70 protein-coding genes and 1 tRNA gene (1 of these 71 cut by a window edge) are annotated in these 53,864 nt (G+C 52.2%); 22 read left to right on the top strand and 49 right to left on the bottom strand.

Annotated features, from left to right (window positions below):
• Positions 1-15, top strand: partial view of a Txe/YoeB family addiction module toxin gene (locus tag LVD14_RS09370; protein ID WP_237133825.1) — the 3' portion only. The gene continues 258 nt to the left of window position 1, outside the view; 15 of the gene's 273 nt are visible here — the last part of the coding sequence; its start codon lies beyond the left edge, outside the window; its stop codon occupies positions 13-15.
• A 60-nt stretch (positions 16-75) separates the two neighbouring features.
• On the opposite strand, the gene putP is transcribed toward LVD14_RS09370, so the two are convergent.
• Complete coding sequence (gene putP, locus LVD14_RS09365; protein WP_237133824.1) at positions 76-1,548, bottom strand: sodium/proline symporter PutP; 1,473 nt, start codon at positions 1,546-1,548, stop codon at positions 76-78.
• Between the two features lie 226 nt (positions 1,549-1,774).
• Here putP and ald point away from each other — a divergent pair, with 226 nt between their 5' ends.
• Complete coding sequence (gene ald / locus LVD14_RS09360) at positions 1,775-2,896, top strand: alanine dehydrogenase (RefSeq protein ID WP_237133823.1); 1,122 nt, start codon at positions 1,775-1,777, stop codon at positions 2,894-2,896.
• Between the two features lie 259 nt (positions 2,897-3,155).
• On the opposite strand, the gene LVD14_RS09355 is transcribed toward ald, so the two are convergent.
• The 45 genes from LVD14_RS09355 to LVD14_RS09135 form a co-directional block, all read right to left on the bottom strand.
• Positions 3,156-3,851 (bottom strand): hypothetical protein, encoded by a 696-nt coding sequence (locus LVD14_RS09355; protein ID WP_237133822.1) that lies wholly within the window; start codon positions 3,849-3,851, stop codon positions 3,156-3,158.
• Positions 3,852-3,939: 88 nt separating this feature from the next.
• Positions 3,940-6,249, bottom strand: coding sequence for an SIR2 family protein (locus LVD14_RS09350; protein WP_237133821.1), 2,310 nt, complete (start codon positions 6,247-6,249; stop codon positions 3,940-3,942).
• A gap of 89 nt (positions 6,250-6,338) precedes the next feature.
• A complete protein-coding gene (locus tag LVD14_RS09345) occupies positions 6,339-7,526 on the bottom strand; it encodes a Shedu immune nuclease family protein (RefSeq protein WP_237133820.1) in 1,188 nt (395 codons plus the stop codon).
• 48 nt (positions 7,527-7,574) lie between these two features.
• Complete coding sequence (locus tag LVD14_RS09340; RefSeq protein WP_237133819.1) at positions 7,575-8,402, bottom strand: hypothetical protein; 828 nt, start codon at positions 8,400-8,402, stop codon at positions 7,575-7,577.
• 566 nt (positions 8,403-8,968) lie between these two features.
• A tRNA-Arg gene (locus LVD14_RS09335) sits at positions 8,969-9,076 on the bottom strand.
• A gap of 99 nt (positions 9,077-9,175) precedes the next feature.
• The gene (locus tag LVD14_RS09330) at positions 9,176-9,907 is read right to left on the bottom strand and encodes a hypothetical protein (protein ID WP_237133818.1); all 732 of its coding nucleotides are present in this window, start codon (positions 9,905-9,907) and stop codon (positions 9,176-9,178) included.
• Between the two features lie 79 nt (positions 9,908-9,986).
• The gene (locus tag LVD14_RS09325; RefSeq protein ID WP_237133817.1) at positions 9,987-10,238 is read right to left on the bottom strand and encodes a hypothetical protein; all 252 of its coding nucleotides are present in this window, start codon (positions 10,236-10,238) and stop codon (positions 9,987-9,989) included.
• A gap of 58 nt (positions 10,239-10,296) precedes the next feature.
• Positions 10,297-10,701: a hypothetical protein gene (locus LVD14_RS09320; RefSeq protein WP_237133816.1), complete on the bottom strand. Its 405-nt coding sequence runs from the start codon at positions 10,699-10,701 to the stop codon at positions 10,297-10,299.
• On the bottom strand, positions 10,698-12,488 hold the full coding sequence (locus LVD14_RS09315) for a hypothetical protein (RefSeq protein WP_237133815.1): 1,791 nt from the start codon (positions 12,486-12,488) through the stop codon (positions 10,698-10,700). The genes LVD14_RS09320 and LVD14_RS09315 overlap by 4 nt, the downstream gene beginning before the upstream one ends.
• Position 12,489: 1 nt before the next feature.
• Complete coding sequence (locus tag LVD14_RS09310) at positions 12,490-13,338, bottom strand: hypothetical protein (RefSeq protein WP_237133814.1); 849 nt, start codon at positions 13,336-13,338, stop codon at positions 12,490-12,492.
• Positions 13,335-14,777, bottom strand: coding sequence for a hypothetical protein (locus LVD14_RS09305; protein WP_237133813.1), 1,443 nt, complete (start codon positions 14,775-14,777; stop codon positions 13,335-13,337). The genes LVD14_RS09310 and LVD14_RS09305 overlap by 4 nt, the downstream gene beginning before the upstream one ends.
• Positions 14,761-19,230 (bottom strand): hypothetical protein, encoded by a 4,470-nt coding sequence (locus tag LVD14_RS09300; protein WP_237133812.1) that lies wholly within the window; start codon positions 19,228-19,230, stop codon positions 14,761-14,763. The genes LVD14_RS09305 and LVD14_RS09300 overlap by 17 nt, the downstream gene beginning before the upstream one ends.
• 398 nt (positions 19,231-19,628) lie before the next feature.
• Positions 19,629-20,069: a hypothetical protein gene (locus tag LVD14_RS09295; protein WP_237133811.1), complete on the bottom strand. Its 441-nt coding sequence runs from the start codon at positions 20,067-20,069 to the stop codon at positions 19,629-19,631.
• A 102-nt stretch (positions 20,070-20,171) separates the two neighbouring features.
• The gene (locus LVD14_RS09290) at positions 20,172-20,630 is read right to left on the bottom strand and encodes a hypothetical protein (protein ID WP_237133810.1); all 459 of its coding nucleotides are present in this window, start codon (positions 20,628-20,630) and stop codon (positions 20,172-20,174) included.
• A gap of 71 nt (positions 20,631-20,701) precedes the next feature.
• Entirely contained in the window at positions 20,702-21,100 is a 399-nt protein-coding gene (locus LVD14_RS09285; protein ID WP_237133809.1) for a phage tail terminator-like protein, read from the bottom strand.
• Positions 21,097-21,468, bottom strand: a complete 372-nt coding sequence (locus tag LVD14_RS09280) for a hypothetical protein (RefSeq protein WP_237133808.1) — start codon at positions 21,466-21,468, stop codon at positions 21,097-21,099. Before LVD14_RS09280 ends, LVD14_RS09285 begins: the two co-directional genes overlap by 4 nt.
• A 2-nt stretch (positions 21,469-21,470) precedes the next feature.
• Complete coding sequence (locus LVD14_RS09275; RefSeq protein ID WP_237133807.1) at positions 21,471-21,860, bottom strand: hypothetical protein; 390 nt, start codon at positions 21,858-21,860, stop codon at positions 21,471-21,473.
• Positions 21,861-21,930: 70 nt separating this feature from the next.
• Positions 21,931-22,425, bottom strand: a complete 495-nt coding sequence (locus tag LVD14_RS09270; RefSeq protein ID WP_237133806.1) for a DnaT-like ssDNA-binding protein — start codon at positions 22,423-22,425, stop codon at positions 21,931-21,933.
• The gene (locus tag LVD14_RS09265) at positions 22,422-23,210 is read right to left on the bottom strand and encodes a hypothetical protein (RefSeq protein WP_237133805.1); all 789 of its coding nucleotides are present in this window, start codon (positions 23,208-23,210) and stop codon (positions 22,422-22,424) included. Before LVD14_RS09265 ends, LVD14_RS09270 begins: the two co-directional genes overlap by 4 nt.
• Entirely contained in the window at positions 23,207-23,791 is a 585-nt protein-coding gene (locus LVD14_RS09260) for a class I SAM-dependent methyltransferase (protein WP_237133804.1), read from the bottom strand. Before LVD14_RS09260 ends, LVD14_RS09265 begins: the two co-directional genes overlap by 4 nt.
• Entirely contained in the window at positions 23,788-24,135 is a 348-nt protein-coding gene (locus tag LVD14_RS09255; RefSeq protein WP_237133803.1) for a hypothetical protein, read from the bottom strand. Before LVD14_RS09255 ends, LVD14_RS09260 begins: the two co-directional genes overlap by 4 nt.
• Before the next feature lie 62 nt (positions 24,136-24,197).
• Positions 24,198-25,349, bottom strand: a complete 1,152-nt coding sequence (locus LVD14_RS09250; RefSeq protein WP_237133802.1) for a P22 coat - protein 5 family protein — start codon at positions 25,347-25,349, stop codon at positions 24,198-24,200.
• A gap of 93 nt (positions 25,350-25,442) precedes the next feature.
• Positions 25,443-26,213, bottom strand: a complete 771-nt coding sequence (locus tag LVD14_RS09245; protein ID WP_237133801.1) for a DUF6651 domain-containing protein — start codon at positions 26,211-26,213, stop codon at positions 25,443-25,445.
• Positions 26,214-26,330: 117 nt separating this feature from the next.
• A complete protein-coding gene (locus tag LVD14_RS09240) occupies positions 26,331-26,780 on the bottom strand; it encodes a hypothetical protein (RefSeq protein ID WP_237133800.1) in 450 nt (149 codons plus the stop codon).
• Between the two features lie 2 nt (positions 26,781-26,782).
• Positions 26,783-27,868 carry a minor capsid protein gene (locus LVD14_RS09235; RefSeq protein WP_237133799.1) on the bottom strand — a complete coding sequence of 362 codons (1,086 nt, stop codon included), beginning with the start codon at positions 27,866-27,868 and terminating at the stop codon, positions 26,783-26,785.
• Positions 27,868-29,298: a DUF4055 domain-containing protein gene (locus LVD14_RS09230; RefSeq protein WP_237133798.1), complete on the bottom strand. Its 1,431-nt coding sequence runs from the start codon at positions 29,296-29,298 to the stop codon at positions 27,868-27,870. Before LVD14_RS09230 ends, LVD14_RS09235 begins: the two co-directional genes overlap by 1 nt.
• Complete coding sequence (locus tag LVD14_RS09225) at positions 29,298-30,782, bottom strand: terminase (protein WP_411268287.1); 1,485 nt, start codon at positions 30,780-30,782, stop codon at positions 29,298-29,300. The genes LVD14_RS09230 and LVD14_RS09225 overlap by 1 nt, the downstream gene beginning before the upstream one ends.
• Positions 30,772-31,224, bottom strand: coding sequence for a DUF2280 domain-containing protein (locus LVD14_RS09220; protein WP_237133796.1), 453 nt, complete (start codon positions 31,222-31,224; stop codon positions 30,772-30,774). Before LVD14_RS09220 ends, LVD14_RS09225 begins: the two co-directional genes overlap by 11 nt.
• Before the next feature lie 20 nt (positions 31,225-31,244).
• On the bottom strand, positions 31,245-31,880 hold the full coding sequence (locus LVD14_RS09215; RefSeq protein ID WP_237133795.1) for a putative metallopeptidase: 636 nt from the start codon (positions 31,878-31,880) through the stop codon (positions 31,245-31,247).
• Between the two features lie 8 nt (positions 31,881-31,888).
• Positions 31,889-32,134, bottom strand: coding sequence for a hypothetical protein (locus tag LVD14_RS09210; protein WP_237133794.1), 246 nt, complete (start codon positions 32,132-32,134; stop codon positions 31,889-31,891).
• Positions 32,101-32,820 (bottom strand): lipase family protein, encoded by a 720-nt coding sequence (locus LVD14_RS09205; protein ID WP_237133793.1) that lies wholly within the window; start codon positions 32,818-32,820, stop codon positions 32,101-32,103. The genes LVD14_RS09210 and LVD14_RS09205 overlap by 34 nt, the downstream gene beginning before the upstream one ends.
• Entirely contained in the window at positions 32,820-33,284 is a 465-nt protein-coding gene (locus tag LVD14_RS09200; RefSeq protein WP_237133792.1) for a cell wall hydrolase, read from the bottom strand. Before LVD14_RS09200 ends, LVD14_RS09205 begins: the two co-directional genes overlap by 1 nt.
• The gene (locus tag LVD14_RS09195; protein WP_237133791.1) at positions 33,281-33,613 is read right to left on the bottom strand and encodes a hypothetical protein; all 333 of its coding nucleotides are present in this window, start codon (positions 33,611-33,613) and stop codon (positions 33,281-33,283) included. Before LVD14_RS09195 ends, LVD14_RS09200 begins: the two co-directional genes overlap by 4 nt.
• 185 nt (positions 33,614-33,798) lie before the next feature.
• Positions 33,799-34,170: a hypothetical protein gene (locus LVD14_RS09190; protein WP_237133790.1), complete on the bottom strand. Its 372-nt coding sequence runs from the start codon at positions 34,168-34,170 to the stop codon at positions 33,799-33,801.
• Between the two features lie 4 nt (positions 34,171-34,174).
• Complete coding sequence (locus LVD14_RS09185; protein WP_237133789.1) at positions 34,175-34,522, bottom strand: hypothetical protein; 348 nt, start codon at positions 34,520-34,522, stop codon at positions 34,175-34,177.
• The gene (locus tag LVD14_RS09180) at positions 34,519-34,821 is read right to left on the bottom strand and encodes a DUF1364 domain-containing protein (protein ID WP_237133788.1); all 303 of its coding nucleotides are present in this window, start codon (positions 34,819-34,821) and stop codon (positions 34,519-34,521) included. Before LVD14_RS09180 ends, LVD14_RS09185 begins: the two co-directional genes overlap by 4 nt.
• Positions 34,818-35,006 carry a hypothetical protein gene (locus LVD14_RS09175; RefSeq protein WP_237133787.1) on the bottom strand — a complete coding sequence of 63 codons (189 nt, stop codon included), beginning with the start codon at positions 35,004-35,006 and terminating at the stop codon, positions 34,818-34,820. Before LVD14_RS09175 ends, LVD14_RS09180 begins: the two co-directional genes overlap by 4 nt.
• Positions 35,003-35,482 carry a DUF1367 family protein gene (locus LVD14_RS09170; RefSeq protein ID WP_317622710.1) on the bottom strand — a complete coding sequence of 160 codons (480 nt, stop codon included), beginning with the start codon at positions 35,480-35,482 and terminating at the stop codon, positions 35,003-35,005. The genes LVD14_RS09175 and LVD14_RS09170 overlap by 4 nt, the downstream gene beginning before the upstream one ends.
• Complete coding sequence (locus LVD14_RS09165; protein WP_237133785.1) at positions 35,482-35,643, bottom strand: hypothetical protein; 162 nt, start codon at positions 35,641-35,643, stop codon at positions 35,482-35,484. The genes LVD14_RS09170 and LVD14_RS09165 overlap by 1 nt, the downstream gene beginning before the upstream one ends.
• Positions 35,640-36,110, bottom strand: a complete 471-nt coding sequence (locus LVD14_RS09160; protein ID WP_237133784.1) for a hypothetical protein — start codon at positions 36,108-36,110, stop codon at positions 35,640-35,642. Before LVD14_RS09160 ends, LVD14_RS09165 begins: the two co-directional genes overlap by 4 nt.
• On the bottom strand, positions 36,107-36,283 hold the full coding sequence (locus LVD14_RS09155) for a hypothetical protein (protein WP_237133783.1): 177 nt from the start codon (positions 36,281-36,283) through the stop codon (positions 36,107-36,109). Before LVD14_RS09155 ends, LVD14_RS09160 begins: the two co-directional genes overlap by 4 nt.
• Positions 36,276-37,679, bottom strand: coding sequence for a replicative DNA helicase (gene dnaB / locus LVD14_RS09150; RefSeq protein ID WP_237133782.1), 1,404 nt, complete (start codon positions 37,677-37,679; stop codon positions 36,276-36,278). The genes LVD14_RS09155 and dnaB overlap by 8 nt, the downstream gene beginning before the upstream one ends.
• On the bottom strand, positions 37,676-38,473 hold the full coding sequence (locus tag LVD14_RS09145) for a hypothetical protein (protein WP_237133781.1): 798 nt from the start codon (positions 38,471-38,473) through the stop codon (positions 37,676-37,678). The genes dnaB and LVD14_RS09145 overlap by 4 nt, the downstream gene beginning before the upstream one ends.
• A 2-nt stretch (positions 38,474-38,475) precedes the next feature.
• Positions 38,476-38,697 carry a hypothetical protein gene (locus tag LVD14_RS09140; RefSeq protein ID WP_237133780.1) on the bottom strand — a complete coding sequence of 74 codons (222 nt, stop codon included), beginning with the start codon at positions 38,695-38,697 and terminating at the stop codon, positions 38,476-38,478.
• Between the two features lie 870 nt (positions 38,698-39,567).
• Positions 39,568-39,768 (bottom strand): Cro/CI family transcriptional regulator, encoded by a 201-nt coding sequence (locus tag LVD14_RS09135; RefSeq protein ID WP_237133779.1) that lies wholly within the window; start codon positions 39,766-39,768, stop codon positions 39,568-39,570.
• 92 nt (positions 39,769-39,860) lie between these two features.
• Between LVD14_RS09135 and LVD14_RS09130 the strand changes: the two genes are divergently transcribed.
• The 3 genes from LVD14_RS09130 (at position 39,861) to LVD14_RS15655 (ending at position 42,243) form a co-directional block, all read left to right on the top strand.
• Positions 39,861-40,520 carry a LexA family protein gene (locus LVD14_RS09130; protein ID WP_237133778.1) on the top strand — a complete coding sequence of 220 codons (660 nt, stop codon included), beginning with the start codon at positions 39,861-39,863 and terminating at the stop codon, positions 40,518-40,520.
• A gap of 51 nt (positions 40,521-40,571) precedes the next feature.
• Positions 40,572-40,913 carry a hypothetical protein gene (locus LVD14_RS09125; protein ID WP_237133777.1) on the top strand — a complete coding sequence of 114 codons (342 nt, stop codon included), beginning with the start codon at positions 40,572-40,574 and terminating at the stop codon, positions 40,911-40,913.
• Positions 40,914-41,025: 112 nt separating this feature from the next.
• Positions 41,026-42,243, top strand: a complete 1,218-nt coding sequence (locus LVD14_RS15655; protein ID WP_411268272.1) for an HNH endonuclease — start codon at positions 41,026-41,028, stop codon at positions 42,241-42,243.
• 145 nt (positions 42,244-42,388) lie between these two features.
• Here the strand turns inward: LVD14_RS15655 and LVD14_RS09115 are convergent, their stop codons facing one another.
• Genes LVD14_RS09115 through LVD14_RS15650 form a run of 3 tightly spaced genes read right to left on the bottom strand, consistent with a single transcriptional unit; the run spans position 42,389 to position 43,592 of the window.
• Positions 42,389-42,856: a hypothetical protein gene (locus tag LVD14_RS09115; RefSeq protein WP_237133775.1), complete on the bottom strand. Its 468-nt coding sequence runs from the start codon at positions 42,854-42,856 to the stop codon at positions 42,389-42,391.
• Complete coding sequence (locus LVD14_RS09110) at positions 42,853-43,326, bottom strand: type II toxin-antitoxin system HicB family antitoxin (protein ID WP_237133774.1); 474 nt, start codon at positions 43,324-43,326, stop codon at positions 42,853-42,855. Before LVD14_RS09110 ends, LVD14_RS09115 begins: the two co-directional genes overlap by 4 nt.
• Complete coding sequence (locus tag LVD14_RS15650) at positions 43,323-43,592, bottom strand: type II toxin-antitoxin system HicA family toxin (RefSeq protein ID WP_411268271.1); 270 nt, start codon at positions 43,590-43,592, stop codon at positions 43,323-43,325. Before LVD14_RS15650 ends, LVD14_RS09110 begins: the two co-directional genes overlap by 4 nt.
• 426 nt (positions 43,593-44,018) lie before the next feature.
• Here LVD14_RS15650 and LVD14_RS09105 point away from each other — a divergent pair, with 426 nt between their 5' ends.
• From LVD14_RS09105 to LVD14_RS09025, 17 genes are all read left to right on the top strand, one after another.
• Positions 44,019-44,357, top strand: a complete 339-nt coding sequence (locus tag LVD14_RS09105; protein WP_237133773.1) for a LuxR C-terminal-related transcriptional regulator — start codon at positions 44,019-44,021, stop codon at positions 44,355-44,357.
• Between the two features lie 88 nt (positions 44,358-44,445).
• Complete coding sequence (locus tag LVD14_RS09100) at positions 44,446-44,721, top strand: hypothetical protein (protein WP_237133772.1); 276 nt, start codon at positions 44,446-44,448, stop codon at positions 44,719-44,721.
• The gene (locus LVD14_RS09095; protein ID WP_237133771.1) at positions 44,718-45,071 is read left to right on the top strand and encodes a hypothetical protein; all 354 of its coding nucleotides are present in this window, start codon (positions 44,718-44,720) and stop codon (positions 45,069-45,071) included. Before LVD14_RS09100 ends, LVD14_RS09095 begins: the two co-directional genes overlap by 4 nt.
• Positions 45,052-45,267 (top strand): hypothetical protein, encoded by a 216-nt coding sequence (locus tag LVD14_RS09090; protein ID WP_237133770.1) that lies wholly within the window; start codon positions 45,052-45,054, stop codon positions 45,265-45,267. The genes LVD14_RS09095 and LVD14_RS09090 overlap by 20 nt, the downstream gene beginning before the upstream one ends.
• Positions 45,268-45,302: 35 nt before the next feature.
• Positions 45,303-46,094 (top strand): RecT family recombinase, encoded by a 792-nt coding sequence (locus tag LVD14_RS09085; protein ID WP_237133769.1) that lies wholly within the window; start codon positions 45,303-45,305, stop codon positions 46,092-46,094.
• Positions 46,094-47,749, top strand: coding sequence for a YqaJ viral recombinase family protein (locus tag LVD14_RS09080; protein WP_237133768.1), 1,656 nt, complete (start codon positions 46,094-46,096; stop codon positions 47,747-47,749). The genes LVD14_RS09085 and LVD14_RS09080 overlap by 1 nt, the downstream gene beginning before the upstream one ends.
• Before the next feature lie 44 nt (positions 47,750-47,793).
• Positions 47,794-48,333: a hypothetical protein gene (locus LVD14_RS09075; RefSeq protein ID WP_237133767.1), complete on the top strand. Its 540-nt coding sequence runs from the start codon at positions 47,794-47,796 to the stop codon at positions 48,331-48,333.
• Positions 48,330-48,578: a sigma factor-like helix-turn-helix DNA-binding protein gene (locus tag LVD14_RS09070; protein ID WP_237133766.1), complete on the top strand. Its 249-nt coding sequence runs from the start codon at positions 48,330-48,332 to the stop codon at positions 48,576-48,578. The genes LVD14_RS09075 and LVD14_RS09070 overlap by 4 nt, the downstream gene beginning before the upstream one ends.
• A complete protein-coding gene (locus LVD14_RS09065) occupies positions 48,575-49,471 on the top strand; it encodes a DNA cytosine methyltransferase (RefSeq protein ID WP_237133765.1) in 897 nt (298 codons plus the stop codon). The genes LVD14_RS09070 and LVD14_RS09065 overlap by 4 nt, the downstream gene beginning before the upstream one ends.
• Positions 49,468-49,989 (top strand): class I SAM-dependent methyltransferase, encoded by a 522-nt coding sequence (locus LVD14_RS09060; RefSeq protein ID WP_237133764.1) that lies wholly within the window; start codon positions 49,468-49,470, stop codon positions 49,987-49,989. The genes LVD14_RS09065 and LVD14_RS09060 overlap by 4 nt, the downstream gene beginning before the upstream one ends.
• Complete coding sequence (locus LVD14_RS09055; RefSeq protein ID WP_237133763.1) at positions 49,986-50,273, top strand: hypothetical protein; 288 nt, start codon at positions 49,986-49,988, stop codon at positions 50,271-50,273. The genes LVD14_RS09060 and LVD14_RS09055 overlap by 4 nt, the downstream gene beginning before the upstream one ends.
• Before the next feature lie 703 nt (positions 50,274-50,976).
• The gene (locus tag LVD14_RS09050; RefSeq protein ID WP_237133762.1) at positions 50,977-51,267 is read left to right on the top strand and encodes a hypothetical protein; all 291 of its coding nucleotides are present in this window, start codon (positions 50,977-50,979) and stop codon (positions 51,265-51,267) included.
• The gene (locus LVD14_RS09045; protein ID WP_237133761.1) at positions 51,267-51,962 is read left to right on the top strand and encodes a hypothetical protein; all 696 of its coding nucleotides are present in this window, start codon (positions 51,267-51,269) and stop codon (positions 51,960-51,962) included. The genes LVD14_RS09050 and LVD14_RS09045 overlap by 1 nt, the downstream gene beginning before the upstream one ends.
• Positions 51,962-52,813 carry a hypothetical protein gene (locus tag LVD14_RS09040; protein WP_237133760.1) on the top strand — a complete coding sequence of 284 codons (852 nt, stop codon included), beginning with the start codon at positions 51,962-51,964 and terminating at the stop codon, positions 52,811-52,813. Before LVD14_RS09045 ends, LVD14_RS09040 begins: the two co-directional genes overlap by 1 nt.
• A 3-nt stretch (positions 52,814-52,816) precedes the next feature.
• Complete coding sequence (locus LVD14_RS09035; RefSeq protein WP_237133759.1) at positions 52,817-52,954, top strand: hypothetical protein; 138 nt, start codon at positions 52,817-52,819, stop codon at positions 52,952-52,954.
• The gene (locus tag LVD14_RS09030; protein WP_237133758.1) at positions 52,951-53,370 is read left to right on the top strand and encodes a hypothetical protein; all 420 of its coding nucleotides are present in this window, start codon (positions 52,951-52,953) and stop codon (positions 53,368-53,370) included. The genes LVD14_RS09035 and LVD14_RS09030 overlap by 4 nt, the downstream gene beginning before the upstream one ends.
• A 106-nt stretch (positions 53,371-53,476) precedes the next feature.
• Positions 53,477-53,722: a hypothetical protein gene (locus LVD14_RS09025; RefSeq protein WP_237133757.1), complete on the top strand. Its 246-nt coding sequence runs from the start codon at positions 53,477-53,479 to the stop codon at positions 53,720-53,722.
• Positions 53,723-53,864: the final 142 nt, after the last annotated feature.

Here is a 53,864-nt window from a genome sequence, read left to right as displayed (position 1 = left end):
TACGACGAGCCCTGACATTCGTATCGTGAGTATGCGCAGAAAAACAGTTTTCCTGCGACTTCACCCCATGTTTAACTAGCTGCGCGATCCAGCGCCCAACACGCTCCCAACCACAATAGCAATCCAGGAAGCGATAAACCCCGGGATGATTTCATAAACGCCCGGGCCTCCCATGAACTTGCTGTTCCAGCCTAATGAAATCCAGATCACGACAGTTGCAGCCCCCACCACAAGACCCGCTATGGCGCCGGTAGCCGTCGTGCGAGGCCACATCAGCGACAGGATAATAAGAGGACCAAACGCCGCGCCAAAGCCGGCCCAGGCATGACTAACCAGGCCCAGTACCTGAGAGTCCGGATCGGAGGCAATCAGGGCAGCCATCAAGCCCACGGCGACAACGCAGCCCCGGCCTGCCATGACACATTCACGGTCGGTCGCCTGCTTGCGCAGGAACAGGCGGTAGAAGTCCTCGGTCAGCGATGATGACGACACCAGAAGCTGGCTGGAAATGGTGCTCATGATGGCGGCCAGCAGCGCAGCATACAGAAAGCCGGTAATCAGCGGATGGAACAGCAGTTCCGACAGTATGATAAAGATGGTTTCCGGGTCGGCAACATCCAGTCCGTTTCTGATCGCATAGGCGCGACCGAAAATGCCAAGGGAAATAGAACCTATCAGCGAAATGCCCATCCAGCTCATGCAGATATTGCGGGCGATGGGCACATCCTTCAGTGTGCGAATGGCCATAAAGCGGACGATGATGTGGGGCTGACCAAAATAACCCAGTCCCCAGCTTAGCGCAGAAAGCCAACCGACAAAGCTTAAGCCGGTCGTCCAGGACAGCAGTGCGGGATCCACTTGATTCAGCGTTGCAGACGCCTGAGCAAAGCCCCCGCCCCCTTCGCCAAACAGCACAACCGCCGGCATAATCACCAGGGCCAGCATCATGATGCAGCCCTGCACAAAATCCGTCAGGCTCACGGCCAGGAAACCACCCACCACCGTGTATGCCAGTACCACACCCAGCGTGATGAGGATACCCATGGCGTAATCGCTGATACCGGCCACACTAAAGATTCCTTCAAAAGCACTTTCAAACAGCTTGCCGCCAGCCACCAGGCCGGATGCGGTATACACCACAAAGAAGATCACGATCACCAGGGCTGAGACGGTTCGCAAGGATAATGCCTGAGCAGGAAATCGATTCGCCAGAAACGCTGGAATGGTGATGGCGTTACCGTACTGCACCGTCTGCTCGCGCAGCCTGGGTGCGACCAGAATCCAGTTGATGAAGGCACCTATAAACAGGCCAATGCCTATCCAGGCAGACGCCAGACCGGATATATACAAAGCGCCGGGCAGGCCCAGCAGCAGCCATCCACTCATATCGGAGGCACCGGCTGACAGGGCGGCAACCTTGGGGCTGAGTGTACGCCCGCCCAGCATGTAGGCTTCCGACGAAGAGGTTGAGGTGCGCATGGCGTACAGGCCGATGATGATCATCAGCGCAAAGTAGACAAACAGGCTTATCCAGACGCCTACAGCCATGGAATGTCTCCGGTAATGTGGGTCAGAACGCGTGTCATGGAATGGACAAGCACCGTGTTTGCTCGGATTCTATAAAGAATTGATAGTCAGTATATATAAAAACGTCTGGCACTCCGATTCGGCTTTCTGTGCAATGATCCAATGAGTCGAAAATCAGCGAATACATATCATCATGTTAAGCTAGGTCTGACAAATTCTTTGAACCCGTCGTTGTAAGGAGCCTTCTATGCGTATCGGAATCCCCAGCGAGATCAAGAATCGAGAGTACCGGGTGGGTCTGTCGCCCGCGTCGGTTCGAGAGCTTGTTGCCCATGGGCACCAGGTAGCGGTTCAGAAAGATGCAGGTCTGGCCATTGGTTTTAGCAACGAGGACTACGAGAAAGCCGGGGCAGATATCGCGCCTGATGCCGAGAAGATCTACGCAGGCTCGGACATGATTGTTAAGGTCAAGGAGCCACAAGCGGTTGAGCTGAAAATGCTCAGAGAGAATCAGATTATTTTCACATATCTTCATCTGGCTGCCGACCAGGAGCAAACTCAGGGGCTGATGTCTTCCGGTGCTGTGGCCATCGCGTATGAGACGGTCACCGATGACAAGGGTGGTTTGCCGTTATTGGCGCCGATGTCCGAGGTGGCTGGACGTCTTTCGATTCAGGCTGGCGCACATGCTCTGGAAATGAGTCAGGGTGGCAGCGGGACGCTGCTGGGTGGCGTTCCTGGGGTACCGCCGGCGAAGGTTACTATTATTGGCGGCGGTGTCGTCGGCACTAATGCAGCGCGGATGGCTGTGGGGATGGGGGCACATGTCACCATCATAGACCGATCGCTGACCCGCCTTAGGCAGCTGGATGATCTATTTCAGGGGCGCATCACAACGGTTTATGCCACGGAGGAAACGATCGAGGCGGAGCTACTGCAGTCTGATCTTGTGGTGGGGGCGGTTTTGATAGCGGGCGCTGCTGCGCCGAAGCTGGTATCGCGGGAGATGGTGACGCTAATGAAACAGGGGTCGGCGATGGTGGATGTGGCCATCGATCAGGGTGGCTGTTTTGAGACATCGCGCCCTACTACTCATGAGAATCCGACTTATCTGGTAGATGGGGTTGTGCATTACTGTGTGGCGAATATGCCTGGGGCGGTCGCGCGAACTTCGACGCTTGCGCTGAATAATGCGACGCTGCCGCATGTGCTGGCGATTGCTAATAAGGGGTGGGAGGCTGCGCTCAGGGATAACAAGCATTTGATGGAAGGTTTGAATGTTTGTCGGGGGAAAGTGACGTATAAGGCTGTGGCGGAGGTTTTTGGGATGGAGTATACGGCGGCGGAGAGGATGGTGGCTGGGGGTTGAGGGTTGAGGGTTGGGGCTTTTTATCGGTTTTTGTTGTGCGTATGAGGTGCGCTTCTGCAGTTTCGCGGGTAAGGTCGGCGCCTGTTAGCCATGTATTGTTTATACTTTGGATTGTCAGGATCTTTGAGTGCTGCTTTATGGCGCTGTAACCGGCGCGAAATTATCAAGCAGTTTTGTGCGAAAATACGCGTAAATTAAGGAACAAAATCAGGTAGTGATTTTGGTCAGTAATACAGCTTTGTTACTCAAAGTTGCTGACTCATATACCATATAAGTCCCCAATGAGCCTATCGATACAGAGAGATGGCCTCAGGGCATCGCTCGTGAGTATATACTCTCCACTAACACTATAAGCTGTCGATAAATAGGACCAACCAAGAACGCCAACAACAAACTTTGCTAGTTCTACTATTTCCTTAATAGAGGACCAAAACGGGGAATTAACATTCTCAGCATTTTCATTGTGCGCTAGAGCTTTATCTCTAAAGTTACGTAATTCAATGCCATATTCTAAAAGCGGAGTGCTTTCTAGCTCGACAATCACATAGCGCCTCAATTCTCCTGAAAATTCATTTGGTGAGTGTTTAACACAGTGGAGTAGTGTTTCCGTACCTTCTCTAGCCGATAAAGCGTGCAAAAGCTGAAATTCTTCACGAATATCAGGCAACTCTTCATGATATTTTTCTAAGTATGAAAGTAATCCACGAAGACACCGTGTGGGATACTTTTTACTAGGGTTATCATTTATTCTGCTTGCCGCCAATATTGCTTCTGTACTTAAAGAGGAGTCGATAGTCCTAAACGCCAGTCCATAGTTTCCATTTGAAGTATCGTTAATAAGCTCGGAGTGACTAGCGATCTTTCTCTTTAGAGCTAAAGCTCTCTCGAATCGGAATATATCGCCAATGAGGCCATTTTTTACCGTGTCTTCAATTGCTTCCCTGGAGATACTCATGATTTGACTTCCTGGCTAACGCCAACCGTAATCGACGTATTTTTCGTGAGCACAGCGAAAGAAAAATGCTCCCGTGTTCACGGCCTTTTTAGCGCTTCTTAGCGGACGCTAGGGCTTTATTAACCTGATTAAGCAGTCGCGACACATTTCCTATTCGGTTGTCCTCATCAGCCTCCTCGCTTAACCAATCCTTTGCTTTTTCCAAATAGGAAACAGCGACTTTATCTCGATACTTTTGCCAGTATCGCAATGAATGATCAGCAAAAGACATTGCGTGGAAGGCCTTTCTTACATCTGCTGAATGACATTGCTCTAATGCCTCCATACTTTCGTCCAGAGCTTTTCGAACGTCCGGAGAATCCTTTCGTTCTATACTGGCTTTAAACTTAATGATCGCGTATGAGTTCTTTATTGACCAGTTTCGACTCCCACCTTTGGAAATAGCTTCATCTATGACTTCAAACGCTCGCTGGTGGTCCTTTCTTCGGCTCAAATACAACGCTTTTTGTTGCAAGTTAAATGGTGAGTTATGCTTTCGATAGATCACGTCGTATATTGCTGCGCCATCTTCTACCTTTGGAAATGCCCTCTCGAATATTCGAGCGTCATAAGCCCTCCGCTTAAAGGAATCGAAATTCGGGACGCAAAATCGAGGAACATTGTTGTGGAAATTGCTCAGCATAATCGCCAAATCTTCTGTTGGCGCTATTGTAGAAATATGATCCGCCAGCAAGTTTGAGCGTATCGAAAAGTAATCTTGATCCCCTTCAGCGAACTCGCCAACATATTCCGACAAGCTGCTACTAAGAATAGCTATCAAATCGTATAACCCTCTGTAGTCGTTATACGATTTACCAAAGTAACTATAAATTACATCCATTGAGGTTATGCTTCTGCATGTATGCAGGTAGCACGCCAATAGGAAAAGCTGGACAAGTTGCTCGTCTTTCTTCCGAAGGCTATCTATGACATTGTGGAAACGCTCCTTGATTGACGGCGCTCTGCAGTTTCTTTCAATGAGTTCAAACAAAGAGTCGCCATCTCTAAACTTGTAACTCTTTCTCGACTTTATATCTATAGGGATATTGTTAATCACTGCTTGTGCATCTTTTTCATTCAGCGTTGTAATATCGATTATTTCAATATCTTTCCTCAAAAAATTAGCGCTTGAAGCAGATAAATATGCATAATCTCTTTCGGCAATGATTAGCTGAATATTTTTATTCTGGGAAAGGTGGTTTAATGCTTCAATTGATGTCTGTAGGTTATCGACGAACAACAAGGTTGGAATGCCAGACAGCTTCGTTGCGATTGTTTGTGCTTTTGCAGTCGAGATTTCGGAAAGCAGAATCTTAATGCCATTGAAATTGTGAAACGCGGCAAATTGCATCAGCAATGTAGTTTTGCCAGTTGCCGGACCTCCAGTTATCAAAACGTTTTTACCACTATTGACTTGTTCTTCGACGCTGCTATAAAAGCGAAGCTTTGCGACACGCGGAGAATAAATATCACTCCAAGTGGGAGCGGCTCCAAGATAGAAGTCTTGTATTGCTCTGTGTTTGATGTCGGAGTGACTTGGAATTTCGTATTCAGGAAAAGGATTTACATAAGCTTCCTCATCGGCCGGAGACACTGCCTCGAACGTCTTGAGGTACTCTAAAAATTCCTCGGTGTCAGAGCTTATGATTTTTAAATCTAATGATTTGTAATACTGTACTTCATCGTCGGATGTGTATTCCGGATGGACAATTATCCATGAGTTCTTCTTGTTGTTGTCATCTATAGCGTCGGAGAAAACTTGGAGAGTTCCTGCGTCTCTCAACGCATACCCCCAGAATAGGGTTGGGTGCCTATTCATAAGGGATCTAAAATAATTCCATCGAGTAGGGTCATTAGAAAACGCGCTAGCAATATCTAAGTCGCCAAATATTAGTGGGGACTCATCATCAGAAATACTGCCATGAAGATATATATAATCTATCGCAGATTTGTCCTTGATACTTACCCCATTTAACCTTGTGTTGTTTAGGTACTTATTCGGATTTCCACGAAATACACATTCCAAGAGATTGTCCACGTTAGTGGTAAATATAAATCTTGGATTTATGAATTCCAAGTATCTGTATTTGTCACTAAAGCTACCTACATCAAACCTTGCCTTTATGTATCTATCCAGATCATCCTTTCTTGAGCGCGATAAGAATGTACACAACTGTGGGAGCTGCAACGTTTTTGGAGCTGTAGGGAATTCTTCCAATAGCTCATTACGTAACTCATCCCCGATAGGCAGATGGCGTCCTTGTTTATCTTTAGCGAGCAGCGAAAAACCCGCACCTGTAAAAATATTAATACCTTCGCGCAGGCAGCGTTCGAATGTGATTTTGCTCTCGATTTTCATTCTTGCCCCTGTAGTTTCTTTTTTTGTGCTAACGACCCGCTCAGCGGGCAATTGAAGCTAGGCGTAAATTGCCGCGCTGCATCTGATTGTTATGTGTGTTTTGTCCAGTGTTTTAATGTTGATTCTAAACGTGCCAGAAGATCATCATACGTAATTATGTCTATCAAACTTTTGTATTTGCGCTTGATAACCTCGAAATCTTGGCGTTGTTCTGCTGACAAGCCTGTCTCCCGCCCCATGATTATTATCCCCCCTGGACTTGTAATCCTAATGGAAAACCCCGGTTCTAATTTATCTTGGTAGTGCGATGTTAATTTCTCTTCTCCGTTTCTACCCCATTTATTCAGGTAGAAAATATATTTTTCAATCTGCATGACAGTGCCAGATAATTCTCGAAGAGGGATGTAATTATCACGATAGGTGCGATCTGTTACGATGCATTTATCAAAAGGTTTTTTTATTTCTATGATGTCTGCATTGCCAGTTGAATCAACAAGTAGAATATCAATTTTTCTGTCTTTTTTGTTGTACGTATCGCGCACGGGCGCTTCTTTAAATGCAAGGATGTATTTAGGGTAAAGAAGGAGAATAATTTGCAATATTTCTTCTTGCCACTGAGTTTCAGAATAAGATTCTTCTTTTTCAAGCATGCCCTTCAGCTTAGAGAGAAGAAGTTTGTACTTTTCAATCTCGGCATTTGCAACTAGTTGATACGCATTAGATCCTTCTATGCTTGCTCTCCGATCCATATAGTTTTGGTACTTTTCCTCATAGTCCTCTTTTGTTTTCAGGTATGAGGAAATTACTGCTCCAACCCGAGCGAAGGCATATCGTGTTAGCTCATAAGAATTTGGGAAGTTTCGTAATAATTTCGTAAATGCCTCTTCTGGTATTGATGAATCATCTTGGCCACCAATTCGAACATCCCCTTTGATGAGCTGATCTAATCTTGAAAAAATTGAAATATTCCGCTCTGCAATGAATATCTTAGTCGTGAGCTCGATATCCTCATGGATAAAGAGATCGTGCTCGATTCCCATCACTGTCCTTGACAAGCTGTAATATTGTCCATTCTTTGAGCCGATTACGAATAGCACTGGAGCTTCTTCATCGATTGGATCTTCTTCAGACCACAACTCATTTTTTGAGACTGTAAATGTTCGTCTTAATGTCACATCATGACCCTTTTCTAGCTCGGAATATATCCAGCCAGAGGGTCTAAGCTCGCCGCTGTAGGAAAGAACTAGCCTTTTTTCTTCTTTTATAAATTCCAACATCCGTTGCTAACCCCTTCAAAGCACAAAACATTCAAAGCAACGGCGCGTTTACCCATTCGCCTGCCTTTGTTTGTTAGGCTCTTCGCTAGTAAATTGCAAAATGGTGAGAGAATCTGCAACCAAAGAGAGTATTTTCTCTTCCTTTCTGGTAATCACATTCTCTGTGACGCCCTTCAGGCTATCTAAAAGTCTCAACTGATTTTCACGAAGCTCGGCTGGGTCTATTAATTGCTGCCTAACATTCTCCACCACCTCAGATGGCTTATAAGCCTTACCTTCTGTTGGATTGCTACACCAAATAGGACTGGCACCAGTATCATTAAAATAGATAAAATGTGACTCGTTATCATCATAAATCGAAGGACAATCAGACAAATCTGCGAGTCTAAGTAGATCCAGATCCGGCTCCTCGCGATACAATTCTGACCTATCAAAAAGCATCGGGCATGCATAGTAAACTAGAGCGCCTTGGTTTCTATTGAGATTAAAAAGTAATTCATGCTGAGACTGACCAGTATTTATATTTTTGATTGTGTCTAAAGAAACTCGATAGTGAGGCCTGGCTGTAATTTGATGTGGGGTATGACGCATTCGCTTTTGCAGAGTTTTTACAACTTTGTATTGTAAAAAATACCCTAGAAAAAAGTTAGACAGGCTATACCCATCATCCCTAGCGCTAGCCTTCAGCTTATTAAATAGCGCGTCTTCACTTAGATCCGTTCGTACGAAAGCCTGATCAAAACCAACGAAACATTCTCGTTGAGGTGAATATTTGAAGAAATTGAAATTCCCTTCACCAAGTCCAAGCGTCTCCCTGAAAAGGTCAAATATTGGATTATGAAAATGCATTTCAAGTACTGTTTCGTTGATACTCATCTACGGAGTTGACCCTTAGTTTTTCTGCCTAACAGTTGTACAGAGCGCATACTTAGAATCTCAAGGTTATTGCACACTATCTCAATAAGTTCCTTTCCTAATTTGTCGCCCTAATCTTCGAAGTCGACGAAACTATTTTTCGGACCGGTTACTCAATCAGCAATTCAACGAGCGCCCGTGTTATTGGTTATGTGCGCATGCACACTATTTCCGAGTATCCAGGCACGCTACCGCCCAACGGGTGACTCCGTATGGACTGGACACCTGCGTATTGGATGCGGCCGAGGTTGAGAGCAATTGCCGAATATGTCCAGATTCAGGGGGTTATGACAATTAGACATATGGCTAATAGAGGGATTTGTGCGATGAATCACATTTTGGAGGACTTCAGGTTAAACCCGGCATGATTGATTCGTAATCCGCATTGGCGGATTACTCACCCCTTCGGGGCGCCCTGGCGGGGCGTCCAAATCGCATGCGATTTGTCGAACATATGTTCTCTCGTAGCCAGGTAAACCCTGCAGATACAAAAAAGCCCGCGCAAGGCGGGCTTTTTTGTATCTGTATGGCGCACCCGGCATGATTCGAACATGCGACCACCTGATTCGTAGTCATGCGGCTGTTTTTTAAGGCATTGTTTTTGTTACAAATTGTGGATGCCCGTTGCAACCCGCATGCACAACAAAGCACAACAATGCACGATCTGTCCCGCAAAACTCCCGCACGAAATTGGGAAGCATCGCGTGCGGGACATTCTAATGCAAAATTGTCCGCTAACGGACGACACTTTCCGTTAATTGAACTTCCCGATTGTTTGGGCCGAAAGGGACAAACTCTGTGCCTTTTTGTAGTATCTGCTCAGTAAAAGCGGGATCTAAAATACTGTCACTCCAATTGACCAGCGTCGTGAAAGTAGCTTGGTATCTTCTGCCGTAAATATCGCTATACCTGCAGACGCTCATAATTATTGGCTTTTCTTGCTGCTGGATCGCCTGAGCAATATCGGTCATATTAAATTGTGCTCGGCCCATCGATCGATTACCCACAGCAACAACACTGCCGGTACCATTGCCCAATGTTTCATCCACGTCCAATTCAAGCAGGTGATCATTCCCTTCACCAAACTTAAAAAAGAAGCAGGTACCACCAGAAACTACGTCTAGGGCTGGCGAAAAACCAGTGTTCTTCCAATTAACGCGAATCATGACGCTAACTATGTTTCCGTCATTATCGGTAACCCCAGCTATCTCAGTGACATCGATTGTCATATAGGCACGATTGTGCATCGTCTGCTCGCGGATGAGCTGATTAGCTGCCTGAGTCTCGGAAAGAGTTTTTCGCACCAAAATCGCCGCAACCAATGCCGCCACCGCACTTACGATAGCTGCAAATGCTGATAGCCAGGTGGCCAGGGATACTGTCGCGGCAAGTTTACCCAAGTCCACTGAAAAAAACGCCGCCACCAATAGTATTAGCGCGATAAAGGCAATTATGAACCAATGCATATCCAACCCCACAATCGGGCGTACAGCCCAAAACTTAAGTGTGCCGGAAAACTATGCGTTGCGGAATACAAGGAAGGATTTAGGAAATAGAAAGCCCGATGATCTGCAGCACAAAGCCAAATCCGATCAGCCAGATACCCCAGCCCGCGAGCGCCTTTTTCCATGGCGTCTGGTCGCTGGCAGAGCCTAGCCGCACCTTAAAGTCTTTGCCCTTGGAACTCTTCACCGGCAACGGTTTGCCCAGATCATATTTTAAGATGATCAGCACGCCCACGATGTCGAGTATCAGGCCTATCGTTATCAGCACGGTTGGGTCAATGTTTATTGCCATGTCGGGGCTTCCTTTTTGGCCGAACACCCCATTGTAGCACCTTCCCCGCCTTTCCCTTTCAAGCCTCTGGCAGCAGCCCCACAATAGCGCCAGCAACCTCAGCTGGTGTCGTTTCAGTGGTGAACACAAAATCGACCGCACAATCACCCGTGTACTCGGTCCCGATCCACCGGAACACGATCTTGTCAGTGACAAAATCAATCTCGGTGATCTCGGCCTGGGGGTGACTGGCTGAGGGCAGATCAATGATCCAGCCTCTGCCAGTTGACTGCACAATAATCGGCTGTGGCGGGTTTTCACCTGACTGAGCTAGGAAGTTCTCGATGGCGGCGATGGCATCATTGACGGCAAAGCCGGTCGACCACTCGAACGGGACAACGCCCACTGATGTCTTGATCGTGTCGTTTACGATGTCGCCGTAGTAGCACTCGACCTGCTGGCCGCTTACGCTCAATTCGATCATGATTCAACCTCTGTTGCGTGATAGGTGGCAACCACGTTCGTGAGCGCGGCGGTGGTCGCGGAAACTGGTTTCAGGGTCAGTTTTCGAGTCGCTGATGTTGTACCGGCGAAAGGCGTGCTGGTCAGTGTCACACGGTTTCGACCGACAACTACTGGAAAATTATCGACGAATTTCTTCCCTGTTGTGCCGTCACCAACATCAAGATTAAATGTGGCATTTGAATCAAACTCGATGAATTCAACAGCTGCGTTCGACGGGAAAGGCTCCTGATTGAATCCAGTGGCGTACTGGAGTTCGTTGGTCGCGGTCCATGAGTGCGACGGGCTTCGCACCTGGCGACTACGTGCTGGATTCGCGCCCATGATATTGACACCAGCAGCAGGCAGCAGGCCGTGACCCTTGTTGCCAGTCGAGTCGATAATCTGGCCGGTGTTGGATTGAGCATTGGCGGCGTTCCAGTGGCCGATGACTCCAATCTGCTCAACAACGGTGGCAACAATATTAAACTCATCCCCGGTATTTTTTAGGGTCGTAAGCCCCCCAGAGCTAGTAGCAAGGTATAGCTGCAATGTTGTTGACGTCGCGATAAATTCTATCTGAAAGCTTTTCCATGTGGCGTCGACATCGGGCAGCAAGATGTGACTAGCTGACTCGCCAACTAAAACAAGCGCCTGAGCCCCCGACGAGTTTCCCGCCTTTCTGTACACATCGATTCTTAATCTATTTCGCTTGCCAGCGGTTAATGTGTTTATTCTGCGGGCGTAGCGCTCGCTCGTCCCGGTGGACGAGTTTGTAATAGATAAAGTATTGTCGACCCCGCCAACACCATCGACGTTTCCCGCTGTAGCGGTAAACTGTACGGATGCATCCCAATTATCACGACCAGCACTAAAATCACCGGTATACACAGGCACCTGACTCGCATTCAAATCCTCCGGCGCAATACCAACCTGGCTATAACTGAGAACATCGGCAGCCAGATACTGACGGTTGAGCAATATGGCCTCGTAGAATACGCAGGGCTGTCGTGAATTTTGATCTCCACATATCGCCCAATAAGCCGCACCGGGGAAGTTGTATGGCGTGCCAGCAGGTATCGTCACGGAAGTACCGAACTGGTTTTCATCGCGGTAGAACGTCACCGATCCAGCTGCGCTGGCCGTTGGCCGCTTGACCGAGAATCCCCAGAACTTCGAGGCCAGGAATTCGGCAGAAGTAATTGTTGTGGTGGCTGAATACGTTGTGCCGTTCATCGCCAGTTTGGGCGTCACATTGCCGCCAGACAGGTCGAATACGATAGTCGGGTAATCGACAGAACTACCTGTTGAAGCGGCCGCTGCCGTGAACCGTGTTCCGGATGAAGCGGCATAGCCCTTAGGGGTGGCGCGCAAAATGACTGTAAAGTCACTTGCTCCAATTGCATTGGCAGTGTTGATCGTTGTCCGGATGCCGTTGCTGCCACTGGTGGCGGAAGTCATTGCAAGACGGATGGCGCGGGCCAGCGGGTGCGTGTAGGTCTGGATACTCGATATGCCGGCGATCTGTGTGACCGTCTGTTGAATTGATGCCGCTTCGTTTTTGCTGTTCAGGGCTTCGGTGGCAGAGCCTGATGCGGCCGCTGCTTGTGCGGTTGCAACGCCTTCAGCGGCCTCTGCTCGGTCTGCGAAAGGCTCTACGGCTGCCACTGCATCGTCCGCCTTTCCATCCATGAAATCCAAGGCATCATTTATCTTGGTAGGCAGCTCGGTATCGTCGCCAGCTTGGATGTAATAATCAGAAATTGGCATATCAGTTTTCCTCCAGCACCAATGTTGAGCTGTTGCCGTTAAAGAATCGCGCCCTGCGGGTGGCCTGGCTGTTTCGTTTGTAAATTGAGTTACCGAGGTACTTGGTGTACCCGGTTGCGCTGGGATTGGGGATTATATACACATTGCCGCCCATGCCGATGGCCGACATCAGGTCAAGGAATGTGTTGTTGTTCAGGGTTTCCATCAATTCGAATTCCACGCGCAGTGATCGGCGCGCCGGCATGGCGAATGTGTGAAGCCCTCCCCCGCGGGATTGTTCGTGCTCAGCGTCTTCCTGAATGCCCTGGTCATACCCGTAGCTGAAGTTGTAGTCAGGCGACCAGCCGAAAAAGAGCGCGACCGTATCGATTCGCAGTACATCATCCGGCGAGCCAGTGGCATCGATGTCGATCTGAAACGACTTAATCAGAGCGGTGTCAAAGGTCAGCGTGTAAACGGGATCGAGTCGGTTCTCCAGTTCCAGGTACCCATCAATCTTGTGAACACCCGCGATCAGCTCACCAAAGGCGCGATTGGTCAGCGGCACTTTTGACGTGCTGTCGAATAGCAGCGTGCCGGTCTGGTTTTCACCTGAGTACAAGCGCAGCCGGACAGTCGCGGATCCGGTGAAGTTGTGGCCCTTAATCATCAGGGCGTTCACGTTCACTGCTGTGGCTGAGGTGCCTTTGATTGCGAATGATGTGGTCGAGCTAACATCCCACCTGGTGGGAATGTCTTTAATGCCATTGGTCAGGTTACTCAGTGGGTGTGCTGCATCAGCTGAATGGGTGCTGGTGACCGTCATGTTCTCCAGCTGATTGACGGTGCCAATCATGATCTTGTAGCTCATTTCCACACCCTCAGCTGGCAGGTTCTTCGTGTGAGGTTTTTCCGGTTCTCAAGCACCACAAAATCAGCGCCAGCAGATAAACCATAATCCCTGTGCGTGATGGTAATGGTGTCGGCGATATCGTCAGCGATGAACGTCGCATCACCTTTGAATGCCCACTGCTGACGCTCGACGTCACGCAAGTTCCAGCGCCGATCCAGTTCGTCAGAGGCGTCAGTTGATTCATAAATCAGTGTGTCGACTTTGGCGTTCTTTACGAATGGGTAACCGGTCAGGGTTCGTGTCTGCTTCGCGTAGGTGTGCTCGCGGCTATACAGCAGCGCGTTGGCAGCAGAAACCGATCCAGCGAGGGTGTCAGTACCCTGCACCGCCCAGTTGCGCCGGTAGCCAAGCTCAAGCTGTTTGTAAGGAGGTTCGCGAGCATCAAGCGACATGAAGCCGCGCACGTTTGCATCTGTGACAGTGCGTGTTGATGTTCCACCATCGCTGATCTGAATGACGTCCAGCTGCCCCGCATTGTTGATGCGCGGATTCAGACCCAGGCTGTCGCACATCTCTGTCAGCATCTCCCGGGCGCTGCCGTACTGATAGAACGCGTAACCGATATCGTCTGTGGGCGCGGTGTCGAGCGTTGACCCCAGTGGGATCGAAATCTGCATGTAGGCATTCATTTGCTGCAGCAGGTACTTCAGGTTGCTCGATAGCCATGCCGGGTTTGGGTTCGGCGGAACGCCCGGGCGTATGTCGATCGTTACACGCCCTGATGGGGGCGCTGTCAGCTGAACATCGATGCGCAACCCATCGCCTGTACCGTCCGCGATGAAGTTGATCGTGTAGCCACTTAAAGCCACGCCGTTATCACGAACTGCCTCTGGCGAGGCAATGATGTTCGGTGTGTAGTAGGTGAACTTGTCGGACCCGGTGCGAAGCGGCTCAAAGTTGAACACCCGGCCAAAGACGAACGGCAAACCGGCAGCGGCACCCAGGCCATTACCGTTAATCAGCTGATCAAAGTAGATGCTTCGCAGATCATCGAATTCAAAACGGTACTTATCCGGATGCGGGCAGGTGAAGCCAGCCGTCTTGTTAAAACCCTGAAGCCGAAAATCAGAGCGCGGCCACGACTTGTCCCCGAAATAGACATGGAAGTCATACCCGATGAAGCGATAATTCCGCCAGGCATCGTCGAGGTTCTTGATCTCGATGGCGCTGATCGTTGAGCTATCCAGTACTTCATCAATGACGACTTCATTCAACACAACCGGTTTGTAGTTCGGCGCATCGATGTCGGTCGGGTCTTCATAGCCAGCATCTGACAGATACAGGGTCTTTACCGAGCTGCCGTCATGGTGCTTTGCTTCGATCAAGACAACGGGATTGCCACGTCCGTTTGAGAGCTGCTGCAGCCAGTTGCGAAAATCGCTATCCGATATTGCCAACTGCCTTCCTCCCGTTGACGCGCTTGAGCTCGTCATTCATTTCAGAGTCAATGCGGGCTTGTCGGTCACGCTGGCTGGCGGCGTCCTCACCGATCATGGCAACGGTTTCGCGCAGGCGCACAACTTCGTTATTCAGCGACTGGATCTCGCGCACCATGGCGCCATCGTTGGCAGCAGTGCGAACTGGACCTGGCAAACCGTTGTTCATCGGCACGATCAATTCTGTACCGTGCAGCATTTCAAGGTGGCCGCTGGTGGGTCCGGTTGAGATACCACCCTGCGCAAAGCCGGTCGGGTCGATACCAGCAGCGCGAAGCGCCTCATAGATTCCCGATTGCGTGTATCCGCCCACATCAGCGAGCTGGGCGGAACCAATGCCAGCCGCAACCGCATCGTTATAGATTTGTCGAATGGCGGCGGTTTCGCGCTCAAAGTCACCTGAACCGATACCGCCAATGGCGGCGATGTGATCGATGATCTGGTCTGCGGTGTAATTCAGATTGAAGCCCTGATCAGTCAGAACCTTTTCGCCGGCGCTTCTGGCAAGCGTGCCAGAGCCGTAGGATTCAACAGTCCGCTGCATATTGCCTGCAGACTGAAGGAATGCACTCATGACACCGGCAAGCTGACTGGCCATCGCCGGGGGCAGGTCGGACAGTTTGCCGTTGATGCCTTTGAGTTCATCAATGATCGAGCCGTTGACGCCAGAAGCAATCTCAGCCAGTTCAGAATCCAGTCCCGCCAGCGCATTGAGCAGAGCCTGGTTCGCAGCTGATGGGTCAAAGGTCGAACTGCCCAGCGATCCGCCCAGCTGATCCATGACGGCCAGCACTTCAGTGACGACATCCCGGCGACCGGCACCACTGGCGAACTCACGATCTGCTGCAGTGACATAGGCCTCTGCTGCGTTCTCGATACGTGCCGCGGCATCCATATCACCGGACAAGGCAGCAGATGCCAGCTGACGGAACTGCGACTGTGCCAGATCAAGCTGGCCAGCACCTGACAGGTTGGAGAACTCACCGAGCTGCAGCCGGACCGTGTAATCGGATATCGACTGAGCCAGGCGCATGCGCTGGTTGTGAAGCTGCTCTTCGGCTCTCAGTTCATCCTGGTGCTGCCGGGTCAGCAGATCGCGCATCTGCTCGATGTGACGAATCTGATCGGTGACCGTGGCATCAATCTGGAACAGCGGAGAGACGCCCATCAGCTCATAGGACTGAGCCTGCATAGACTGGCGCATGGACCTGATCGATTCCATCTCACCCAGCATGGATTCGATTGCATCAAGGCGCTCTTTCTGCAGCCTTGCCTCGGCTTCAGCTGCTTTCTTGGTTGCTGCGGCTGAGGATTCAGCGGCTTCTGCCGCGGCGACTGCTTCGGCTTCCTGTTCGATCAGGGCGGTCGATAGCAGGGATATTGCTGCCTCTGCACTGCCTGCGCTTCGAATTGAATCCAGCAGCGCCTCATCAAGCCCAGTGGCATAATCTGCCAGCTGGTCGATGAAGTAATTGATCTGCGCCAGCAAATCCCCGGCCAGCTGGCCGTTGCCACCGAGACCCATAAACGTGCCAAGGCTGCCCGGTGTGGCCTCTTCATCCAATCCGGCCAAAGTTGCGCGTGAGGTATCCAGCTTGCCGCCCAGCTGCTCAATCAGGCCGAAGAACACATCATGAACGCCACGGAACTGTTCGATCACCTGAATGGCCTGGGCCTGATCTGCGCGACGTGCGAAACCGGTGACCTGTAGTCCTGATGAGAACGGATCGACCTGGAACGTGCGTGACGGATCGGCGCCGGGAGTTGGAGCCACAAGGAAGCCGGCATTCTGCCGAACCTTGCCGTCACCACCGGTCATGACATCAACCATTGAGCCGAGTGATGAGCCGATGAACGCACCGAGCGGGCCGCCAAGATATGTGCCAATTGCGGTGCCGATAGACTGACCAAGGGCCGACTCAGCCTCTTTGCCGAATATCGCCTCGCCAAGTTCGTTACCAGCAAAGCCACCAGCGAAACCGGCGCCGATATTCATGCCCAGGTCTTTCAGGCCGCTGATCAGCTGATTGGCATTGAATCCGCCCTGGGTAGCTGTCGGCAATCCTGTCGACCAATCCGCACCGGTTTGCACAGCATCACGCAGGCCAAGGCCTGACAGGATATCGGTCAAGCCAGAGTTCTGCCCGAGCTGACCACCGAATCGAGACAGCAAAGCGCCAGCAGCATCACCGGCAAAACCAGAGCTGTCCAAAATGCCCTGAATACCACCCGCGGCACCACCAGGAGTCTGAATATTGAATAGTTTGGCGAGGCCAGACAGCGCCAGCTGCCCGGTCATCTCAAGCAGCATGCGCTCGAAGGAATTGGCCAAGGCATCAAATGCGTTTTCACCATCCTGAACCATGTCAGCCCAGAAGCGGCCAAACTCGCGGCGGGTTTCTGCCCAGTCTTCCTGCATCTGTTTGGCAAGTTGCGCTTCTTCTTCACGCAGCTGCTCAGCAGCCCGGGCGGCATCGTCAGTGGCTTCAGTGGCTACGCGTATCGCCTCTTCCTGATCGTATCGAAGCCCGACCTCTCGAGCGATCGCGGCCAGATCCTGTGGCGACTGATCGAAGCCTGCACGAACAATAGCGTTGTAAATCTCTCTCTGGCGACCAGACAGAGCAAGTGAAGCCTGACGCTGACGCTCAGCCAGTATCATTGAAGACACTTTCTCGGCCTGATCATCGAGAGCATCGGTCAGCTTTTTCTCTGCTTCCGCTTGAGCGTCGGCGGCTTCTTCTTCGTCGTAGCGAAGCTCAGCCAGGCGTTTAATCTCCTGACCTGTAGCAGAGGCAGCATCGACTTCAGCCTGACGCAGCGCGATATGCACTGCCCGCTCACGATCGGTCATGCCGATCATTTCAATTTCGTCTTTCAGTTTGGCAACGACTTCAGAGGCTTTGTCAGACATCTCGCCAGTCGCTTGCGTCGCGCCCTCTGTGGAGCCGGTCAGCGCGTTGTATTCGTTGCGCAGCAGCTCAAGGTCGATCAGAAGCTGCTGGACCTGTTCGCTGTTTGCTCCATAGACGGCAACAGCCTGGTTCAGCATCATCGACGTAGCAGTGATTTCGGTCTGCAGCTGGCGGCTGTGGGCTGAGCCCATTTCCTCGAGTTCGTCGTTCAGGCCTGAGATGCTGTTTGTAGCCTCGTCGGCTGTGTCGCTGACATCACTGAAGGCGCTACTAAGCTGCCATGCGGCTAAGCCAACAGTCGCAATAATACCGGCGGGCCCGCCCAGGAACCCTGCTGTTCGCCCAAGAATGCCCAATGCGCGACCGCCGAGGGTTGCGGTACGGGTATAAGCTGCAGTGGCAGCATTCGCAGCAACTTGAGAGGCTGTCAGCTGTTGGTTTGCAGCAGCAAGACGAGTGATTGCGCCAGCTCTCAGCGTATCATTGTGGGCCATCTGCAGGCTTCTCGCCGCTGCCGCCTGCTCCTGAACCGCGCGCTGCAGGGCCGAGTTTGCGAGGTCTCTTTCAGATTTAAGCAGCGCCACATTGGCAGCGATTTTTGTGTAAGTAGCTGTTGCGGAGGTAGCAATCGAAGCAGCCACTTTGCCGGCGTAAATAGTGGCAACGACTTGCCCGATGGTGACAAGTGTGTCCAGATTTTCAGTCAATCCTTCAACGGCAACTGTGGCCGCCTGAATACCACCGGCGAACGCGTCAGTGGCGCCATCGTCACCGATCTTGCGGAAAAACCCGTCAACAGCATCTTCCAAGTTGGAGAGCATGCCCGGTATGCGCTCCATCTGGTCTTCCATAGCCGTGCCGAACTGGTTTTCACCAATTCGTGTCAGATATTCTTCAATTGCCGCTGATTCTTTATCGACAACCGTGGTGACGCCCTGGAATGTCAGAGCAACTTCATCACCCTGTTGTTTGGCTCGAATACCGAATTCTTTCAGACGCTCAAATTCAAATGTAGAGGCATCAGCAACAGCCTCGATCATTTGCATCATATCTTTGCCCATTGCGGCAGCTGTGTTGCCGTATGAGCGAAGAGCGCGCTCTGAAGGGTCAAGGCCGAGAGACTTCAGGCGAATGAATGCAGTAACCGACTGATCAAGCGTAAACGGTGTTTGCTCAGCAAATTCTGTCAGGCGCGCAAACGCTTCAGAGGCGCCATCAACACTGCCGGTCACAGTTACCAGCGAGCCGCGCAGCCTTTCGGTCTCGACAATAGTCTGTTTGAAACCGTCCACAACCCTGTATACGCCAACGCCGGCCAGAACTGCGGATGTGGCAGCAATCGACTTTGTTAAGGTGCTGAAGCCCTGCTCTGCCCTTTGTGTGGATTGATTCAGCTGCTTTTCAGTGCGGCCCCCTGTCACCGCCAGAGAACGCAATGAGTCCTCGCCCTTTGATAGCGGGCGAGTATCAATGCCGATTTCAATATTCGCTATATCCATCTACGTCCTCAATGCCTCACGCCGTTTTCCGAGAGGGTCTTCCTCGGACACGTAAGGCGGCGGTGAATCTGGGGCTTTGTGTTTAGTCAATCCGTTGACGTGGGTGATCGACATTTGCATGAGCAATCGCTTTTCCCACACTGTCATATCAAGCTGGTTGGCTCGGTCAAATGATTCGAGCTCTGTCCAGGTTAAGGGGGTCGGTCCCCCGGTGGTTTGAAGAAATCGACCAGAGTGCCGAAAGTAGCTCAGAAGATAACGGCCATTGGTTGGCAGAGGGGCTTTGTCATACTCAACCTGGTAGTATTTAAACTCGGCCTCTCGGCTCAGCCTTATGCGGTCTTTATCTTCGTAATCAGGCACGACTTGCAGCCATGCCTCGTGATCCACATAAAGGATCAGCTGTCTTTCGACATCTCCAAAAAATTTGCTTCATCACCGAATGCTTTGTCGACCTTGCGGCGGACGGTGCCAATCAGCAGATAAAGACGTTTGGCATTTTCCGGCGTGCATTTGAGTGGCTTGCCTTTTTCGTACCACCCGGTCCATGAAACTGTGATTTCTGCCAGCGATTCGACGTCCTTTTCCTTCTGGGCCTTGACCATTTCTTCGGTCACCGGTTCTGGCTCGGCATCCTTGCTGTTTTTCTTGTCCCGATTCTTCAACTGCAGCTCACGAGCTCGCTTTGCTACAAGGCGCGCATGCTCGTCGGTGTCAGGCCCGTAGATTTCAATCGTGGCTGGCTTTTTGGTGTTCTCGTCAATGATCAGCGTGCCATCTGGCATACGAAAATCAGTCACGACAGTAGTGTTCTTTTTAACAACAGATGAAATATCCATTAACTTCATACCTCGCAGTTTTTAAAGTGTCATCCGAATCACCAGGGGAACGGTGGATGAGTCCGCTTTCAGCTGCGCGAGCCTACCCCCGGTGAACTGGTCTTAGCTCGGCGCGTCAACGTGGACTGGGCGACCAGAGATAGCCAATGTGGTGGCCAGGCCGATGGGGGTATTGGCGCCACCGGTCACAGTGCGCACACCCATGCAGTTGGCGCGGTAATAGATAACCGCACCGTCCGGCAGGGTTTTCTTAACGGACACTTTCGAGCGGGCAGCATGTGCAGTGCGCAAAATCGCAACACCAGCATCTGCCGTGGTGGTGTACTTCATATTCAGGTTTTCGTTACCGTAGTCGGTCGCACCTTGAGCCTTTTCAGTGTCGCCGGTACCGGCTGGCACGAACGTCACAGGGCTGTCGTTTGCGCCGGTTTCGCCGAACTCACCAACGACATCAATGTCGGTGTAAGTCAGTGCAGCAAAGCCAGTGGAATCGTGCGTGGCGGGCGCTGCCGCTGAGACAGCAATCTCAGTGCCCACCGTGGGCATAAAGTCAGTAGACATAATGTCACCTCATATTTCAGACATAAAAAAAGCCCACCGAGGTGAGCCATTAGGGATTGCGGCAGGGCCGTCTATCGAGCAGTGAATGCCATAAACGACAATCGCAGCACGATCTTGTACCAGCCTTCCTCTGGAGCACCTGGTGAGCGGCGATGCTCGGTGATCCTGACTTTCTGGCCGGAATATTCGTGAATTGAGTACAGTTTGAAGTGTTCGAAAATCTGCCCAGCTTTGGTCTTTGCCGCGACCGCACCGGTGTTCAGCGGGTATCGCAGAATCACCTGAAAAATACCAAGCTGCCGGTCGCAGGTGTTCACGGTTTCTGGCATCTTGTCAGAGTCAAAAACCGTGATTTCTGCGTATGCTGTGCCTTTCACTGGCTCATATTCCAGGTTCTCGTGCGCAATAGGCAGCCCGAAAGCGCCGGCGATGAACGACGACACCAATGCTTGATCAACAGCAATTTTCATTTTCTGATCTGCGCCGCCATTCTGTTCAGGTTGCTCTGAACCCGTTGCACGTTTCTCGCTACCATGGCGTCCTTCTCTTCCAGCACGCCGATGTACGGCAAATTGTTTGTCAGGTAGCTCAGTGAAATTCCATTGATCTTGCTGGACACTTCGTCGATGACCGCTGATCCATTGGTATCGAGTCGGTCAACCTCACCAGACATCGGGACATTTTCGGATGCCTGCCAGTTGCCGCGGGCACGACCGGTGTCAACTCGTGTGTCCAATATGACGCCAGAGAACACTTCCATTTTCACAGCACGGCCAAGCTGGTCGACATCGCTGCTTATCCGCTTAGTGATGCGATTCATGTCGGAAAGAAAGCTCACGTCTATCTCCGGATCGTCAGGGAGTAAACAAGATTGTCGTTATCGAGTGTCGATTTGGTCACGCCAATGACCTCCCATGCAGCGCCCTCAAGCGTGACAGTCTGCAAAGGCTCGGGCGGCCACTGCAGGTTTTGCCCTGCAATCTTCAACGCTCTGAGATTGGTCTCAATGAGCGTGCCGCCGACGAATCGCTGATCAAATGCCTCGACAGTTCCTTTGCTCGCCGGCAGTGGGATCGCGTCAACTGTTTGATTTTGAGTCGTTGGAGAAGTCACCGCGCCAGTTACCGGGTCGACATCACCGCCGACTTGTCGAGTTATGACAATCTGCGTGCGGAACTCTGTAATAAGCTCCTGCGCAATATCAGCCATCTCTTCCGAAAACTGACTCATACAAATTCCAGATATAAAAAAGCCCGGTCAGTGCCGGGCCTTGAATGTTGGTTTTCGTTTGATGTAGCGGCTATGCCCTGACAGCAAACAACCCGCTGCGTTTCAGGAAGGTGCGAATGATTGTTTCACTGGGCTGGTTCTTCGAAACTTTGCTGACGTTCGAGGGGTTCGCATACTTCACCGTGACTGCTCCCTCAACGCGCTTTTCTACCACCGGCAGATTGTCTGGCGGATTATATGGATCCGCACCCTGACTGATCTCGAGAGCAAGCGCAAGCTGTGCACTTATCACCTGGCGCGGGATTTCAGTGCTGGACCACGACCAATCCTCAATAAACAAGTCGGTGCGTGGGAAAACGGTGGGCTGGTTGCGATTGACCAGATAACCCTGAATTTTCGGCTCCAGCGAATTGATGTAATCGCAAGCCTTGATCAGAAAGGCATCACTGGCAGCCTCGTCAGCGATCGTAACGCCCCGGGCTGCAGCATAGGCAATAAAGTCCTCACGGTTTACCCAGCTGTTCGCGCCTGCAACGATGGAGCCATCTTCAACGGTAATGGTCATAGTGTTGGAAGCCACTTGTTCAAAATGAAATCGACAGCCTGTGCAGTTTCATCGATTCGCCATTGTCCATACGCAGAGCGGGCGAAAAACGCTTTGCGGTCAGCAATGACCGGGCATTTCTCGCCAGCAAGCTCGTAGTATGCCGCACAGGGCGCACAATCTACAGCAATACCTTTTCGAAGCGCTTCAAACCCTGTAGTGCTGTTATACATCACAGCGATTCCTGCGCCGTCCAGAGCCTCGTCCAGTGAACCGGGCAGCGCCGGATAACCTGGTAAGTCTACACCGCCGCGAGGATGTGGGCGATATTTTACGTCAAACCCAGTGGCCTCATATTCGGCAGCCTTGCTCAGCAGATAGTCAGTCTGGTCGATGCCGCCAAGGGCAGAATCGCCGGGAACCTGCCCGATCAGCAGCGCATAACCTTTCTTGCGCACAGCCTTGTCGACTGTAATGCCGAGGCTGTCAAAGCGGTCTGACGGACACTCAAAGGCAGGCGGGTTATTCAGTCGGCCATACGAAATCTGATAATGCCCGCTTTGCTTTTCAGCAATCGTATTGACTCGTTGGAAGTAACCCGATTCAACGACAAACACCGGCTTTCCCGCGTGAGCATCAATGATGTCAGATCGGATGCCATGGACAAAAACCAGATCGGCATCGAGTCCCTGACCCGCCCATTTGTCGCGGTTGATTTCTGTTGTCTGATGGCCGGCCCGGGTGAGCCACAACGCCAGCATGGCCATAAAGAAATCGTTGCGCTTGGTATAAAGTGCAATTTTCACCAGTTCACCGCCTGTATGTTACCGTCAAACCCCTGTCGCGCGGGAAAGGGGAAGAATTTCGCCAGCTTCTCAATGTCGCCGCTGTCCATGTGGAGCGAATCAATCACTTCCTGCGGGACAGTCTTATTTCCGACAATGACGCTGATGTTATAGCCATAGGTTTTAACCTTGGCTCTTGAGCAATCGAAACCGGCCAGAATCAGGTTGTAGAGCAACAGCCCGGCATTCCAGAGCGTAAGGTGACCGCCGACAATCGCATGCTTCAGGGGCGGCACAGTGACCGCTAGAAGCCCCTCAGGCTTCAAATCAGACTTACACTTTCTCAGGAAAGCATTCACGTTGGGCTGATGCTCCAGAACGTGGGATGCCCAGATACAGTCGAACTGTTCACCGCCAAGACTCAAATCAAGATAATCGATGCCGATATAATCGGCGGGCGGAATCAGAGAGACAGTTGTTACCGTTTTGCCAGCCTCACGGAAGGCCGTTGCGTGATCACCGGCACCAGAGCCCACATCCAATATGGTTCTGATGCCTGGATTGTTTGCGATCACATGGAACGCAAGCTGCGATGTGCTCACTGCTGATTCTGACTCTCTGTGTGAGTCTTCAGCATCGCCTGCAATTCTTCGATCTTCGCATCTTCAGCGAATTCGATTTCCGCGTCAGTCAGCTGCTTTTTCACGTCAGCTGTGTAGTCTGCCAGCAGCTTTTCGAAGTCTTCCTTTTTCTTGGCCGTCTTCGGAATTTCAACACCGCCATCCTCAAGGATTTTGGTGATGTCTTTGACGGTCGGGCCGCGGCCGGCGGCTGGCGAATCGTCATCATCGAGCTTCTTGTGAAACTCAGGGTTGAAGTCCTCTTCATTGATGACAACGTGGTCACCCTGCCCTTCGCCCCACGGTTTAACTTTGATCGTGTTCATATCAGTCATCCTGTTTTATGAATTTACGGGAGAGGCGAACCCCTCCCGATCATTCAGAGGGTTTAGCCAAGCAGCAGAGCGATATGCTCAGTCTTGACCGCTTTAACACCCCATGCCAGCGCAACCTCGTACTGCACTTGGCGGTACTGCTTATACATGGAGATTTCAAAGCTCAGGCCTGATCGCGGATCAGTGACGATCTGACGGTCAGCTGCTGAGTCACCTTCTTCTGGCAGCGCAGGTGCACGAGTGGCCAGCGCAATCGCAGAGCGAGCAAACGCCATGTTGCGGGCAGAAGCTGCCACAACAGTGATGTTGGTCGCTGATGCTGGGATTGCTTTTCGAAGGCCAGGCGCGGCCAGCGTGATAGTGCCGCCGCCCGATACATCCGCATCGCCAGTTACAACAACATACTTGTTGCTGTCGCCAGCGAATGTGATGACATCACCGGCCAGAATTGTGCCAGTACCAGCAGATGCCAGGGTGATTGCGGTTGCGCCAACGGCATAACCTGCGTTGTTGGTAGTAGCGCTCGCGCCAGTACCAGCAGTTGCAGTGACAACCAGGCCTGATTCACGGATATCCATACCATGAAGCGGCAGCAAAATACCCTGGCGTTGGATGGTGTCGGTACCGGACTCATTGACCTTGGCTTGCTTACCAAGGAATGAGGCACCGGCAGTGGTATCGATGACCAGCTGACGATCACCAGGCGCGCCGTTGTCCTTCAGAATCTTCAGGACATTTGAGCCGTCGCTGTAATCACCAGCAGTGCCAAACGGTGTGCTACCTGCACTGCCGTAGGCGCGCGAGGCGTAAATGTGAAGTCCGGCCAGATCAGCCTCGACTTCGTTCACCAGTGTGCGCATTGCCTGGGCAAACTGATCACGCATGATGTTTGCTCGACCAGGGCCACCGTTGTTCACACCCAGCGTCTGCTCACCATTCCAGCGAACAGGCACTCGACGTGCTTTGGTGATCGACATGCTGACATTGCCGATGGTCTGGTCACCGTCATCAGGCGGTGTGACGTTAGGGGCGATATCAGATGCGGTTGCAGCAGGTGCAACATGCGCGCGGACGGTTTGGCCAACCGCGGCACGCTCGAAGGTCATGTCAGCTGAAACAGCCGGAATGAAACCGGTCAGCTCTCGTGACACAACATCCATGCCTGCATAGATGTCAGGGATCAGGTTCGTAATAGTGTTAGCCATTTTCAATTTACCTCAAGTTTCAGATGGGGATTGGTAGATGTGCTGGCCATCCGGCCAAGTGCGCCGCTCCCCATCCGGGTTGCGGCAAAGACGTCATTCGACGATTTCGGCTTTGCCTTCTCTCGCCTCGCCGGCCACTTTCGCCTGCTCAGCTGGGCTGAGAGCGCCGAACTGTTCGCGCGTGAAGGTGCGTTTACCGGCACCGCCACTACCGCTCTGACTGCCAGCACCACCGCCAGAGGCGGCAGAGCCTTTCAAAATGTTTTCCTTATAGGGGTATTGATCGACGAGGATTTCCAGCGCCTCATCAAATTCAGCTACCTCACCAGGCTTGGCGCGGCTGAATATCTTGTTTCCGGACTGATCGAAAGCAACCACTTTGCCGTCTTCGACTTTGAAGTTATTGCCGAATCGGGCCTGCACCATGTCTGCCGGGATGATGAATTTCTCGCTGATTGCCTTTGAGCGCGAGAACGAACCGCCAATCTTTTCCTGATACAGATCACCCTTCAGCTTGTCGCGCTCCTGCACAACAGGTGCATACTTATCTTCGACAGCCTTGATGGCTTCGGCTTTCACCTTCTCGACTTCGCCGGCATCAACCAGCTTTTTGTCATCGAGATTCTTCACCGTGCTGAGCGCTTTGATCGCAGCAGCAGGGTCGTCAATGCCTTCAAAAGTCTTCAGGGTTTTCTCTGCAGCTTCGGCGCGTTCGCGATGGCTCTTGGCCTCACCATTGAGGCGGGAGATAGTTGCAACGGTGCCAGGGGCATCAAAAGCAATTTCTTTCCCGTCATTGTCGACATAAACAGGTTTTCCGTCCTGTACGACAACGTGTCCATCTGCATCAAGTTTCAGTTTCATGGTCACTCCTGGTCATCCGACCGTACTTGCGGCATCCGCCGCGTGGCACCTGTCTGCATCCGCAGGCCAGGCATAAAAAAGCCCCGCATTTGCGAGGCTTGGTTAAAGCAATTTTGGCTACCACCAATGCGCTTTGCGCATGGCTTTTGTCATTCCTTTTTCCATCAAAAGATTGCAGCCATAGTCATGGCACACTGGGTGACCTTTGTAGCTGCCCCAGTTGTTGTTCTTGGTGTCAGTGAAAAATGCCGGAATCTTTTCAGGATAGCGCTTCAGCTCTTTTGTGCGCTTTTGAATCAGTATCTTCCCGCATGGGCTGATGAACAGGCATGGAGCGAACCACTTGGCAAGCTCAGTAGCCATGACGTGCCGCCACGCTTGCCACTCAAGGATGTTCTGATGATATTCGCCATCGTATTCAATCTTGACGACGCAATCGGGGAAAAGCTGGCACTCATATGTTGCTCGGCTAATCCCAAACCCAATCTGTGGGCCGCAGATAAAATCGAACATATCGGCGCTGATCGCATCGCCAGAAAACAATGCTCGTACATCTGTGCTTGCCACGCCTACAATCCCGCCCTCTCGAACGCCACCGGCTCCAGTTCTCGCATTTCAGCAAGCGTTGTCGGTGTGAAATTCTTGTTCAATCCGATTTCAGCGAATCGCTCGGCAGATAACCCGCCTTCTCGAAGCAGCTTTCCTCGCACCGGGCCAACGACGCTATCCTGAAAGGCTGCAGGCTGACGCTTGAGCCATCCGTAATAGGTAGTGTCTGCATCGACCCGGGCAACACCGCCCTTGCCTCTTGCGCTTCTGGTGCCGCCCTCAGAGAGAAACGAAAACTTCTGATTCAGAACCGCAGCTGTGGTACTTCGACAGCGGATGTGGATCGGTGGCCGCGGGCCTTTGCCAATCGGGTACACCTGGCCGTCGAGTGATCTACAAACCTGAGTGGTTCGACTATCGAGCGTAGACACCCACTCAACGCCTTCCACAATGTCGGGGTTCTGGCTCCAGGTCTCTTGCCGGGATATCGAGGCAACATGCTGAACAGCTGTTCTGACAACCGCCTCAGCATTACGATTCGATATCGCAAGGATGCCATCTCGGTAACCGTTTGCCCGGGTACCGCGGACACGTTGCAAAATCTGGCTGGTTGTCTGGCCTTCGAAGTAACCTTGACGAATTGCGCCTGAAACGCGCTTTACCTCCGTTGCTGACCAGTCTTTGACAAACGGTTCAAGCAACTTGCCCTGATCCGGCCCTGACACCGACAGTGGTGCTGCGGTGACTGCAGCCCATACTTGATTTGCAGCGGGTATCACTGTTTCAAACGCGCCCTGGGCAACAGCATTAAGCGATCGTGCCTCGAACCCTGCCTCGTACTCAGATAGATCAATCAAATTGCCGCTGAGCTCGTCCCAGTATTCAGCATAGATGGCGCTAAGGTCTGCCCGAACGGTTGCCAGTAGGCGTTCCAGTCTCGTGCGTGAATACGCTGTTATCTCTTCGCCAGACAGTCGCAGCCTGATGGATCGGTCGATCTGCTGCAGAAAGCTGGCGAACTGATTGACCTCGCCTGACTTCAAGCGTTCGAGATAGACTTGGTGGCGAGTTGACTGCTCAATGAGCTGCTCGAGCGCCTGTGCCATTACGCATCACCAAGATTAAGCCCGGGCGGATTGGCGCTGAGTTCTTCATCAATCTGTTCGTCCGTTTTTTCCGGATCCACCAAACCTGTCTTGCGCTGCCAGTTGCGCATATCAGAAAGCGGCCATTGGCCTTTGTCCCACCACAGAGCAGCCGCGGTCAGCATCTGTGGATCGAGCTGCTTGCGCGTATAGTCCTGGTTTATTTCGTAGATCGCATCGCCTTCGACATTCATGAAGCGCTTGATCCACTCCAGGCATTTGACATAAGCCTCGGAGACATTGGAAACAGCCAGCGACAGCACAGAATGCTCCTGCTCGTTGTCGTCCTGCGCTTCAGTTGCAGTCTTCACCGCACCACCAGGCTGAACCAATCGGGCGCCCAGTGAATTGATCATCTTTTCGATGTATTCACGTTCACGCTCTGCCTGAGTGTTGCCTTGGGTCTGCAGCAAATCGGCTGTGGCATTTTCAGGCAACAGTAATGGCGCGTTCGAGCCGAAATAAATGCCCTGCTTTTCCATGTGATCACGCCACTTCTCTGTCAATCCGGTGATTACAGGTTGCGCCTGGCCGGTCATGTAAGCTGAATGGCGACAGTCCGCACCCACCTGGTAATGAGCGATCTCTTTCTCTGCCATAGACAGCATCGGGGATTTGTCGGGGCTCGGGTCATTGTTGACTGACCCGACGAAGGTCAGGGGTATCTCATCCCACTTGCTGCCCTTTCCGTCGAGGATGAAAAACGGCTGAGTAAACAAAAACCATTCATCTTTGTCTTCGCGCTTGCGCCAGACTTCCTGCGTGTAACCTTCATCAGTCAGCCTCAGAACGCGGTACTGTGGAATTGTCTCAACACCGAAACCGTCTTCAGTTTCTTCCTCGTGATCCTCAAAGATCACCACCAGGTCGAGCTTGTACTCAGCGCCGACACGGCGGGTGCGCCAGTTCACAACCCGGCGCGCACTGATACTGGCAACGGTCGCGCGGATCCGGCCTGAGCGCAGATCAGCCTGTGATGCCGGTCGCTGTGTCTGGGGATAATCAACAAGCAGCGCATGCCGGGCACGCTTCATGACATCAGAGAGGACAAGCTGTGACTGCTGGTAAATCGAAAGCCCGCTGCCGTCGATATCGCTGCCGACATAATCAATGGCGCTCGGTACGGTGAGCGTTGGCACCTTCTGAAAAGCCGCCCCCACCAATGACGAAAGCGTTCTCTCTGTCGCTCCCCACAGCACAGCTCTGGCCAGATACTGGCGATACCGGGCCTTGTTGGCCTCACTGGTATCCTTGGGCATTGGCATTGGCAGAAACTTGGTCTCTGCCTCTTTGATCGCCTGCTGGCTCATGACAGCATCAACAGTATCCCAGGCATAGAGGCAAGACTGGTACTCGCCCCGCTGGAATGTTACATCGTTGGTTTTTGCCATTAGTAAGCCATTTCCATTTTCATTGACATTGCAATCTTGCGGATGTTTTTAACTGCCACTGCGAAATATCTGAATGCGTCGGCGCCATGACTGGCCCAATCGTGTAACGGTTTGTCTTTCCAGCAGCCTTTGTCGCCGTCCCACTCTTTGCGGTATGCCTCGAGACACTTAACACCAGCCTCAGTCGGCACTTCATCGAATACACAATGCGGAAGCACTTCACGCACCGATTCAATACCGACATCGATACTGCCGTTGGGGACAACATTGAAATCGATTGAGTACGTTTCGCCGTCGATGTCATAGCCATCTCTGGCCATTTCTCGCCGTGATTTTCCGTTGCCCGAGAAATCGCGGTTTTCAATATCGTGGGGCGCCCAGTGTTCCGCGTAGGTATATCCACGCTCTTTGAGCACCTTCAGGTAGTGCTTCAGGCCTTCGCCTGAATTCTCGTAGTAATCGATGATGTGGTACTCGTTACCCACCATCCGGACAAACCAGATTGCGGTCGAATCACCAACGCCGATATCCCAGAACGTATAGACCGGAAGGTGAGAGTTATCCGGCGCTTTGCAAATCCGTCCATCTTTGTAGATTTCTGCGAATTGCTTGGCGTAGTAAGCGCCCTGAATGGTCTGGGCAAACGCCTCTGCAGGAATAGATGGATATTCCCGCTTGATATCATCGCCGAGCGTTTTTTCCTTGGCGGCATACCAGCGCTTTTGGCTGTCGGTAAGGGAAATCCCCTTGCCTTCGATCTCGCTGAAGTAATTCTGAAGCCTCTCCGGAATTTCAGCGCTGCTCTCGAGCGTGTATTCTGGGTTTCGCCACCATGGATAGAAAAAGAATTGCCAATCAAGCGCAGAAAGTTCGCGCCCTTTGATCTGTAGCTTTTCAGCATCCTGGCAATAGTCGTAAAAGTAGCCCTGACGCCCCTCAGCCGTTGATTCAATCGTGATCTGGCAAGTGCTCGAAACTGCCTCGAACGCACCGGTAACAATTTCCCGGGCCTTTTCTGGATACTTCGCGCAGATCTTGCCGAATTCAGATACATGGAGCTTTCTGAGCGTGCCACCACGAAACGAGGTGCTGACAGTTACCGAGCCGCCATTTTCAAAAACAAGCTCCCCCGCCCGATCATTTCTGGCCGGGTTGGCCTTTTTGATCAGAGTGGGCAGGCTGTCGTAAGCGTATTTGACCTTCTCCCTGAATAGCCTTTTCGCATCATCGAGATTGTGAGCAATCATGGCGCACTGGCCAGATTCAAATAGCGCACTATCAAGCTGTATGATGCACTGCTCAGTCGTGAAACCGAGCTGCCTGGCTTTGAGAATAATATTGCGAGTGTGCTGGCGATCGTAATAATCGCGCTGCTCCGGGTTCATCCGGAACTTAACCCGCCGGCCCTCTTTGTTCTTAATCCAGTAGAGGTTGTTTAATCGCCAATCCCGGTTGGTAAGATTGGCAATTACTTCACTCGGCAGAGCCATTGCTGATATGTCGCATCAGATCAGCGAGTTCTTCGCTGACCGACTCCTTAACCTCGTGTTTCTGCCGGTTTGTGAAGACCTCGCCCATTTCCTTGGCGGCCTGTTCGTAAAGACTCGCAGCCAGAACCATGTTTCCCTGGCTCTCAGCCTTGGCGGCCATGCGCTGCAAAGCTCGGAGCCTGACTGGCTTATGACTGATGGCAATGTCGCTGGTGTCCTTTAAAAACGCCTCTCGCGTGGACTCGAACAGTTCCTTGTAGACCTTCCCGACTTTGGCGCCGGCGCGCTTTGTTGGGTCGTGAGATTCGACATACTGGCGCGTTACTTCAACAGCGAATTCGTTCTTGACAGCCTCGACCACTGAAGATGGCGCATCGAAACAGGCAACAGACTGCGTGATGAATGCTCTGATTGTCGCATCAACTTTTTTTGCCATGGCCTTTGTCTATACTTGTCTCAAGAAGCCAGCTTCATCTGGCAGGTTCCGCAGGCTGCTGAAATGTTCGCTCGGGAGACCTCCGGTTTACTGTTTGCGGCCTCGACCAGTTCCTGTAGTTTTCCATCTGGGCTGATAGCGCCATATCGTCTGACAACGCCGACAAATTCCTCGACGTCATGCCCCTTCAGCTCAAACATAGGTCTGCCAGTAGTCCTGCTGAACTTGGGAGCGCCGAACGGGTCACGCTGTTGTGCACAGTGGTAAAGCTCATGTTCGACCAGTGCGCAGAAATCAGCATCAGCACAGCTGTCGCAGTACCTCGCATCAAGCGTGATAACGAAATCAGGCAGAATATCTCCAAACCATTCGTGCATTTGCATCTCTTGGCGGGCTTTCTGCCATTTGCCGCACCTGAACTGAAGCTCTTCAGCCATGCCGAGGACTTTGCGGCCTTTGCGCGAGTTATCGACGGCTGCCCACAGGAAGCCTATCTGTGCGTGCTCAAGGTGAGCGTGATCTGGATTGTATAGCTGGCCCTGCTCACTGATGATCTGATCGCATACCCAGTGCCAAACCTCTGGGGCCGGCACGAAATACTTGCTCGTATCGAAAAGGGTTTCAGGCGGTACGGGGCGGTGCACCAGATCAGACATAATGGGTTTTAAGTATCACAACCCATGGCTTCAGCCAGAGCAATGATCTGATCAATGCTCGCGCCCTGGATAAGCTCGGCATCAGAGACGCCAAGCGCACGGCCTGCGGCCTCAGACTTTGTGAACGTGCCGGTGTAGTCGAACTGTCCGCACCAGGCGGTTGCGTTACCGGGTCCAGTTGGAATTGACTGCGTTCCAGTGCATGCGGTCAGCATGGCGATCAGTGCGATAAAGATTGCTGCGCGAGTCTGCATAGTTCTAGTTCCGTTATGTAGTCGGTCAGTTTGTGGTCAGACTTTCTCTGACGGAATGTGAATAAGCGATCAGCGAACCTGGCCAGCGGGCCGGGGTTGATCATGTAGCCGCCTTCGTTGTCGATGTAGAGCAGCCCGCCTGCGTGGCTGTATCCGATCTTCGGATATCGGCAAACAACATCAGAGCCGTTCTGCACTCTCAAATACGTGCCTTTGTAGTAAGCGTCGCGGATCTGGGCCTGCGTGCTGACTCTGGGCTGGCCGTAGGTGATAACGCGCGACGATCCATGTGCGTGGTGGTGCTGGGCAGCAATAGCCAGCAGCAACGCAATGGCGCCGCCTCTGCTGTGTCCTGCGAATATCAGATTGTGTTCCGGGTACTGGCTCAGGATCTTGAGCATGTCCGCTTCAAGGCTTTCAGCGCCTTGCACAAATCCCCGATGAGCCTTTATGCCGTGCCAGCGCTTGCGCTTGACGACCTTGAAATTGCTCAGCCAGTCGTATTTGTCATCGGTGCCGCGTATCACCACATAAACCGTATCGGTTGTGATGTAGGCGCAGCCATAGTCATGGCCGTTGGTGAACATCTGGACACCAACAATTCCCAGTTCTTCAGCCAAGTCGCTGTGCTGGTAGACATCGCGGCAGAGAGTGGCGATCTCGATCAGCATCTTGAACTTGGGCATTACTTGATACCAGAGAAAAACCTGTGTTTGCCGATCTCGATAAACGAGTTGTTGCCCTTTGCCCAATCAGGGCAGCTAGCCGATTTGTGTAGTGCGGTGGTCAGGTAGTGCGTGGCACCGCCTGTCTCGTCTGGCGCGTATCCGTCCAGGGCATCGATCAGCGCTTTCAGTGCCGCTCTGCAGGTCTTTTGCTGGATGGCGTGACGATAATCAGCCTTCAGCGTGTCCAGCAGTGTTGAATTCGGGTCATTTGGATTCCAGCAACTGAATTGCCAAGGCTTCAGGCAGACAGCTGATACAGAATGATCTGCGTGGCTGGGAACGCCTCTGCCCCACCATGTCCGGGCTTTCATTCGGTTCATGATGCAATGAGCAATGGCGGTTCTTCCGGCCTGTGAGCAGCCTCTGGCTTCGCCGTGGATGGTCAGAGCGCCAACCAGGATGTCGATGTCAGAGACATTCATGGTTGTATAGCCTGTTGCTGGAATTTCTGCTGGCTCTCTTGCTGTCTCTCAAGTTGCCGCACAAGATCTGATATCCGATCTGCGAGATTGCGCGTGTTTTCTTCGATTCTTGCTAAAGCTACAGCCTGATCCTGTGAGCTTTTTGAAATGGCGACATAATCAGCCGTCAGGCGGTCAATGTCTCTTCGGTTGGAGTTAATAGCGGCTGTCCACTGACTTCCGTGCCAGACAACCGTGGCCGCTTGAATCAATAGCGCCACTATCAAAGTGATAGGCACCGACTTAGACAGATGCCAGCTTTCCTTTAAAGGCTTCTGCTGATCAGACATCAAAACTCCGAGCATAAAAAAACCGCCCGAAGGCGGTGTGGGGGAATTCGCGTCGTCCAAAAACGCAAAAACCCCGCCGAGGCGAGGTTTCCGAAGAGGGTCAATAAGACCAAGTTATATCAAAATGGTAGCCGGACAGCCGGACACTTGCAACATTTTTTTGTACTAATTGATCGTGATTGAAATCAGGCGATATTCTGCGCCCTTTCTGCCAGATTCCCCATCGCTCCCCAGATTGTAGCCAGGGCAAAATCCCTGTCTTGAGCGACAGCGTGTTTTGATCTGCGCTGGATTCTGGCTATATCGTTTATTGATCGGTTACAGACATAGAGTGAGTAACAGACATTGCGTGCGCTTTCGGGTAAACCAGAAACCAGCCGATCTATCCGCATGGCCTGGTCATCATCAATATCAGGGTAAGGTTTCGCCCGGCACTCGCGCCACCCTTGCAACATGAGAATCACCCAGGCCGGGTAGCTGTTCGCGCCGATACCTTCACGAGCCCATTGGCCCCAGGACCAGATCATGATGTCATCTTCTAGTTTTGCTGCTGTCATTGATTCACTCATGATGCGCCCCGCTGATTGCAAACTTGATGTATTCCTGTCCTTTGGCCGTTTTAACCTTGCGCACTACCGCCTGACTGATGCGCGAATCATTAAAACCGTACTTTGCCTGCAACACGTCCTGAAACGGTTTGATCGGGTTGTCATAGTCGGCCTGCATGTTTGATACCCCGAATTCGTATTCGACCTGTAGCGGGCCAGCAGGCAGCGCAATCGTCGCCGGCAATAACATCGACAGGGCGTGCGCGTATGACTTGTACTGCGGCGTCTTAAACCGCCTTCCCTGCCAGGCCTCGTTGACTGACATCGGTTTGATGCTGACTGTGTGCATTTTTACTGTCATGCGATTTTCAGAACCCCTAATTCAAACAGCGCCCGGATCGTTCGGGTCTGCGCTCTGCGCATGTAGAACAGTTTGTGCGCCCGCCACTCGTCAGACTTAACCCGGCCATCAACAACGTCATGGCACGCACTGCAGCCGAACGCGCCTGATATATCGTCAGCCTTCAGTGCAACGCCATGGGACTCGTCAGGGAAGTGACAGAACACAACCGACTCCGAGTTGTAGTTGCACACCCCGGCTATGTTGATCAGGCATTGCTGACCCTTGGCGGCGTTGGTGATTTTCTTACTGCGAATCATTGACCCAACCCCTTCGCCGCTTCCCGTTTCGCAACCTCAGCATCGTTGTGCATGCCGCCGTGTTTGTACTGGCCGTTGACCCGGTATAGAACCTCGTAACGATTCCCGAGCTTGCTGACCATGCTGCCGTTTTTCTTATGCTCGATGCAGTGCGGGCTGATTACTTTCCATTCGGATTCTTTCATTGGTCAAAGCTCAGCAACTGGTTAATGGTGTTTTCAGCAACCTGCTCTGTCATGCCATGCACTCTGGAAAGCACCAGGCGCCAGACGGTGTTGAACACGGCCCGATACAGTTCGTTGAATTCGGTTTCATCCATCTCGGCAAAGCTGATCGATTGCGCCTCATAGCGGACTTCGTTTTTGATGTTGACGACCATAACTCTGTAGCCGGCCAGGATCGTGATGTCCTTTCTGAATCGCTCGAAGTTCTTTTCGGGGGTCACAATCTCGCCATCCAGTTCCACCGGCTGCGGCTCCCAATAATCAAATGCGAAGTTGAGCAAGGCGAAAAATTTGCGGTGAAACTTGGCGTTGCGCGGCTGTCTGACATCGGCCAGCATCAGGGCGCCATTTTTGACGCGGTTGAGCGTGGCCATGTCTGTCTCGTTTGCAGGGCGCAATGTGCCACCTGGGCATTTGATTAGATGGAGCTGGCTCACTACCACCACCCCGCAGGCTTGCCGGTTTTAATCTCTTCGATGCGCGCCTCAAGGTGTGCAATGGTTCGCTCTGCGCGTTCGGCCTCGGCCCCAACCAGAGCGTCCTGACTCTGAATGCGGTTGATCGATTCGCGCAGCATGGATAGTTCGGTTGCGTTCATGCGGCCTCCTTATCGTCGGTCAGCATCGCGATAATTCGTTCTGCGTCTGCCCACGGCGATTCCTCTTCTGACTCCCATGGGAATTCGGAGGCAGGGCCGTCCATGCTGTGAAATCGACTGAGCGACTTCCAGTCTCGTATTGATATTTCCGAATCATCCCAAGGGCATGGATTGTCAAATACCCGCACGCTTATTTCTTTGGGGTCGACAGGGCCGCTCCAGTCAATGCCGTACTTTTTACCAATCAGCGCCCATCTTGCGAGCATAGCCATAGCGTTGCAGAATCGCTCGTAACTCTCGGTAACTTTGAATCCGCTATGCTCGTGGGTAACTTCAAATCCAATGAAAGTGAAGTTCGTTATGAGGAGGCCCGGTGCCCAATCAAACTTGCAGGCAGTTGTTTTTAACTTTCCACCTTTGTCGCCGTTACACTCGTATTCAAAATACTCTGGCTTGCTATCGCTCATGCAGCATCCTCCCTCATGGGTTTGTACTCGATATCGAGCATCGCGCAGATTTTTGGCATTTCGCGGTTGCGGGCTTCGATGCGCTTGGATCGCTTATCGACCGGGCCTTTCTCGGCTCGCTCAAACAAATCAAGCATCATGTCGCCAAGCTGCTGTTTGATTTCTTTAGGCACGGAAACCCCCTTTGCGGCCACTCGCATGGTTTTGAGGTTCTTCTGGTGGGGTATAGCCGACACTGCTTCTGAATCGGCTGTAGTTGAGCTGGGCCTGAAGGTAAACGGTGCCAAGCGGCCCGTTGCGTTGTTTCCTGATGATCGCCTCGGCGGTATCGTTCATCGGGGTTTCTTCGTCATAGACTTTATCCCGATACATCATGATCACGACATCAGCATCCTGCTCGATGGCGCCAGAGTCTCTAAGGTCTGACATGACCGGACGGCGATTTTTTAACGGCCTGGACTCTACTGATCGGTTAAGCTGACTGATTGCAACGACCGGGCAATCCAGAGTCCTCGCCATGGTTTTCAGGTTGTTTGAAATCTTCCCCACTCTGCGGTTGTTGTCGTCATCTTCATCGCCCATGATCTGGATGTAGTCGACAATAATTAGATCCGGCTTAACACCAGACTTGCCTGCGATCTTCCTGGCGCGGCTCAACAGCTGAGCGCTTGTTATTCCGGGCTGATCGTCAATGTAAAAATTCTTTCCCTTCATCTTCGAGACTGCCGAAGTCAGCGAAGTGAAATCTTCATCGATCAACTTCCCTGATCGCAGGCGCTCAAACGGAACGCCGCCAATGTGTGAAATCGATTTCAGGTTGATCTGCTCTTTGGGCATCTCAAGGCTGAACATGATTACGCACTTATCAGCCATCACCGCGTTGTCAGCGATATTGAGCGAGAAGGTTGTTTTACCCATCGAGGGGCGACCAGCGACAATCACCAGATCGCCATTGCAAAGCCCGCAGGTCATCCGATCAAGGTCAACAAATCCAGTCGACAACCCAATCAACTCGCCCTTGTGCTTGAAACGCTCTTCGATGCTGGCGACCGTTTTTTTCAGAATTTCATCGATGTGGTTTGGCTCGGCACTGGCTCGAATCTCAACGCCCGCCGCCAGAGATTGTGCTTTGTCGATTTTCCACTGCGCTTCTGATCCGTCATAACCGATGTCGGCTATTTCGTTGCCGATACGAATGATCTGACGTGAAACCGCCCGCTCGCGGATAATGTTCGCGTAGTGTTCAGCGTTTGATGATCCACGACTGTTTGACGAGAGCTCAACCAGGTAATCAATGCCGCCCGCTCGATCAAGGTCTCCAGCCTTCTCCAGCGCTTCACTGAGTGTCACCGGATCAATCGGCAACGACTGGACAGCCATGGCCTGAATGCGGCGCCAGATCGTGACATGCTCGTGGCGGTAGAAATCGTTTTCGGTCAGCCAGTCGATATCGAATATCACACGGTTATCTGAAATCACTGAGGCCAACAGAGCTTGTTCGGCTTCAACGCTATGCGGCGGTACGCGCAGCCCTGTGACATTGCTTTTCTGTTGAGCTACGGCGTTCATGCTGCTTTCCTGTGCTTCAAGACAGCCTGGCGCCCTGCTGTCGTCAGCTGGTAACAGCCAGTGTCATCCATCCACCAAAGTTTGAGATAACCGCCGCGAACGTAATTTCGGAATGCCTTGGGCCAATCACGATATCGTTTGCCAGAGGTCAGCATCCGATCCCTGAACTCAAGCCAAGCCAGCTCCAGAAACTCATGCGGAAGGTTTATTTCGTTCGCGTAGTCGAAAACGGGATCGTCGTCAGGAATCGCTTTTCGATTTCCAGAGCGGCACGAATCGATATAGGTTTGAATTTCGCTCAGAGGCTTTCGGTTTTTCGGTTTTTGTTTTTCAACAGAATCAGCTGAATCCCCCTGCAAGGGGGTAAGGGGGTTATTTATATCTTCTCTTCTCTTCTCTTCTCTAGGTAACGCACCACTAACGCTGCTTGCGTTACCTTTTGCGTTACCTTTTTGTTTGTGCGATGCGACCCTTTTTGCAGTAAGTGCGCGATTCTTGGCGGTTTTTCCATTGTGCCTGTCAAAGTTCGGCAGACTGATGATTCCATCACTTTCAAACATCCAACCACTGGCGATCACCGCATCACAGAAGCCAGTAACGCCAACATTACGATCTAGCAACATTTTGGTAACGCTCGGAGCGTTACCATTTTCAGTGTGTTGATCGAACCAACCCCAGATGCGCAGCAGCTTACCAATTACGGCATCCGGGTCGATCGACAGCATGGCCGCAATCGCCCAGACTTCGGGCTTGTCAGATGTCGTCACTTCGAATTTGATCCAGTCGCCGGCCATGATTAACCCTGCCCCTCGACCTGACCACGCCGCGTCGATCCAGTAACCCGATACCCTGGGTACTGACTGACGGCCTGACGTGATGCCTGCGAATGCAGATGCGCTGGCGTGTTCACCACAACAACGTGATTGCCTTTTCGCAGGGTGATTTGATACATGAATACAGGACGCGAGAGATGCAACTCAGTGGCGCTTTCAAGTGCTGTTAGCTGATCTGTTTGCATGAGCCCTCCTGTTTATCGTTATTCAGCCCTGCCAGGCCGCTTTCGCCCAAACCTGGCAGGGGTTTCCTCTCGTCATCGTGGGCCGCTACCCTTAAACCACTCACGCCAACCAGTAATCAGCCGTGGTTAAACTGACTACCTCAACGGCAAACCATTCGGGTACTGCAGCAGCCCTTCTCTTCGCGTGGGTATTTGATGCGCCCTGCAAACTTAATTGCAGCACGGCTTGATCAAGAGCGCTTAGGCCGATCCGCTGCGCTTATACCGAGGATTACGCAGCCTTTCTTTTCTCGCCTCGGGTGAACATTGAATTCTTTGCTCTTCACATACCCGGCTGGCCTCTCCACCCCCGCCCAGATTTTGGTTGCGACTCCTACTCTTAGGGCTCGTTCGCAATGGGAGAAGCCATGCGGCTATGCCCTGCCAGATAACCCGCTGACAGCACCGGGACAACGCCCGGTTATCGCCGGCCGGATCGTGATAGTTTCTGGCGAGCGTGAATTCGTCGCTTCTGCTGTGATCGGGAACGAAAGCCTTGGTGGCCGGTTTTGTATGGAGTGAGCTTTGGTATGGGAGGACTGAGATTGACATCCGCAGCCTCTTTCAAGCGCTCAAACGCATTTGTCACCGCCAGCATGCTTGCCAAGTAACTCGCGAAACGCATGGCCCTTCCTCCAATGTGTTAAAACCCAAACTCTTCTGCCCAAAAAGCCGCAATTAAGCGGCTGGGCATAATCCCTAAATTTGGCGACTCACTTACCTTCCGTCGCGGCCTTATGGAACTTCGGCCATTGCTCTAATGCTGTATGAATTCACACCCCACACTGGTAACTGTTGCCAAAATTTTTTGGCGGTATGATGTAGTCATGGTTATGCGGCTGAGTCCTCGACCTGGCTATTCGGACCCCATTCAGCTGGAGTCTTGTCCGGAAACAAAAGGCAAAGGGTTTGCTTGCGCGCTGCTGGAATCCCGGCTTTGCGCCATCCAGAAACTGATGCAGGCTCGATTCCAAAGATGGACGCAACCTTTGCTGTTCCGCCAAGAAGGTCGATTATTTGTGAATCTGTCATGGTCATCTCCGCGTTCAGATAGCCTAATGTTAGGCGCACCTAATTCTAAAGTCAAGGTATACCTAACAGAGAAACTGTTAGGATTGCCTAATATGAAAACATGGCATGATCGACTGAATATCGCGCTCGAAAACTCCGGACTGACGAAGGCAGATCTGGCCAAACGTATTGGAGTTTCAAGGCCAACCGTCACTGATTGGACAAAGGGCAACATTAAGACAATAAGTGGCGGGAATGCTGAAAAGCTCAGCCGTCACCTTGGGGTTAGCGTTACATGGCTGCTCACAGGTCACGGGGCTATGCGCCCAAATTCTGAAATCGGAGAAATTAACGCCGCATATACTTTTGGAAAAATGAACCGAATACCCTTGGTTTCTTGGGCTGATGTGGGCGCCTGGTGTGAAAGTAGGTACACCTTCGACCCCGAGCGTGCAGAAGACTGGCTGCAGCCTCCAGAAAAGGTAGGTGATGGCACGTTTGCAGTTGTGGTGGTCAACGACTCAATGATAGCCCCCTACCCCGGCATGAGATCCTATCCCCAAGGAACGATTATCTATGTTGATCCAGAAAAGGTGGTAACCAATGGCTGCAGAGTGGTGGCCAAGGCTGGTGGCGAATATATGTTCAAACAGTACATAGAGGATGCAGGCAAGAGATACCTAAAGCCATTAAACCCGACCTATGAGAAAATCGAATTCACGGAAGATGTCCAAGTTTGCGGTGTAGTTATAGGAAGTTACCTGCCTGAGTAAAAGACAAGGAAATGTGGCGGAACAGTCTGCCACCCAGCAAAAGGAGCTGATATGAAAGCCTTACCAATCGTTGCATTGTTGCTCGTCACTCTACTTCCCCCGGCGCTCGGCTTAGCTCAAAGCTACCAGCCAGATCCAGCCCAAACCCGCGCCCTCGCCTACTTCAAAGGCGATGATGAGCCTTCTGTGAGGGATGCAATCTGGGCCAGCGAATCAGTTTTCAGGGTCGGCATGATCAATGATGGAACCGATCGCTCGGGATTCGCTCGCTATGTTTGCCAGGTGCTGAATTCAGATTTTTCTATTCGGGGCGTCGAAGTTCAGGTTATTGATATCGCTATTCTGGCTAGAGATGGCCGTTGGGAGCGCATAGGGCGTGCTCGCTGCGACTAAAGGTCCAGCTACTGGCAACTCAATACACACCCATTTGGGCAATGATCTGTGCCCGAGAAACCTTATAGACTCAAGCCGCACAATAATTAAAATCACAAAAGCGAGCTGAGCTATGGGCAGATACTTACGTTTCTGGAAATTCCTGACGATTCTGATAATAGTGTTCCCGGCGCTGGCGTGCGCACATGGCGGCGGTCTCGACTCATACGGTTGCCACAATCAAACGGCGACTGGGACTTACCACTGCCACCAAGGCCGATTTGCTGGGCGGTCTTTCCCCTCTAAAGATGCGATGCTTAGGGAGTTGGGATCAAGCCCAACCACCCCTACGACACCTACAAGCCCCACAGGCCCCACGAGCCCATCTAACCCGACGACTGGCGACAAGGGCGCAGTGTCCCCTCCCTATGATCGCGATCTATACCGTCACTGGGTTGATGCTGACAGCAACTGCCGAAATGCACGACACGAGGTGCTACTGATCGAGAGTATCGTACCAGCGACGTTGAGCGCTGACGGCTGCACTGTCGTCGCAGGCCTGTGGCTAGACCCATACACTGGCGTTAATTACACTGATCCGAGCGATTTGGATATCGATCACATGGTTCCGCTGCAGGAGGCTCACAACAGTGGCGCCTATAGCTGGGATGCAGGCAGGCGCGAAGCATTTGCCAATGATCTGGTTCTATCCAAAGCCCTGATTGCCGTCAGTGCCAGCGCAAACCGGTCTAAAGGTGCTAGGGATCCCGCAGAATGGCTACCGACAAACGCCAGCCATCGCTGCGACTATGTGAAGAACTGGATGGAAGTTAAAAGGCGATATGGTCTTGAGATTGATAGCGCGGAGCGTGAAGCCATTGAGGCTGTCCTCGGGGCCCCTATTTCGGCTGGCTCTCGACTTGAATCAGCTGGCTGGGACGAGATTAAGCGCCAATCATCCTCCGCTGTTTTTGGCCTTGGCGTGCGAAAACTCAGCCAGTGCGCCTATAGCTCACAGGTTTCGCCATCAGATCAAATTCAGATTACGGTGTCTGTACTTCCAGATCGGGCGCATATTGGGCAGCGGTTCGATATTTTCCTGGTTGCAGACATCCCTGCTGGGCTGTTCTCTATTGATCCAGCTGGTCGTTTCACGCCTTTCAATGGTGATGTGGCGTCCCTGGTGCCTTTCCAAGACGATGTTTATCTTCGGCAGAGCCAAGAGGTCTCTGTTTTCACAGGCGCCCTGAATGATGAGTTGGTCATGAATCTGTTTATCGGATATGCAACCGAGGGCGGGGACTTTGTCTATACCGGCGCACCATTGCCGCTAAGGGTGACAGACAATTAGATGGAAAGGGTAACCCGCCCCTCTCGGGGCGGGATTGACTCAGCGGCTTCGCTTCCTGCTGGGTATAGCTATATTTAAGATTATGCTGCGGCTCCTTGCCACTTATTTTCGAAATTTAGCGGGGCTGATCGCGCGACGAAAGCGATCAACCTTCAGCGCTCTTAAGGGCAGTCCGGAAGTCAACTGGCAAATAGAAACCACGATATTGAGATTTATTGAAAATATCTTCCAGTGTAACGCGGATATCATCGTAGACTAATGACATTATTTCCGCAGTGTAGGCTTTGGGCATGGGGTCGTCACACTCTATCTTCTTTGTTACTGACAACACCAGTCTGAAACGAACCTCTGCCCGAAAAAGCAACTCTGGGTCGTCATCAGTAATTGAAGACTCGGGGTCGAACTCATGATCCGCGTCGGCCATCTGAACCCTAACACCTACAACATACTCCAGTTTATCCCCAACGTTCGCCGAGCACAGCTCGTCTTCATCTTTAATCATAAAGCCAATTCTTACTGCCACTGTTTCGGCCTTTTCAGACAGTTGCTCGATATCGACCAAGCAAAGACTCTTTTCAACAAGCAGCAAATTGTCTATAAAGCCGGTTTTCATAACTTTGCACTCGCGCTGGAACCACCTGTTTTCCTATCAAACTCTATCTTCGTGTCAGAGAATTGCGGCTTCTCGCTAGGCTGAGTCGGAACGTTATAGTACGTATAGTGGTAGTGAACATCCCCAGATTTGCGCCCACCATTAAGGTGATGATAAATAGCTTGGGCCACAATGTGGTTGATAGACTCGCCGGAATTCGCCGATCTAACCGCCAGAGCTCTATGCTGCTCTGGCTTTATTCGAATGTTAAAGCTGCCAGTAAATGGCTTGTCCGGGTCTCGACCTATTTCTTGACAAAGCTCCAGATATTCATCAACCGCATCCTTAAATGCTTTCTCGATTTCAGGGACTGTATCGCCCTGGTAGCTAACAACATCGTTCACGAATAGCAATTTGCCGTGTAAGCACATCCCCTCAAAGTCACACTCAACGGTTCCTAAGTAACCTTTGTGTGTCAATGTCTTAGTCATGGTAATACTCCAGTTTCTTTCAGTGCTTTTATAACGTCATTGCGCGCGCCTATCACCACATCCTTCTGAGGATGTGTTCTATGCAACAAAATAATGTGTTTTGTATCGCGATGGACGAATCGATATGACGAGCTTCCCTTCTTTGAGGGAATGTCTTGGTAACCCAAATAGGACAAAATTGCACATAACTCACGCCACGAAAATACGAGCTTAGGATTATCCTTCAACTTTTCTAGCAGCTTTTTACCAGTTGCCAAACGTATCACCGTACCGTTTTCTGCAACTATATATTAGTTGCACTACCTTATTCAACAATTTTAACAGTGTTGCCACGAATACACTGTTACACCCCTAACATCCACGCCCTACACAAAACCCACGCAAATACTAATATTGAGAGTTTCCGCCCAGTATTCACAAATAACAGGCAGATCCATAACTTAAGCTTTTCAACCCATAAATCTAATCACCTCCTAAATCTACGTCACCTACCCAAATGGCTAATGCGCTCTTCGCAAAAACCGCACTATTTCGCCAGAGTTAGGTTTACCTAATTTTATTCTTGACATATAAGTTAGGCGCGCCTAATCTATAACCATCAGCCACCCCGCAGGTATCCGAGAAGGCCCGCGAGAACTGCTTAAAGGGTTGAGCCACCCAGGGCGGCTGAAAAACAAGATGAGGGACTGGAAATGCACTTGGTATTGAACACAGAAGCAGCCAACAGACTGCCCCGGCGGGAAGGTGCGGCACTGCTGCACGCTGCTGAGGGTTGCAGCATCAAAGCCAGTGCCAGAAAGATGAATTGCGGCACTGAAAACGTGAAATCTGCCCGTAACAACCTGTTCTGGAAACTTGATGCACCCAACATCACAGCAGCAGTTGCCGAGGGCTTCAGGCGCGGCTATCTGAAGTACATACCTGCCATTGCACTGTGCTTTTTGACACTGCTGGGCGGCGGTGACGAGCAGATGCGATACAACCGAGTCGCACGGACGGTGCGCATTGTGAGAATTCGGGAGGCGTCATGAATCTTGAAACATCACGTCGAGTGTTGGTTTACATCATGGGTAGCTGGCTCCTGATTGCGGCCACCATTGAAACAGCGAGGGCGATTCTATGAGCGCAGCACTACGCATCTGTCAGGCCCGTTACGACGATTTGCAGCCACCCTGCGAGGAACCAGTAAACGGCACTGCAAAGCTCACCGAGCGCGAGACATACAACGTCGAGATTGTTGTCACTGTCCGCCACAGCGAAGCGGTAACGATTCAGGCGACCGATTGCGATACCGGCAAGCTGGTCGAGATTCCCCCGCAAGTCTGGGGCTGCTTTTGGGATGTGGTTGATGTGTCCTATCGGGCTGCTGAGAAGATCAGGAAGGGTGAGGTATGAGCGAGCTGACCCTGAAGCCGGAAGAAGTGTACGAATCCCTGAGCAACGCATCAACGGGCGAGTGGTCCGCATTCAGGGTGAAGGCCATTGACGGCTTCGAGGTTTTTGGCCGATGGATCGACGGCCCTGATGCTGGCATCAGCGCGATTCTCGACAGCGATCCAGCCAACTGGAGAGTGCCAGCGGATCGGCGAGCGGAAACGCTGAGCGCCTGCTTGGCAATCGTGGACACGCCGGAGATTAACCGACACATCGAGGCGTCGTTCGCCTTACACAAAGCTGTGGTTGCGCTCTACAAAGTGGGCGCCCTGAAAATGCCGGAGGCATCACATGAACAGATTCGAGTTTGACCTTGCACGAATCCTGGGTGGCAAGAAGCCTGTCGCCCCAGCCAGCGAGCCGGGCGACATCAAAGCCCTGCGCGTGACGATGCCGACAAAGCGCCTGACCGATCCAGATTTTGACTATGTGCCGGCCTGCGCCACCGATCTGAAAAAGACGTTCCGCAAGGTGCAGCAGACTCGGCAGAAATTGATCAACGGCTAATCGAAGTAGCAACCAATAAACGAGGGACAAGGATCATGAACGAGACAGTAACAGATTTGCAGGAATACAGAGGCGACCGCGAAAGCACGACAGCGCTCGTACTCGACCCGACAAGCATCCAGAGCATGATGTCTCTGGCTAAAACAATGTCTGAAAGCCGCGTGACGGTGCCGGATCACCTTAAATCACCGGGCGACTGCCTTGCTGTGATTATGCAGGCGATGCAATGGGGCATGAACCCCTTTGCTGTTGCGCAAAAGACTCACCTGGTCAATGGCAAGCTGGGCTATGAGGCTCAGCTGGTCAATGCCGTTGTCTCTGCCAGTGGCGCTATCAAGGGCCGGTTTCACTACGAATACCAAGGCGAAGGCGATGCGCTGTGCTGCAGAGTTGGCGCAATCCTGCGCGGCGAGAATGAAATCACATGGAACGAGTGGCTTTGCATAGCTGATGTCACCACCAAAAATTCACCACTTTGGAAAACCAACAAGAAGCAGCAGCTTGGCTATCTCCAGTTGAAAAACTGGACCCGCCAATATGCTCCGGGCGCGATTCTCGGCGTCTACACCGTGGATGAGCTGCAGGCGGAGGTCGAATTGAATCCGCGCCAGCAGCAAGGTAGCGCAAAGCGAGATGAATTGCCGTTCTACTCCGATGAGGATTTCAACACGAACTTCCCCAAATGGGAACAGATCATCGAGTCTGGCAAGAAATCTCCGCAACAGATCATCGACACCGTGAGCAGCAAAGCGGTGCTTACCGAGGGCCAGCGCCAGGCGATTCTCGACCTGACCCCCGTCACTGAAACTGAAGGAGCGCAATCATAATGAAACATACAAATCTTATCCAAGGCTCTGAAGAGTGGCTGGCCAACCGCCGACAGCGTTTTAACGCCTCTGAGGCGCCCGTCATGATGGCTGCCAGCTCAAAGATGCGCCGCAATGAATTGCTGGCGGCAAAGGCTGGCTATGGTGATCGTGAATACAGTGATTTTGTTCAGCGCCTGTTCGACAAAGGCCATGAGACTGAAGCGCAGGCCCGCTCACTGCTCGAAGAGGACATCGGCGAAGAACTGTACCCAGTATCAGGTGTATCTGATTGCGGTCGCTACGCTGCCTCATATGACGGCCTGACCATGCTGGAGAACATCGGCTTTGAACACAAGCTGTGGAATGAGCAGCTTGCCGAAGCGGTGCGCAATAAAGAATTGCCGCCTGAGTATTACTGGCAGCTCGAACATCAGATGCTGGTGAATCCTGACATTGATGTGATTTATTTTGTGGTGTCTGACGGCACTCGCGAGAAGCGCGAGATGCTGGAATATAGAGCCGTGCAAGGCCGTGATCTTGAGCTTATCCGTGGTTGGTCGCAGTTTGAAAAGGATCTGGAAAACTACGAACACGAAGTGATCCCGGCAAAGCCAGAAGCTGAACCGATTGACTCATTCCCTGCCTTGCGCGTCAGCCTGGTCGGCGAGGTTCAATCATCCAACCTGCCAGTGTTCCGATCTGCTGCGCTGGACTTCATCAACGGCATAAACACTGATCTGCAAACCGATCAGGATTTCGCCAATGCTGAGGAAGCAGTCAAATTCTGCGACAAAACCGAGAAAGAAATCGAGGTCGTGAAAAAGGCTGCGCTGGCTCAGACATCCAGCATCGAAGAGCTGTTCCGATCACTGGACGACATCAAGGAAGCGATGCGCAAAAAGCGTCTGGCATTGAGCAAGCTGGTCGCAGAGCGCAAAGAGCAGATTCGCGCCAGTCTGGTGACGAAGGGCCGTACCGCATTCCAGTCCGCACTTGATGAGGCCAACAAGGAATTTCACCCGGTTCGCATCGAAGTCGCTGCGCCTGACTTCTCAGCTGCGATCAAAAACAAGCGAACACTGGAAAGCCTTCGTGGCGCTGTTGACGACGAACTGGCAAAGGCCAAGATCGCGCTGAATGAAAAGCGCGACCACATCCGAGAGTCACTAAAGATCATCAACAGCTACGGCTCTGAATATCAGTTCCTGTTCGCAGATAAGCAGCAGTTGGTCGACAAACCGCATGATCACCTGCAGTTGCTGGTCGACAAACGTGTTGACGATCACAAGGCTGCAGAGCAAAAGCGCATCGATGAGCTGGCTGAGCGCAAAGCCGCCGATCAGCGCCGCAAAGAGCAGGAGGAAGCTGATCGTGTTGCCGCCCAGGAGCGCGAGAAACAGCGCCAGGCTGATGCTGTAGCACAGACTGGAATACCAAATTCAGATGAGCGTAAACCTGTCCGATCGGTGCCAGATACTGAGGCGTCCAAGCCCGCTGCCGAGTTTCCCAAGACTACGACCCTGGATATCGCGGAAGTAAAAACGCGCCCAACTGACGACGAAATAATTGAGGTGCTGGCACTGCATTTCCGTGTCCATGAATTCAAGGTGATCGAGTGGATTGGCAACATCGACCTTGAGCGGGCCAGCCGAAAACTGGCGGGCAACTTCTAACCGAGTCCCCAAGACGGCCCGGAAAGACGGGAAGCCGTGCCAGTGTGCTACCGCTGGGGCGCACGAAATTAACTGAGAGGGAATGGATGATGATGCTTGCAGAAATTATTTCAAAGATAGACCAGCGCAAGTCAGATCGCGAACGGCTGATAAAGGAACACAAAGCCGCAATAGAATCTGTGGACTCAGAGCTTCGCGACCTTAGGACAAAGCTGGCAATTTCCAATTCCGGCCTGAATATCTCGACTATTGATCTTGCCAGGAAGGTTCTTTCGATTGGAGGCGTTTACCAGCCCACTCAGGGACGAGACTCGGTTGTAAGCTCGGCGATCTCTGATCTTGCTGCTGGGTGTCAGCACATGGCCAAAAGGTTTCACGGCGTAAAAATCTACTCAGGATTCGGCGAGCAGCGATGCGATTGTGAGTACGGATACGGGCCGCGTCACGGGAGCATTGTGTTCAGCGTCGGCCTTCTCAATCCGCGCACAGAGCTGACTGACGAAGAGCGTGATGCAGCGATTTACTACCTGCTCAACATCAAGGCCGTAACCGAGGCCGAACAGAAAGCCAAGGTGGCGGCATGAGCTCGCGAAGCGCAAACAACCTGGTCGAAATTTCAATGTCCCACGAAGAGATAGGTCAAATTCTAGGCGTGTCCAGATCCACTGTCGGTGATATTGAACGCAGAGCCATGGAAAAAATACGCAGAATGAGGACTCCGGTAGCGCAGCGGATGCTCGGTTATTTCGAGCACCTGGACGAGAAATCTGAAGCGCCGGATGAGTACCGGGTGTCTGATGAAGTGCATGCAGGGGAGGCGCTGTCGTGAGCATCACATTGAACAGTTATTTTTCCGGCGCAGGGCTGATGGATATCGGTTTGATAGAAGCCGGTTTAAGGATTGCTCAGTCGTTCGAGATTGACCCGGTTGCCTGCCGCGTCCAGCGCGAGAACCTGAAGCATGATGTGGTCGAGTGCGACATTACCCAGAAGCTCGCCCTTGATGAACAGGACTGTGATGCCATGGTGTTCACGTATCCCTGCACAAAGTACAGCACGATCGGTGATATTCACGGCGTCAGGACTGGTGACGAGCTGTTCCTGCATGCGCTCCGACATCTGGCAATCAAAAGACCAGAGGTTTATGTGGTTGAGAATGTGCCGGGCATGCGGGCCTTCCCGGTTGTAATGGAGGCCATGACACGGATGCCTGACTACTACGTGCAGACATTCTGCCCGATCAAGTCCAGCACATGGCTGCCGCAGGAGCGCAACAGGCTGATCATCATCGGCAGCCGTCGAAACTTTGCATGGCGTCCACCAGAAGCCGGTCGAGCAGTGCCACTGGCCAGCATCCTCGAATCAGATCCGCGAGTAACGCTGCCCACTGCAATTGCTGCGCGCATGAATGGCAAGTATCGAGACCTGCCTATCATTTCCGATCCTGAGCGCGGCGATATCGCACCTTGCTGTGTTGCTCATTACGCAAAAGACAAAAGCACCCGGCTGGTGGCTGACAAACGCTTTCCTATGGGTGTGCGCCCCTACTCTGTGCGCGAGTGGGCAAGGCTGCAGGGCGTGCCAGATTGGTTTCAGTTCAATTGCTCAGACACTGATGCTTACCGGCAGATCGGTAATGGTGTGAGCGTTCCAGCGGCGCGGTGGATTGGCAATGAAATCCAGCGGTATTTCAAGGCGGGTGTTGCGGAGATGGTGGCATGACAATACAGCTACCTATCATTCTCGACCCATGCTGTGGCAGCAAAATGATGTGGTTCAACAAGCATCATCCAGACGTCGTGTTCGGAGATAAGCGGCACGAATCTCTCACAGTCACCGACAGATCGCATGGCCGTGCAGATGGTACGCGAGCGCTTTGCATTGAGCCGGATGCGTTAATGGATTTCCGCGCACTGCCCTACCCGGACTCTACATTCCACCTGGTTGCTTTTGATCCACCCCACCTTCTGAGAGCAGGCCCGCGAAGCTGGCTGGCCGCGAAGTACGGAAAACTCAGCACCGACTGGCGTGACGATCTGCGACAGGGATTTGCTGAGTGCTTCAGGGTTCTGAAGCCGAATGGCACTTTGGTATTCAAGTGGAATGAAACCCAGATCAAATTGCGTGAAGTTCTGGAGCTGGCCCCGCAACAGCCATTGTTCGGCAACACGGCCGGCAAGAAGAACGGGACTCACTGGATTGTCTTTATGAAGTTAGAAAGCTCGGAGCCGGTGGCATGAACATGAATCCCCCGCTCAGCCAAAATCATCCTCTTCGCACGGAGCCTTTAAAGGCGTGGCCCTACGAGGTGTATGTCGCCTACCGGAAACCAGGCAGCCGGAAGCTGACAAAGCACCACAGGTTCTACGTCAAAGCTCGCGGTGAAGCGGCAGCACTGAACGCAGGCATGAGAATCGCGCGTGAATTTGGATCGCTCAAACACGAAGGCGCCAGGCTGATACCTTCGCGACCAGTGTCTGCCAGACCGCTTGATCTACAGGATGTGATCGGGGCTGAGCTGTGACAGAAGATCTCTTCAAATCCGCTGAGGCTGAAGATAGCAGACGTGAGTTTAAGGACAGGTTGCATGCTCTGTTTAATGAAACAGTGAGCGGACAAATGAGTTTGCAATACGCGCCCTGGTATCACTTTTGGTGGCGGGCACTAGATCTACAGGAACAGCAGATCAAGAAATATTACACGCGCGAATTTTATTGTTTCACACGGCAATACATTGATGAGCTGACAGCCTGGCTAAAACTTAACTGCCCGACCAAAGGCAGGTTCCATGGGTGCGGGAAATACAGTCCGATTGATCACATTTTATCTGGGCATTGAGAGGCGATATGACACCAATACAGAAAGTTACTGCGCACATCTACATGTGCCCAACAGGATGCGGATGTCTTTGGAAAGACAATCGGGACGACACAATGTCGCTGTTTGGTCCCAACTCAAAGTCATGTGATGTTTGCGAATCACTATCGCTTCATGAGCTGGTTCCACTCTACTCCACACCCCAGCCCCCTGCGGTGGCGGGTGGCGGGGAGGCTGGCTCCTATGCCGCGATACTCATTCAGGCGCGAGAAGAGTTTAAAAGCGGCAACTGGCATTTTCCAATGAGGCTGCTTGACCAAGCCATCCTATGTTCACAGCAGACAGTCCCTGCTGTGCCAGATGGCGGCTGGTCTGGCTGGGCCTGCCAATACCCCGGCAGGAAGCCTCGCTTGTACGGCTCCAGAGAAATCGCTGAGCTGAACTGCTACACCGAGCAGGGTGATCGACTGATGTTTTTATCAGAGAGGCCACTGCCTACGGTGCCGGATGCCATAGCTGAATTCATCGCAAAGAAGAAGTCCGAGCTTGAGCAGTACACAGATGAATATTGCCATCTAGAGCCAGATACAAATTCCGCAGTGTGGTCCTCCGAATACCATCAACAGCACGAAGAGGACATCAGCGAATTCATTGCTGAGCTTGAGTCAGTGCTCGCAGCAGCACAGCAAGGAGGTGAGTGATGCCAGTCGTGCAACTTTCACTGGGCGAACTCCTTTTCCAATTCAATTCGATGCAGGCCTGGGTAAATCAGGCACAGAGAATCTGGAAAATTCATCGTGTCAGATCCGAGGACACAATCTGCGTTGACTCAGTCGGTCGAATTGTAACCAAGGGCGCTGAGTTTATGCGCGCCGACCGAGAAAGCACCTACCCCATATTTGTCTACAGAAAGCTGACTGATGATCCGCTGCCCCGTGCGCTGCCGGATGGGTGGATGCCAATCCTGGGCACTTGTCTTGGCATTCCCACCAAGCTGCTGAACGAACAACAAGCTAAGGCCAACCACAATCAGTCGCTGACCATGCTTAGGGAAAGAGGTGGCATTTCACTCGATGAGGCTCTTGCGATTGCAGAAAAGCGAAAATGGAGATCAATAGACGGGCAAAAATCTCTGTCAACTTTAACGAACATGCTCGCAGCCGTACAGCAGCAGTGGCCATCCTGGTACGGGGCTGACACTCCGTGGCCGCTTCACGATGTTCTAATTGCGCTTGCCGAGGCAACCCAGCACTTGTTGGACGACCATAATTGCGACCGACACGGGCACGAAGTCTGGCGCCTATGCGAGAAACGGGCTACCGAAATTGTCGCACTGATAAAGAATAGCCGTGCGCCAGCATCAAAGAATGCAGCACAGCAAGGAGCCGCCCAATAATGGAAACCAAAATAGTTATCGCAGGCTCAGACGCCCACAAATACGACAAATCGGACTGGGATATTGCAGTGATACCAGTCTACCTGAACGCCCAAGACCTGCCGCATACAGTGACCATTGAGCAGGTCGAGGCGATGATCAAATACGCCTGCTTTGCATGGTCCCTGCGCTATGTCGGCCACACGCTGCATTACAAAGGGCTTTACCACTCTGTTCACAAGCCTGGTGCTGTTGTCGTCACCTACACCACAGGCGATGTCATCTATAACCGATACGGCCAGAGAACAGCCGGCCTTTGCATGTACCACTACCGGGACTGGAACGGAAAAAAGTGGGTCATGGATTCGTGCGAGGTCTACATCGACAAGGCTGCCAGGCCGGTTGCAGATGATTTTGCGCTGGCTTTGATGATGCACGAATTCGGCCATGTCTGCGGCATTGCAGGACACATTGACGAGCCAGGTCACGTCATGAGTACCGGCAGGCACAGAAACTACATATTGACGCTCAGGGACTGTCAGGCGCTCGATAACTGGAACCCCTACCCTGTTGCCCTTAATCGAGACTTCAGCCTGTCCTGTCCATCAGTGGATATGCCAGACGGCCATCATAAGTGGGTCGATCTTCCGTACACCGGCAACCACTTTATCCACTCATGGGAGATCGGGCGCGAGACAGTCTGGGAAAAGCAGATCGCCTGCAACAACGTCACGTTCGGTGATCTTGTCGAGCACCAGGGCCAGATGTGCCAGCGCCTACACATGGCAGACGTTCAAGGGCTTGATCTGAAGGTGTGGGCGGATCTGGTTATTGCGCCCAATGGTCGGGTGATTCTTCGGCATGCGGAGTGAGTGATGTTCATACGAATAGTTTGTGATGGCTTTGATTTGATGCTCAGTGACTATGATCCAAAAGACGTTGATGACCAGGAGATGTTGGCTGAAGCCTTTTTATTGCTGCATAGGCGCGCCCAGGCGCGGGAGGAAGCATGAAACGGAACACCCTGCGAGAAAGCCTGAGACAGCAGCGGATCGAGAACGTGAATGCGCTGGTCAAGGTGATCGGTGACTGCGGGCGGCACTTCTTCAAATATGAAGGCCGGTACGCCAGCATTGAAGTGGATGATCGCGGGCGCGCTTGGTGGATCGACCAATACACCGAGAAGCGCATTTACATGCACTACTCTGGCCGGTGGCGTGGCTTCAGTAATGGTGGCACTTTGCGCGACCTGGCTAAAGATCTTCGTGAGTATGTTGTGAAGGGAACACGAGTGCCTACCCATCACTTCGGTCCATGGCCTGACTGGTACTGCGGCGGCGACCCCTGGGGATACGGCAAAGACATGGAGACCGTCAGAGAGGCTGCGCGGTCGCTCGGGGTCGTTTCTGTTTTGAGTGCTGCAGCATGAAAAAAGCCGACTGGAAAGAGACTCGATCACAGCGCCAGCTGCGCATGCGCGTATGGCTTACCGGGATGCGGACTATGACTTTTGAGCGGGCTGAACAGGTGTTGTCATGCAGACAATGATCAGCGGCGGGCCAATTGCCAATAGCGAAGGTTGGGCCAAGATCCCGTTTGCGGGGCGGCTGGCTCACTACTGGCTGCCTGACGAAATCGAAGGCTACTCAGCGATTCACAAGGGTGAGCGGGTGAGCTTCTGGAAATCACGGTGTGGCGTTGAGGCTACTACCTATAAAGGCGTATCGATGTTGGAGCGTGGTAACTGGCCGATGTGTAAGCGGTGCGGGAGGTTATCGTGAGCTCCCTGCCCCGCTTCATTCGTGCCAAAGATGCCCCTGAATACCTTGGCATGAACCGCAATCAGTTCAACAATGAGGTAAAGCCCAGGCTGACCGTTATCGAGCTCAGCAAGCAGAACCGCGCATACGATCGCCTTGACCT

This window comes from Pseudohongiella sp. O18, from assembly GCF_021729085.1.
GTDB lineage: Bacteria > Pseudomonadota > Gammaproteobacteria > Pseudomonadales > Pseudohongiellaceae > Pseudohongiella.
The sequence above is the reverse complement of the archived record's forward strand: the minus strand, read 5'-3'. Positions and strand labels throughout refer to the sequence as shown.

Excerpts from the sequence above, each read along its gene's own strand:
- LVD14_RS09330 (WP_237133818.1), bottom strand. The coding sequence starts at position 9,907 with ATGCATTGGTTCATAATTGCCTTTATCGCGCTAATACTATTGGTGGCG.
- LVD14_RS09135 (WP_237133779.1), bottom strand. The coding sequence starts at position 39,768 with ATGACAGATTCACAAATAATCGACCTTCTTGGCGGAACAGCAAAGGTT.
- LVD14_RS09230 (WP_237133798.1), bottom strand. The coding sequence starts at position 29,298 with ATGGCAAAAACCAACGATGTAACATTCCAGCGGGGCGAGTACCAGTCT.
- LVD14_RS09340 (WP_237133819.1), bottom strand. The coding sequence starts at position 8,402 with ATGAGTATCAACGAAACAGTACTTGAAATGCATTTTCATAATCCAATA.
- LVD14_RS09255 (WP_237133803.1), bottom strand. The coding sequence starts at position 24,135 with ATGAACACGATCAAAGTTAAACCGTGGGGCGAAGGGCAGGGTGACCAC.
- LVD14_RS09070 (WP_237133766.1), top strand. The coding sequence starts at position 48,330 with ATGAGCTCGCGAAGCGCAAACAACCTGGTCGAAATTTCAATGTCCCAC.
- LVD14_RS09140 (WP_237133780.1), bottom strand. The coding sequence starts at position 38,697 with ATGCAAACAGATCAGCTAACAGCACTTGAAAGCGCCACTGAGTTGCAT.
- LVD14_RS09095 (WP_237133771.1), top strand. The coding sequence starts at position 44,718 with ATGAGCGAGCTGACCCTGAAGCCGGAAGAAGTGTACGAATCCCTGAGC.
- LVD14_RS09190 (WP_237133790.1), bottom strand. The coding sequence starts at position 34,170 with ATGACAGCAGCAAAACTAGAAGATGACATCATGATCTGGTCCTGGGGC.
- LVD14_RS09205 (WP_237133793.1), bottom strand. The coding sequence starts at position 32,820 with ATGCCCAAGTTCAAGATGCTGATCGAGATCGCCACTCTCTGCCGCGAT.
- LVD14_RS09315 (WP_237133815.1), bottom strand. The coding sequence starts at position 12,488 with ATGCCAATTTCTGATTATTACATCCAAGCTGGCGACGATACCGAGCTG.
- putP (WP_237133824.1), bottom strand. The coding sequence starts at position 1,548 with ATGGCTGTAGGCGTCTGGATAAGCCTGTTTGTCTACTTTGCGCTGATG.
- LVD14_RS09215 (WP_237133795.1), bottom strand. The coding sequence starts at position 31,880 with ATGTCTGATCTGGTGCACCGCCCCGTACCGCCTGAAACCCTTTTCGAT.
- LVD14_RS09245 (WP_237133801.1), bottom strand. The coding sequence starts at position 26,213 with ATGAAACTGAAACTTGATGCAGATGGACACGTTGTCGTACAGGACGGA.
- LVD14_RS09030 (WP_237133758.1), top strand. The coding sequence starts at position 52,951 with ATGAAACGGAACACCCTGCGAGAAAGCCTGAGACAGCAGCGGATCGAG.
- LVD14_RS09275 (WP_237133807.1), bottom strand. The coding sequence starts at position 21,860 with ATGAGTCAGTTTTCGGAAGAGATGGCTGATATTGCGCAGGAGCTTATT.
- LVD14_RS09325 (WP_237133817.1), bottom strand. The coding sequence starts at position 10,238 with ATGGCAATAAACATTGACCCAACCGTGCTGATAACGATAGGCCTGATA.
- LVD14_RS09250 (WP_237133802.1), bottom strand. The coding sequence starts at position 25,349 with ATGGCTAACACTATTACGAACCTGATCCCTGACATCTATGCAGGCATG.
- LVD14_RS09085 (WP_237133769.1), top strand. The coding sequence starts at position 45,303 with ATGAACGAGACAGTAACAGATTTGCAGGAATACAGAGGCGACCGCGAA.
- LVD14_RS09040 (WP_237133760.1), top strand. The coding sequence starts at position 51,962 with ATGGAAACCAAAATAGTTATCGCAGGCTCAGACGCCCACAAATACGAC.
- LVD14_RS09105 (WP_237133773.1), top strand. The coding sequence starts at position 44,019 with ATGCACTTGGTATTGAACACAGAAGCAGCCAACAGACTGCCCCGGCGG.
- LVD14_RS09090 (WP_237133770.1), top strand. The coding sequence starts at position 45,052 with ATGAACAGATTCGAGTTTGACCTTGCACGAATCCTGGGTGGCAAGAAG.
- ald (WP_237133823.1), top strand. The coding sequence starts at position 1,775 with ATGCGTATCGGAATCCCCAGCGAGATCAAGAATCGAGAGTACCGGGTG.
- LVD14_RS09285 (WP_237133809.1), bottom strand. The coding sequence starts at position 21,100 with ATGAAAATTGCTGTTGATCAAGCATTGGTGTCGTCGTTCATCGCCGGC.
- LVD14_RS09235 (WP_237133799.1), bottom strand. The coding sequence starts at position 27,868 with ATGGCACAGGCGCTCGAGCAGCTCATTGAGCAGTCAACTCGCCACCAA.
- LVD14_RS09200 (WP_237133792.1), bottom strand. The coding sequence starts at position 33,284 with ATGAATGTCTCTGACATCGACATCCTGGTTGGCGCTCTGACCATCCAC.
- LVD14_RS09295 (WP_237133811.1), bottom strand. The coding sequence starts at position 20,069 with ATGGATATTTCATCTGTTGTTAAAAAGAACACTACTGTCGTGACTGAT.
- LVD14_RS09175 (WP_237133787.1), bottom strand. The coding sequence starts at position 35,006 with ATGAAAGAATCCGAATGGAAAGTAATCAGCCCGCACTGCATCGAGCAT.
- LVD14_RS09320 (WP_237133816.1), bottom strand. The coding sequence starts at position 10,701 with ATGATCGAATTGAGCGTAAGCGGCCAGCAGGTCGAGTGCTACTACGGC.
- LVD14_RS09125 (WP_237133777.1), top strand. The coding sequence starts at position 40,572 with ATGAAAGCCTTACCAATCGTTGCATTGTTGCTCGTCACTCTACTTCCC.
- LVD14_RS09210 (WP_237133794.1), bottom strand. The coding sequence starts at position 32,134 with ATGCAGACTCGCGCAGCAATCTTTATCGCACTGATCGCCATGCTGACC.
- LVD14_RS09160 (WP_237133784.1), bottom strand. The coding sequence starts at position 36,110 with ATGAGCGATAGCAAGCCAGAGTATTTTGAATACGAGTGTAACGGCGAC.
- LVD14_RS09270 (WP_237133806.1), bottom strand. The coding sequence starts at position 22,425 with ATGACCATTACCGTTGAAGATGGCTCCATCGTTGCAGGCGCGAACAGC.
- LVD14_RS15655 (WP_411268272.1), top strand. The coding sequence starts at position 41,026 with ATGGGCAGATACTTACGTTTCTGGAAATTCCTGACGATTCTGATAATA.
- LVD14_RS09220 (WP_237133796.1), bottom strand. The coding sequence starts at position 31,224 with ATGGCAAAAAAAGTTGATGCGACAATCAGAGCATTCATCACGCAGTCT.
- LVD14_RS09110 (WP_237133774.1), bottom strand. The coding sequence starts at position 43,326 with ATGACTAAGACATTGACACACAAAGGTTACTTAGGAACCGTTGAGTGT.
- LVD14_RS09055 (WP_237133763.1), top strand. The coding sequence starts at position 49,986 with ATGAACATGAATCCCCCGCTCAGCCAAAATCATCCTCTTCGCACGGAG.
- LVD14_RS09060 (WP_237133764.1), top strand. The coding sequence starts at position 49,468 with ATGACAATACAGCTACCTATCATTCTCGACCCATGCTGTGGCAGCAAA.
- LVD14_RS09080 (WP_237133768.1), top strand. The coding sequence starts at position 46,094 with ATGAAACATACAAATCTTATCCAAGGCTCTGAAGAGTGGCTGGCCAAC.
- LVD14_RS09145 (WP_237133781.1), bottom strand. The coding sequence starts at position 38,473 with ATGGCCGGCGACTGGATCAAATTCGAAGTGACGACATCTGACAAGCCC.
- LVD14_RS09180 (WP_237133788.1), bottom strand. The coding sequence starts at position 34,821 with ATGATTCGCAGTAAGAAAATCACCAACGCCGCCAAGGGTCAGCAATGC.
- LVD14_RS09310 (WP_237133814.1), bottom strand. The coding sequence starts at position 13,338 with ATGAGCTACAAGATCATGATTGGCACCGTCAATCAGCTGGAGAACATG.
- LVD14_RS09195 (WP_237133791.1), bottom strand. The coding sequence starts at position 33,613 with ATGTCTGATCAGCAGAAGCCTTTAAAGGAAAGCTGGCATCTGTCTAAG.
- LVD14_RS09300 (WP_237133812.1), bottom strand. The coding sequence starts at position 19,230 with ATGGATATAGCGAATATTGAAATCGGCATTGATACTCGCCCGCTATCA.
- LVD14_RS09045 (WP_237133761.1), top strand. The coding sequence starts at position 51,267 with ATGCCAGTCGTGCAACTTTCACTGGGCGAACTCCTTTTCCAATTCAAT.
- LVD14_RS09165 (WP_237133785.1), bottom strand. The coding sequence starts at position 35,643 with ATGAACGCAACCGAACTATCCATGCTGCGCGAATCGATCAACCGCATT.
- LVD14_RS09130 (WP_237133778.1), top strand. The coding sequence starts at position 39,861 with ATGAAAACATGGCATGATCGACTGAATATCGCGCTCGAAAACTCCGGA.
- dnaB (WP_237133782.1), bottom strand. The coding sequence starts at position 37,679 with ATGAACGCCGTAGCTCAACAGAAAAGCAATGTCACAGGGCTGCGCGTA.
- LVD14_RS09290 (WP_237133810.1), bottom strand. The coding sequence starts at position 20,630 with ATGTCTACTGACTTTATGCCCACGGTGGGCACTGAGATTGCTGTCTCA.
- LVD14_RS09025 (WP_237133757.1), top strand. The coding sequence starts at position 53,477 with ATGCAGACAATGATCAGCGGCGGGCCAATTGCCAATAGCGAAGGTTGG.
- LVD14_RS09355 (WP_237133822.1), bottom strand. The coding sequence starts at position 3,851 with ATGAGTATCTCCAGGGAAGCAATTGAAGACACGGTAAAAAATGGCCTC.
- LVD14_RS09350 (WP_237133821.1), bottom strand. The coding sequence starts at position 6,249 with ATGAAAATCGAGAGCAAAATCACATTCGAACGCTGCCTGCGCGAAGGT.
- LVD14_RS09115 (WP_237133775.1), bottom strand. The coding sequence starts at position 42,856 with ATGAAAACCGGCTTTATAGACAATTTGCTGCTTGTTGAAAAGAGTCTT.
- LVD14_RS09185 (WP_237133789.1), bottom strand. The coding sequence starts at position 34,522 with ATGACAGTAAAAATGCACACAGTCAGCATCAAACCGATGTCAGTCAAC.
- LVD14_RS09035 (WP_237133759.1), top strand. The coding sequence starts at position 52,817 with ATGTTCATACGAATAGTTTGTGATGGCTTTGATTTGATGCTCAGTGAC.
- LVD14_RS09345 (WP_237133820.1), bottom strand. The coding sequence starts at position 7,526 with ATGTTGGAATTTATAAAAGAAGAAAAAAGGCTAGTTCTTTCCTACAGC.
- LVD14_RS09100 (WP_237133772.1), top strand. The coding sequence starts at position 44,446 with ATGAGCGCAGCACTACGCATCTGTCAGGCCCGTTACGACGATTTGCAG.